The organism is Ruegeria sp. YTSC106 (assembly GCF_059609765.1).
Genome location: NZ_JBXWMI010000003.1, coordinates 57,273 through 112,323 on the forward strand (window position 1 = coordinate 57,273; position 55,051 = coordinate 112,323).

General features: G+C 56.5%; 62 protein-coding genes (2 of these 62 only partly in view). 23 read left to right on the plus strand and 39 right to left on the minus strand.

The window, feature by feature from the left end; translation table 11 throughout:
• Positions 1-1,401 carry the 3' portion of an ABC transporter permease gene (locus AC2FEB_RS04630; protein ID WP_117868508.1) on the plus strand. 189 nt of this gene lie to the left of the window's left edge, so 1,401 of the gene's 1,590 nt are visible here — the last part of the coding sequence; the start codon falls outside the window, past its left edge; the stop codon is at positions 1,399-1,401.
• Positions 1,402-1,455: 54 nt separating this feature from the next.
• A complete protein-coding gene (locus tag AC2FEB_RS04635) occupies positions 1,456-2,436 on the plus strand; it encodes an arginase family protein (RefSeq protein WP_299894427.1) in 981 nt (326 codons plus the stop codon).
• Here the strand turns inward: AC2FEB_RS04635 and AC2FEB_RS04640 are convergent.
• Together AC2FEB_RS04640 and AC2FEB_RS04645 are read right to left on the minus strand one after the other, a co-directional pair.
• A complete protein-coding gene (locus AC2FEB_RS04640) occupies positions 2,433-3,401 on the minus strand; it encodes an agmatinase (protein WP_299894424.1) in 969 nt (322 codons plus the stop codon). The two genes, AC2FEB_RS04635 and AC2FEB_RS04640, sit on opposite strands and share 4 nt — an antisense overlap.
• 73 nt (positions 3,402-3,474) lie before the next feature.
• Positions 3,475-4,995 (minus strand): trimethylamine methyltransferase family protein, encoded by a 1,521-nt coding sequence (locus AC2FEB_RS04645; protein WP_496671577.1) that lies wholly within the window; start codon positions 4,993-4,995, stop codon positions 3,475-3,477.
• A gap of 181 nt (positions 4,996-5,176) precedes the next feature.
• On the opposite strand from AC2FEB_RS04645, the gene AC2FEB_RS04650 reads away from it, so the two are divergent.
• The 5 genes from AC2FEB_RS04650 (at position 5,177) to AC2FEB_RS04670 (ending at position 12,588) form a co-directional block, all read left to right on the plus strand.
• A complete protein-coding gene (locus AC2FEB_RS04650) occupies positions 5,177-7,612 on the plus strand; it encodes a GcvT family protein (RefSeq protein WP_496671574.1) in 2,436 nt (811 codons plus the stop codon).
• Between the two features lie 90 nt (positions 7,613-7,702).
• Positions 7,703-8,674: a LysR family transcriptional regulator gene (locus AC2FEB_RS04655; protein ID WP_299636856.1), complete on the plus strand. Its 972-nt coding sequence runs from the start codon at positions 7,703-7,705 to the stop codon at positions 8,672-8,674.
• A gap of 547 nt (positions 8,675-9,221) precedes the next feature.
• Complete coding sequence (locus AC2FEB_RS04660) at positions 9,222-9,830, plus strand: carboxymuconolactone decarboxylase family protein (protein WP_496671571.1); 609 nt, start codon at positions 9,222-9,224, stop codon at positions 9,828-9,830.
• A gap of 356 nt (positions 9,831-10,186) precedes the next feature.
• Entirely contained in the window at positions 10,187-11,110 is a 924-nt protein-coding gene (gene ppk2, locus AC2FEB_RS04665; RefSeq protein WP_117868514.1) for a polyphosphate kinase 2, read from the plus strand.
• A 107-nt stretch (positions 11,111-11,217) separates the two neighbouring features.
• A complete protein-coding gene (locus tag AC2FEB_RS04670; RefSeq protein WP_496671654.1) occupies positions 11,218-12,588 on the plus strand; it encodes an MATE family efflux transporter in 1,371 nt (456 codons plus the stop codon).
• Here AC2FEB_RS04670 and AC2FEB_RS04675 read toward each other — a convergent pair.
• Both AC2FEB_RS04675 and AC2FEB_RS04680 read right to left on the minus strand, forming a co-directional pair.
• Positions 12,585-12,986, minus strand: a complete 402-nt coding sequence (locus AC2FEB_RS04675) for a hypothetical protein (protein WP_117868515.1) — start codon at positions 12,984-12,986, stop codon at positions 12,585-12,587. The two genes, AC2FEB_RS04670 and AC2FEB_RS04675, sit on opposite strands and share 4 nt — an antisense overlap.
• Positions 12,987-12,988: 2 nt before the next feature.
• Complete coding sequence (locus AC2FEB_RS04680; protein ID WP_496671567.1) at positions 12,989-14,191, minus strand: pyridoxal phosphate-dependent aminotransferase; 1,203 nt, start codon at positions 14,189-14,191, stop codon at positions 12,989-12,991.
• Positions 14,192-14,283: 92 nt separating this feature from the next.
• Here AC2FEB_RS04680 and AC2FEB_RS04685 point away from each other — a divergent pair, with 92 nt between their 5' ends.
• From AC2FEB_RS04685 to AC2FEB_RS04695, 3 genes are all read left to right on the plus strand, one after another.
• A complete protein-coding gene (locus AC2FEB_RS04685; protein WP_117872654.1) occupies positions 14,284-14,676 on the plus strand; it encodes a helix-turn-helix domain-containing protein in 393 nt (130 codons plus the stop codon).
• A 29-nt stretch (positions 14,677-14,705) separates the two neighbouring features.
• Positions 14,706-14,930: a succinate dehydrogenase assembly factor 2 gene (locus AC2FEB_RS04690; RefSeq protein ID WP_117868517.1), complete on the plus strand. Its 225-nt coding sequence runs from the start codon at positions 14,706-14,708 to the stop codon at positions 14,928-14,930.
• Positions 14,931-15,007: 77 nt separating this feature from the next.
• Entirely contained in the window at positions 15,008-15,505 is a 498-nt protein-coding gene (locus AC2FEB_RS04695) for a MarR family winged helix-turn-helix transcriptional regulator (protein ID WP_299894401.1), read from the plus strand.
• A gap of 117 nt (positions 15,506-15,622) precedes the next feature.
• On the opposite strand, the gene AC2FEB_RS04700 is transcribed toward AC2FEB_RS04695, so the two are convergent.
• Together AC2FEB_RS04700 and AC2FEB_RS04705 are read right to left on the minus strand one after the other, a co-directional pair.
• Positions 15,623-16,324 (minus strand): DUF1194 domain-containing protein, encoded by a 702-nt coding sequence (locus AC2FEB_RS04700; RefSeq protein ID WP_496671562.1) that lies wholly within the window; start codon positions 16,322-16,324, stop codon positions 15,623-15,625.
• Positions 16,321-16,749 carry a VOC family protein gene (locus tag AC2FEB_RS04705; RefSeq protein WP_299894397.1) on the minus strand — a complete coding sequence of 143 codons (429 nt, stop codon included), beginning with the start codon at positions 16,747-16,749 and terminating at the stop codon, positions 16,321-16,323. Before AC2FEB_RS04705 ends, AC2FEB_RS04700 begins: the two co-directional genes overlap by 4 nt.
• A gap of 174 nt (positions 16,750-16,923) precedes the next feature.
• Between AC2FEB_RS04705 and thyX the strand changes: the two genes are divergently transcribed.
• Positions 16,924-17,832, plus strand: a complete 909-nt coding sequence (thyX, locus tag AC2FEB_RS04710) for an FAD-dependent thymidylate synthase (RefSeq protein WP_496671559.1) — start codon at positions 16,924-16,926, stop codon at positions 17,830-17,832.
• A 454-nt stretch (positions 17,833-18,286) separates the two neighbouring features.
• On the opposite strand, the gene AC2FEB_RS04715 is transcribed toward thyX, so the two are convergent.
• A complete protein-coding gene (locus AC2FEB_RS04715; RefSeq protein WP_010439113.1) occupies positions 18,287-18,493 on the minus strand; it encodes a cold-shock protein in 207 nt (68 codons plus the stop codon).
• A gap of 215 nt (positions 18,494-18,708) precedes the next feature.
• On the opposite strand from AC2FEB_RS04715, the gene AC2FEB_RS04720 reads away from it, so the two are divergent.
• Entirely contained in the window at positions 18,709-19,026 is a 318-nt protein-coding gene (locus AC2FEB_RS04720) for an ArsC/Spx/MgsR family protein (RefSeq protein ID WP_496671555.1), read from the plus strand.
• Between the two features lie 40 nt (positions 19,027-19,066).
• The gene (locus tag AC2FEB_RS04725; protein ID WP_117868521.1) at positions 19,067-19,435 is read left to right on the plus strand and encodes a hypothetical protein; all 369 of its coding nucleotides are present in this window, start codon (positions 19,067-19,069) and stop codon (positions 19,433-19,435) included.
• Between the two features lies 1 nt (position 19,436).
• Here the strand turns inward: AC2FEB_RS04725 and AC2FEB_RS04730 are convergent, their stop codons facing one another.
• The 5 genes from AC2FEB_RS04730 to thrS all read right to left on the minus strand — a co-directional run bounded on the left by AC2FEB_RS04730 (position 19,437) and on the right by thrS (position 24,122).
• Positions 19,437-19,955, minus strand: a complete 519-nt coding sequence (locus AC2FEB_RS04730; protein WP_496671552.1) for a DoxX family protein — start codon at positions 19,953-19,955, stop codon at positions 19,437-19,439.
• Positions 19,952-20,713, minus strand: coding sequence for an HvfC/BufC N-terminal domain-containing protein (locus tag AC2FEB_RS04735; protein WP_117868523.1), 762 nt, complete (start codon positions 20,711-20,713; stop codon positions 19,952-19,954). Before AC2FEB_RS04735 ends, AC2FEB_RS04730 begins: the two co-directional genes overlap by 4 nt.
• On the minus strand, positions 20,710-21,567 hold the full coding sequence (gene bufB / locus AC2FEB_RS04740; RefSeq protein WP_496671547.1) for an MNIO family bufferin maturase: 858 nt from the start codon (positions 21,565-21,567) through the stop codon (positions 20,710-20,712). The genes AC2FEB_RS04735 and bufB overlap by 4 nt, the downstream gene beginning before the upstream one ends.
• Positions 21,568-21,639: 72 nt before the next feature.
• The gene (locus AC2FEB_RS04745) at positions 21,640-21,942 is read right to left on the minus strand and encodes a BufA1 family periplasmic bufferin-type metallophore (protein WP_117868525.1); all 303 of its coding nucleotides are present in this window, start codon (positions 21,940-21,942) and stop codon (positions 21,640-21,642) included.
• Positions 21,943-22,163: 221 nt separating this feature from the next.
• Positions 22,164-24,122, minus strand: coding sequence for a threonine--tRNA ligase (gene thrS / locus AC2FEB_RS04750; RefSeq protein WP_496671544.1), 1,959 nt, complete (start codon positions 24,120-24,122; stop codon positions 22,164-22,166).
• Between the two features lie 194 nt (positions 24,123-24,316).
• Here thrS and AC2FEB_RS04755 point away from each other — a divergent pair, with 194 nt between their 5' ends.
• The 4 genes from AC2FEB_RS04755 to AC2FEB_RS04770 all read left to right on the plus strand — a co-directional run bounded on the left by AC2FEB_RS04755 (position 24,317) and on the right by AC2FEB_RS04770 (position 27,513).
• Entirely contained in the window at positions 24,317-25,066 is a 750-nt protein-coding gene (locus tag AC2FEB_RS04755) for an alpha/beta fold hydrolase (RefSeq protein WP_496671651.1), read from the plus strand.
• Positions 25,066-26,058 carry an alpha/beta hydrolase gene (locus AC2FEB_RS04760; protein ID WP_496671541.1) on the plus strand — a complete coding sequence of 331 codons (993 nt, stop codon included), beginning with the start codon at positions 25,066-25,068 and terminating at the stop codon, positions 26,056-26,058. The genes AC2FEB_RS04755 and AC2FEB_RS04760 overlap by 1 nt, the downstream gene beginning before the upstream one ends.
• Positions 26,059-26,102: 44 nt before the next feature.
• Positions 26,103-26,717, plus strand: coding sequence for a hypothetical protein (locus tag AC2FEB_RS04765; RefSeq protein WP_117868528.1), 615 nt, complete (start codon positions 26,103-26,105; stop codon positions 26,715-26,717).
• A gap of 85 nt (positions 26,718-26,802) precedes the next feature.
• Positions 26,803-27,513: an alpha/beta fold hydrolase gene (locus AC2FEB_RS04770; protein ID WP_496671538.1), complete on the plus strand. Its 711-nt coding sequence runs from the start codon at positions 26,803-26,805 to the stop codon at positions 27,511-27,513.
• Here AC2FEB_RS04770 and AC2FEB_RS04775 read toward each other — a convergent pair.
• Both AC2FEB_RS04775 and phaZ read right to left on the minus strand, forming a co-directional pair.
• A complete protein-coding gene (locus tag AC2FEB_RS04775; RefSeq protein ID WP_496671535.1) occupies positions 27,510-28,097 on the minus strand; it encodes a DUF6151 family protein in 588 nt (195 codons plus the stop codon). The genes AC2FEB_RS04770 and AC2FEB_RS04775 overlap by 4 nt on opposite strands.
• Positions 28,098-28,102: 5 nt before the next feature.
• Positions 28,103-29,374: a polyhydroxyalkanoate depolymerase gene (phaZ, locus tag AC2FEB_RS04780; protein WP_117868530.1), complete on the minus strand. Its 1,272-nt coding sequence runs from the start codon at positions 29,372-29,374 to the stop codon at positions 28,103-28,105.
• Positions 29,375-29,485: 111 nt separating this feature from the next.
• On the opposite strand from phaZ, the gene AC2FEB_RS04785 reads away from it, so the two are divergent.
• From AC2FEB_RS04785 to phaR, 3 genes are all read left to right on the plus strand, one after another.
• The gene (locus AC2FEB_RS04785) at positions 29,486-31,288 is read left to right on the plus strand and encodes a PHA/PHB synthase family protein (RefSeq protein WP_496671531.1); all 1,803 of its coding nucleotides are present in this window, start codon (positions 29,486-29,488) and stop codon (positions 31,286-31,288) included.
• Positions 31,289-31,419: 131 nt separating this feature from the next.
• The gene (locus AC2FEB_RS04790) at positions 31,420-31,866 is read left to right on the plus strand and encodes a phasin family protein (RefSeq protein WP_117868532.1); all 447 of its coding nucleotides are present in this window, start codon (positions 31,420-31,422) and stop codon (positions 31,864-31,866) included.
• Positions 31,867-32,001: 135 nt separating this feature from the next.
• Positions 32,002-32,553 carry a polyhydroxyalkanoate synthesis repressor PhaR gene (phaR, locus tag AC2FEB_RS04795; protein ID WP_117868533.1) on the plus strand — a complete coding sequence of 184 codons (552 nt, stop codon included), beginning with the start codon at positions 32,002-32,004 and terminating at the stop codon, positions 32,551-32,553.
• Between the two features lie 64 nt (positions 32,554-32,617).
• Here phaR and AC2FEB_RS04800 read toward each other — a convergent pair whose 3' ends face one another.
• The 7 genes from AC2FEB_RS04800 to AC2FEB_RS04830 all read right to left on the minus strand — a co-directional run bounded on the left by AC2FEB_RS04800 (position 32,618) and on the right by AC2FEB_RS04830 (position 41,462).
• On the minus strand, positions 32,618-33,832 hold the full coding sequence (locus AC2FEB_RS04800; protein ID WP_496671527.1) for a DegT/DnrJ/EryC1/StrS family aminotransferase: 1,215 nt from the start codon (positions 33,830-33,832) through the stop codon (positions 32,618-32,620).
• 112 nt (positions 33,833-33,944) lie between these two features.
• Positions 33,945-35,249: an NAD(P)/FAD-dependent oxidoreductase gene (locus AC2FEB_RS04805; RefSeq protein ID WP_496671524.1), complete on the minus strand. Its 1,305-nt coding sequence runs from the start codon at positions 35,247-35,249 to the stop codon at positions 33,945-33,947.
• 8 nt (positions 35,250-35,257) lie between these two features.
• Positions 35,258-36,616 (minus strand): glutamine synthetase family protein, encoded by a 1,359-nt coding sequence (locus AC2FEB_RS04810; RefSeq protein WP_117868539.1) that lies wholly within the window; start codon positions 36,614-36,616, stop codon positions 35,258-35,260.
• Positions 36,616-37,296, minus strand: coding sequence for a type 1 glutamine amidotransferase (locus AC2FEB_RS04815; protein WP_496671521.1), 681 nt, complete (start codon positions 37,294-37,296; stop codon positions 36,616-36,618). The genes AC2FEB_RS04810 and AC2FEB_RS04815 overlap by 1 nt, the downstream gene beginning before the upstream one ends.
• Before the next feature lie 58 nt (positions 37,297-37,354).
• On the minus strand, positions 37,355-38,674 hold the full coding sequence (locus tag AC2FEB_RS04820) for a glutamine synthetase family protein (RefSeq protein WP_496671518.1): 1,320 nt from the start codon (positions 38,672-38,674) through the stop codon (positions 37,355-37,357).
• A 133-nt stretch (positions 38,675-38,807) separates the two neighbouring features.
• Positions 38,808-40,994 carry a xanthine dehydrogenase family protein molybdopterin-binding subunit gene (locus tag AC2FEB_RS04825; protein ID WP_496671515.1) on the minus strand — a complete coding sequence of 729 codons (2,187 nt, stop codon included), beginning with the start codon at positions 40,992-40,994 and terminating at the stop codon, positions 38,808-38,810.
• A 3-nt stretch (positions 40,995-40,997) separates the two neighbouring features.
• Positions 40,998-41,462 carry a (2Fe-2S)-binding protein gene (locus AC2FEB_RS04830; protein ID WP_117868543.1) on the minus strand — a complete coding sequence of 155 codons (465 nt, stop codon included), beginning with the start codon at positions 41,460-41,462 and terminating at the stop codon, positions 40,998-41,000.
• Positions 41,463-41,603: 141 nt separating this feature from the next.
• Between AC2FEB_RS04830 and AC2FEB_RS04835 the strand changes: the two genes are divergently transcribed.
• Positions 41,604-42,206, plus strand: a complete 603-nt coding sequence (locus AC2FEB_RS04835) for a TetR/AcrR family transcriptional regulator (RefSeq protein WP_496671512.1) — start codon at positions 41,604-41,606, stop codon at positions 42,204-42,206.
• A gap of 252 nt (positions 42,207-42,458) precedes the next feature.
• On the opposite strand, the gene AC2FEB_RS04840 is transcribed toward AC2FEB_RS04835, so the two are convergent.
• Complete coding sequence (locus AC2FEB_RS04840; RefSeq protein ID WP_496883868.1) at positions 42,459-43,265, minus strand: tetratricopeptide repeat protein; 807 nt, start codon at positions 43,263-43,265, stop codon at positions 42,459-42,461.
• 387 nt (positions 43,266-43,652) lie between these two features.
• Between AC2FEB_RS04840 and AC2FEB_RS04845 the strand changes: the two genes are divergently transcribed.
• The gene (locus AC2FEB_RS04845; protein ID WP_496883869.1) at positions 43,653-44,066 is read left to right on the plus strand and encodes a thermonuclease family protein; all 414 of its coding nucleotides are present in this window, start codon (positions 43,653-43,655) and stop codon (positions 44,064-44,066) included.
• Positions 44,067-44,223: 157 nt separating this feature from the next.
• Here the strand turns inward: AC2FEB_RS04845 and AC2FEB_RS04850 are convergent, their stop codons facing one another.
• On the minus strand, positions 44,224-44,565 hold the full coding sequence (locus AC2FEB_RS04850; RefSeq protein ID WP_496883870.1) for a zinc ribbon domain-containing protein YjdM: 342 nt from the start codon (positions 44,563-44,565) through the stop codon (positions 44,224-44,226).
• 841 nt (positions 44,566-45,406) lie between these two features.
• On the opposite strand from AC2FEB_RS04850, the gene AC2FEB_RS04855 reads away from it, so the two are divergent.
• The gene (locus AC2FEB_RS04855) at positions 45,407-45,931 is read left to right on the plus strand and encodes a hypothetical protein (protein ID WP_496883871.1); all 525 of its coding nucleotides are present in this window, start codon (positions 45,407-45,409) and stop codon (positions 45,929-45,931) included.
• A 360-nt stretch (positions 45,932-46,291) separates the two neighbouring features.
• On the opposite strand, the gene AC2FEB_RS04860 is transcribed toward AC2FEB_RS04855, so the two are convergent.
• The 16 genes from AC2FEB_RS04860 to AC2FEB_RS04935 all read right to left on the minus strand — a co-directional run.
• Positions 46,292-46,474, minus strand: a complete 183-nt coding sequence (locus AC2FEB_RS04860) for a hypothetical protein (RefSeq protein WP_496883872.1) — start codon at positions 46,472-46,474, stop codon at positions 46,292-46,294.
• Between the two features lie 195 nt (positions 46,475-46,669).
• The gene (locus AC2FEB_RS04865; RefSeq protein WP_496883873.1) at positions 46,670-46,981 is read right to left on the minus strand and encodes a hypothetical protein; all 312 of its coding nucleotides are present in this window, start codon (positions 46,979-46,981) and stop codon (positions 46,670-46,672) included.
• The gene (locus AC2FEB_RS04870; RefSeq protein ID WP_496883874.1) at positions 46,978-48,348 is read right to left on the minus strand and encodes a phage major capsid protein; all 1,371 of its coding nucleotides are present in this window, start codon (positions 48,346-48,348) and stop codon (positions 46,978-46,980) included. The genes AC2FEB_RS04865 and AC2FEB_RS04870 overlap by 4 nt, the downstream gene beginning before the upstream one ends.
• Positions 48,338-48,664: a hypothetical protein gene (locus AC2FEB_RS04875; protein ID WP_496883875.1), complete on the minus strand. Its 327-nt coding sequence runs from the start codon at positions 48,662-48,664 to the stop codon at positions 48,338-48,340. Before AC2FEB_RS04875 ends, AC2FEB_RS04870 begins: the two co-directional genes overlap by 11 nt.
• The gene (locus AC2FEB_RS04880; RefSeq protein WP_496883876.1) at positions 48,661-49,200 is read right to left on the minus strand and encodes a hypothetical protein; all 540 of its coding nucleotides are present in this window, start codon (positions 49,198-49,200) and stop codon (positions 48,661-48,663) included. The genes AC2FEB_RS04875 and AC2FEB_RS04880 overlap by 4 nt, the downstream gene beginning before the upstream one ends.
• Positions 49,201-49,322: 122 nt before the next feature.
• A complete protein-coding gene (locus tag AC2FEB_RS04885) occupies positions 49,323-49,526 on the minus strand; it encodes a hypothetical protein (protein WP_496883877.1) in 204 nt (67 codons plus the stop codon).
• A 42-nt stretch (positions 49,527-49,568) separates the two neighbouring features.
• On the minus strand, positions 49,569-49,784 hold the full coding sequence (locus AC2FEB_RS04890) for a hypothetical protein (protein WP_496883878.1): 216 nt from the start codon (positions 49,782-49,784) through the stop codon (positions 49,569-49,571).
• Complete coding sequence (locus tag AC2FEB_RS04895; RefSeq protein WP_496883879.1) at positions 49,784-49,945, minus strand: hypothetical protein; 162 nt, start codon at positions 49,943-49,945, stop codon at positions 49,784-49,786. The genes AC2FEB_RS04890 and AC2FEB_RS04895 overlap by 1 nt, the downstream gene beginning before the upstream one ends.
• A 38-nt stretch (positions 49,946-49,983) precedes the next feature.
• A complete protein-coding gene (locus tag AC2FEB_RS04900) occupies positions 49,984-50,499 on the minus strand; it encodes a hypothetical protein (RefSeq protein ID WP_496883880.1) in 516 nt (171 codons plus the stop codon).
• 259 nt (positions 50,500-50,758) lie between these two features.
• A complete protein-coding gene (locus tag AC2FEB_RS04905) occupies positions 50,759-51,091 on the minus strand; it encodes an HNH endonuclease (RefSeq protein WP_496883881.1) in 333 nt (110 codons plus the stop codon).
• 182 nt (positions 51,092-51,273) lie between these two features.
• On the minus strand, positions 51,274-53,415 hold the full coding sequence (locus AC2FEB_RS04910; RefSeq protein WP_496883882.1) for an AAA family ATPase: 2,142 nt from the start codon (positions 53,413-53,415) through the stop codon (positions 51,274-51,276).
• 418 nt (positions 53,416-53,833) lie between these two features.
• Complete coding sequence (locus AC2FEB_RS04915; RefSeq protein WP_496883883.1) at positions 53,834-54,007, minus strand: hypothetical protein; 174 nt, start codon at positions 54,005-54,007, stop codon at positions 53,834-53,836.
• A 63-nt stretch (positions 54,008-54,070) separates the two neighbouring features.
• Entirely contained in the window at positions 54,071-54,388 is a 318-nt protein-coding gene (locus AC2FEB_RS04920) for a hypothetical protein (RefSeq protein WP_496883884.1), read from the minus strand.
• A complete protein-coding gene (locus tag AC2FEB_RS04925; protein ID WP_496883885.1) occupies positions 54,385-54,585 on the minus strand; it encodes a hypothetical protein in 201 nt (66 codons plus the stop codon). The genes AC2FEB_RS04920 and AC2FEB_RS04925 overlap by 4 nt, the downstream gene beginning before the upstream one ends.
• Positions 54,585-54,887 (minus strand): hypothetical protein, encoded by a 303-nt coding sequence (locus tag AC2FEB_RS04930; RefSeq protein ID WP_496883886.1) that lies wholly within the window; start codon positions 54,885-54,887, stop codon positions 54,585-54,587. Before AC2FEB_RS04930 ends, AC2FEB_RS04925 begins: the two co-directional genes overlap by 1 nt.
• Before the next feature lie 143 nt (positions 54,888-55,030).
• A protein-coding gene (locus tag AC2FEB_RS04935; protein ID WP_496883887.1) for a hypothetical protein crosses the window boundary here: on the minus strand, positions 55,031-55,051 show its end. 318 nt of this gene lie beyond the right edge of the window; only the last 21 of its 339 coding nucleotides appear in the window; the start codon falls outside the window, past its right edge; it ends in the stop codon at positions 55,031-55,033.

Consider the following 55,051-nt stretch of genomic DNA (forward strand, 5'->3'; position numbering starts at 1 on the left):
GGGCCATTCTGGTCTGCTTCACGCGCCGTTTGGGGCATGTTCTGGACCTTTCTGATCCTTGAGATCATCGCGTGGGTCCAAATCGGCAGGGGCGCGTGGGGCAATCCCGGCGCGGATTTCGCCGAGCGCGCCGCGCGTCAGCAGGAACGCGCAGCCGAGCTGTTGGCGCGCGCAGCGGATGCCACGGAACAGGCCGATATCGACCGTTTCACCAAACTGGCCGAGAACATACAAAAAGCAGCGGCCACAAGTCTGGAGAGGGCTACCGCCGCCCAGTCCGAGGCGGCAGGCATCCTGATTACCGGGTTGTTGATGTTGCTGGTCTTCAAGGTGGTTCAAGGGTTCTACGCCGACCGCGTTTACGAAAAACAGTATTCTAACTGGCGCATCGATCCGGACAGCACGGAAAGCGGGCGTTCGACCCGTAACATCGTCATGGGTGCGATCCTAGTCGCTGCAATCGGACCTTTGATTGTTTACAAGTTCACCGTGAACGCATCCCTTCCATTGTTGGACGCATTCCCCGAACAGCAAGTGTCCGCGATCATACTTGGTGAAGGGAACGGCACACTGTTCTCGACCCTGGCGAGCTGGATGGAGGCCAGGATTGATGCAGCAGCAGCAGCGGGTGGCGACGTATTCGACGGGATCGTGGCGGGTGTCCGGTCGGTGCTTGATGCGCTGACAATTGCACTGATCGGGTCACCCTGGCCGGTGGTCATGTTGGTCATCTGTGTGACGGCCTGGCGTGCGGCGGGACCAAGGGTTGCCATCTTCACCGCATCTTCCTTGGCCTATATCGCGTTGCTGGGGTATTGGGACGTGGCGATGGAAACGGTTGCTCTGGTCGGTGCGGCGGTGCTACTTTGCGTGGTTTTCGGCATTCCGCTGGGTATCTGGTTCGGCAAGTCGCAGCGCGCATATCGCGCGGCGGAACCGGTTCTGGATTTGATGCAGACGCTTCCCGCCTTTGTTTACCTTATCCCGATCATCGCCTTCTTTGGCACCGGCAATCCGCCGGGAATTCTGGCCACCATCATCTTCGGTATGCCGCCGGTCATCCGACTGACGGCGCTGGGCATGCAAGGGGTTCCGGAAAGCATCAAAGAGGCTGCCGTCGCCTTTGGCGCGTCGAAATGGCAACTGTTGAAGGATGTTGAAATCCCTCTGGCGCTGCCATCGATCATGACGGGTGTAAACCAGACAATCCTGATGTGCCTGTCCATGGTCGTGATCATCTCGCTGATCGGCGGGGGCGGCCTGGGCAAGGAAATCCTTGAGGCGCTGCAATACGCCGCCAAGGGGCCGGGCCTGCTGGGTGGCTTTGCGATCCTGTTCCTTGCCATGGTCATGGACCGGATCGTGCAGGGCGCGTTCCGGCGAGAAGACGAAAAACTCTGAACGCAGACGCCCCCGGTTCCGATCGGGGGCGCTTTTCTTTGATCCGGGGAAACCATGACAGATCCGTATGAACAGTCGATGATGGACAACCTGTATTGGTGGGGCGTGCCTACATTGTTCCGTTGTCCCAATGTCGGGCCAGAAGGGCAGGATATCGCGCTGGCAGGTGTGCCACACTCAACTGGCAACGGCACGACCGAAAGGGACCAGCACTTGGGGCCTCGTGCGTTGCGGCATGTCTCGGCCGTGCAACGCAGGGTGCATTCGGTTTTTGAAATTGATCCCTGGCAGAGCGCGCGGATCGCCGATGTTGGTGATGTGCCGTTTCCAAAGGCCAACGACAATGAAGATTGCATCGAACGCATCACTGAATTCTACAAGAACATAGACACCGCCGGAGCGCGCCCCGTTTCCATCGGAGGCGACCATTCCATCACCGGTGGAATTGTGCAGGCCCTGGGTGGCGGCAAACTTGCTGGCGGACAGCCGGTCAGCTTTCTTCATCTGGACGCGCATACGGATGTCTTCACCAAGGTTGATCACTTTCTGGGGGCAAAGAAATCTGCGGCCCACTGGGGGGCCTATCTGGCCGATCAGGGGCAGGTGGATCCAACCCGTTCTATGCAGATAGGGTTGCGCGGCCATCCACGCAGTCTGGACTGGCTGCAGCCGTCGTACGATTACGGCTACAACATCGTCACCATGCGCGAGTTCCGACAGCGCGGATTACAGGACGTCGTAGCGCAGACCAAAGAGGTTTTGGGCGACCGCCCGGTTTACATCACCTTCGATCTGGACTGTCTTGACCCAACCGTCGCGCCGGCCGTGTCTAATCTGGAACCTGGTGAGAAGGGCTTTGACATCGATGAGGCGGTCGGCATCCTGCGCGCGGCGCGCGGTTTGAACATCGTCGGCGGCGACGTGGTCTGCATGATGCCGACCAAGGACAGCCCCAACAACATCACCGCGCTGACAGCCGCAGCGGTGATGTTCGAGATGATTTCGATGATCGCCGAGAATGTCGCGCGGGTCTAGTGCCGCGCGTCGATCGCCTGTGCCAGAACGCAAAGCAACTCGAACATCAGCGAGATGCCAAGCCACGCCGTTCCACCGTCGGGGTCGAATGGCGGTGACACTTCGACAAGATCGGCGCCGACAAGGTTCAGACCGGACATCTTGCGAATGACCTGCTGGGCCTGAAAGCTGTTGGGCCCGCCGATTTCAGGTGTTCCTGTACCGGGGGCGTAAGTTGGATCAACAAAGTCGATGTCATAGGTGCAGTAGGTCGGCTGCATGCCAACGATCTCGCGCACTTCGTTCATGACGTCGTCTATGCCCCGGTCGAACAGTTCTTCGATACGGATAATGCGGATGCCCTGTGCCTCTCCCCATTCGATATCTTCAGTGTTGTAGGCCGTGCCACGGATTCCGATTTGTACAAAACGCTTGGGGTCCACCAACCCTTCCTCGACAGCGCGGCGGAACGGGGTGCCGTGGGTGAACTTGTGACCTCCGAAATAGGTGTCGAACAAGTCCGTGTGACTGTCGAACTGGATCAGGCCAACCGGACCAGAAGCGGCCAGAGCCCGCAGGACAGGCAGGGTGGTCAGGTGATCCCCTCCGGCCGTCAATGGTGTGATGTTGCGGGTTCGAAGATCAGTGTAGAAACGCGTAACCCGGTCCAGCGTGTCTTCTATGTCGACAGGATTGGGGGCAACGTCTCCAAGATCCGCGCAGTTCACCATTGAAAATGGTGCTACACCCGTAACCGGGTTCATCGCCCTGATCATCGTGGAATAGTCCCTCAGTTGCCGTGGGCCATGTCGTGCGCCGGGCCGATTTGTGGTTCCGCCGTCCCAGGGAATACCCACTATGCCCAGTTCGACGTCCGTGATCCGTTCGTGTTCCATGTGCAGAATAGGCAGGCGCATGAACGCGGGGATGCCGGCAAATCGGGCGAGTTCCATGGCTGATACCGGTTGAAAAAATGAATCGGCCATGATTCCCCATCCTTTGTAAGTTTCTTCAGTGACCCTAACGGTTCGGCATCGTGCTGGGAATGCCCGCCATCATTCAGGGCAGGATACGAAAACGTCGGCGTATTTCGGCGTCTTGCTCTGAGGTGAGATACTCAGGGTGATGCGTGCTTAACACCTCTTGAGCGACTTGCCGCGCGGATGACCACGCATCCAGTGCACCGTCTGTTTGCCACGTGCGGGGCTCCTGACGATCGGCGAGCTTCGGATAGAAGTAATCTCGTTCCATGGCTTCATAGGTTTGCTCGCTGCCCAGAAAGTGCCCCTCGCCCAGAACCGATTGGCATATGGCGTCAAAGCCAAGGTTCGCTTCAGTGACCTCGATCCCGCGCAAGACGCGATATGTGTGCGAGTGCATTTCGTTGTCCAGAACAAAGGCCTCGAAGCTGACCCCGAGCAGAGATGCCGTCATCCCCGAGCTTTCATAAATCAGATTGCCTCCTGCCAGCGCTGCCGCCAGCGATGTGATGCCTTTTTCAGCGCCATGTTGGGCGTCGATGGCCTTGGCATCGGCCATCGAAGCGGCCACACCTGATGGCAAGCCCAGCCAGTTCGTGATTTGCGCTGACGCCGCATTCAGGATCGCAGTCTCTCCGCTGCCCCCTGCGAAAGAGCCGGTCCTGAGATCCACGATAAAGGGCCAGTTGGAAAAGATCATTGGAAAGCCGGGTTTGATCGTGTTGACCATCACGAGACTGGCCAGCGTTTCGGCCAGTGACTGCGCCAGAAATCCGGCCAGAGTTGCCGGGGCAGTTGCGCCCGCCTGCGCGGCCGTGATGCAGGACATCGGTATGTTATGGGCGATGCATTCATAAACCACATCCACGGCATCCTCGCCGTATCGCATTGGTGAAATGATCGGACTTATATGCGCTTTGAGGAAGGGGCGTTTGGCGAATTCCCCAGCCCCTCCGGCGACGATGTCCAGCATCTCGACGATCGGGCCGACATGTTCCGCCAACGTGAAAGACGTTGCTATTGGCTTGGTTGTGTTGCGTACCAAAGCGTAAACGGTGTTGACGTCCAGTTCGAACACATCGGGGACGTCGGTCGCCACGCAGCACCGGGTGAACCAACTGACATTGGCCAGCGTGTCCTGTAGCCGGGTGAAGTCATGTAGATCGGCCAATGTGGACGGGCGATAAAGCCCACTGTTCATATCAAGTGTCTGAACCGCAGCACCGCCGGTGCCAAAATACACGCGGTCGCCACCCACCTCGATGGACCGGTTTTCATCCCGGCCGTGGAAGGTGAACGTCTTCGCGGCCGAGGTGATGGCCTGTTTGACCATGGAACGGGGAAAAACCAGCCGGTTCTGTTCCCGGTCCTGAGCCCCCGCTGCCCTGAGGTCGATGGCCAGCCTTTCCGGAACATCTCCCATCCCCAACTCTTCCAGCAGACGCAGCGCGGTGTCGTAAATTTTCTCAATTTCCGAAATGCTTAAGGGCCTGAATGTCCCGCCTTTCTGACCGGGCGGGCAAGGATCAAAAACGGGCTTGGCCGCACGCTGTGCGTGCCGTGCCTTTCGACCGCTTCTTTTGACGCTCTCCGATGGCATTCGTTTACGTTACCTTGCGTTTTCCTGCACCGTAGGACCCAACTTGTCCCGGTATCAAAGAAGAAGTGCCGTTTTCAGAATCCGAAATCGCGGTTTCGATTTTCCGGCACCCGCAATTGCCCTGTTGTCTGCCCATCCCGTTATTCAGCAAGACTGGTGCCGAAAATGAAGGAGCAGTGCCATGAAGTCGCGTACCAGAGCCGTTGTGATAGGGGGCGGGATCGCTGGGTGTTCGACGCTCTACCACCTGACCCAGGAAGGGTGGACAGATGTGGTTTTGGTCGAACGGAATGAACTGACCTCGGGCACGACATGGCATTCGGCCGCGCAGGTAACAAATTTTGGCATGAACCAGACGATGGTCGGTCTGAAATCTCATTCGATTCATCTGTACAAGGAACTGGCCGACGATCCGGATTACCCTATCAACTATCACCACGCCGACGGTGGGATACGTCTGGCGAATACTGAAGGACAGATGCAAGGCTATCGTCACTTCGCGTCGATGGCGCGGGGGATGGACGTGCATTTCGAGGTGATCGACGCGGATGAATGTGCCCGGCGACACCCGTTGATTTCGACCGATAATCTCATCGGCGGGCTTTGGGATCCGCTGGACGGCGACATCGATCCAGCGCAATTGTGCCAGGCCCTTGCGCGCCGGGCACGCAAGGCGGGTGCCGAGGTGTATCGAAATACGCCGGTGACCGCGCTGACACAGCACAGCGATGACACCTGGACCGTGCATACCGAGCACGGGGATATCGACTGTGATGTCGTCGTCAACGCCTGCGGCTACAGGGTCAACGAAGTCGGCGCCATGATGGGTGTACATCATCCTGTGTCGTCCATGGAACATCAGTATTTCCTGACCGAAGAAATCGAGGCTATCCGGGATGCCGGTCATCGGATGCCGCTGCTGCGCTGCCCGATCAGCGACTATTATTGCCGTCAGGAAAAGAACGGGCTGCTACTCGGGTTCTACGAGCAGGGATGTAAGACCTGGGGTATGGACGGTATTGATCCGAACTTCGTGAACGCTTTGTGCCCGGATGATCTGGACCGTGTGACCGACGTGCTGGAAGGGGCCTTCGCGCGCATGCCTGCCTTGATGGAGGCTGGTATTCACACCGTGGTCAACGGGCCAATCACCTACACAATTGACGGGGCGCCTCTGGTCGGTCCAATCCCGGGAAAACGCAATGCGTTTTGTATCATTGGCCTGCGGGCCGGGCTGGGTGAAGGTGGCGGTCACGGATGGTTGCTGGCACAGCAGATCGTGCATGGCGAGGCATGCTATGACACGTGGTGCCTCGATCCCCGAAGGTTCGCCGGACATGCAAATGTGGAACTCACGGCACTAAAGGCGATTGAAGATTATCAGAACGAATTCAGGTTCCACTTTCCGCATGAACATCGCCCTGCGGGCCGACCCGCCAAGACGACCCCTCTGACGCCTGTTCTGGCATCCGAAGGAGCCGAGTTCACTGTGGTCAACGGGTGGGAGAGGGTGGATTTTATCAAACCCGATCCCGGATTTTCGCCGAAGCTTGGTTTCGATTTTGACGAAACCTTCGACTTGGTAGCTGCCGAAGTCGAAAGCACTCGAACCGGCGTCGGGCTTGCAGAGGTCAACGGGTTCAACCGCATCGAGATCACAGGATCCGACAGGCACGCATTCCTGGACCGGTTGTTTTGTGGATTTGTCTCTCGGCGTGACGGGCGTGTCGGGTTGGGATACTTGTTGAACGACCACGGTATGATCAAGGCAGAAGCAACGATTGCCAATCTGCCCGCCAGCGACCGGGGACCGGCCCGCGTTTGGTATGGCTCTGCCGCAGCGAGCGAATTTCACGACATGGATTGGTTGCGGCAGCATCTGCGCAGCAATGAAGACGTTCAGTTGCGCAGCCTGACGAACGATCAGACCATTCTGGTTCTGGCCGGCCCGAAGTCGCGTTCTGTCTTGTCAGCCTGCGCCAGAGGAGATTGGTCGGCAGATTCGTTCCCTTGGCTCAGTGTGCGCGAGTGCTTTGTTGGTATTGCTTCTGCAACGGTTATGAACCTCAGTTTCTCGGGCGAGCTGGCCTATGAAATCCATGTTCCCAACGCCTCGCTCTATGCGGCCTATCTTGCCTTGCGCGAGGCGGGCGCAACGCACGGGCTGAAACTGTTTGGTGCCAGGGCTGTCGAGTCCATGCGCATGGAGAAGAGTTTTTTGCATTGGAAAGCCGATCTGATCACGGAATTTGATCCCTTTGAAACCGGTCTGGATCGGTTCGTCCGGTTGGACAAGGGCGCTTTCGTGGGGCGTGATGCCTTGTTGAAACGAAAGTCAGAAGGACCACGGCGCAAGCTGGTCCCTCTACGTATTGAGTCAACTCTCGGTCCGGCGCATCCTGGGGCTTCTCTGATGCAGGATGATATTGTCGTTGGTACTGTCACGTCCGGCGAATGGGGGCATCGCACGGAAATGAATCTGGCGCATGCCTTCGTTCATCCGTCTCAGGCGGAGGTTGGCCGCGAAATGGAATTGGATAGTTGCGGGAAACGAATAGGTGCGACGGTTATCAATCCAAGCCCATACGATCCGGATTTTGCACGTATGAAAGCCTAGAAGCGAGCCTTTCTATCAACTTCACCATTGCCGAAGGGGCAATTCTTTGCTTCGCTAGTTTCGAACAAATCGAAACAATGGTCGGTTGCCGTGTCCAAATCTCTGAGTCTTCGATGGCTGGAAGTTTTTCAGCTGATCGCCAAATCCGGATCGATTCAGCAAGTCGCATCAGAAACAGATTTGTCGATCAGCACAGTTTCGAACCACCTGCGCAGCCTTGAAAGCGCGTTGGGCATTGAATTGGTTGACCACGGACGCCGCCCCATGGGCCTGACACCGGCAGGCGAGGTATTCGCTCGCTATGTGCGTGAGGGTCTGACTGTGCTGAAGCGCGGTGAGGCCGAAATTCGAACGGGAAACTGGCAGCATGCGACGGACCTGCGACTGGCTTTGATCGATGATTTTGACAATCAGATCGCGCCCGATCTTGTTCGTTTTCTGGCGCAGGCTCTGCCGCGTTGCAATTTCCGCCATTTCACACGCCCCAGCCACGAAATTCTTGCCAAGCTTCAGGAACACAAGCTTGACGTAGGCGTCGCCACTCGACCACTGGGTCGTACTGAGGGGCTGATCGAATACCCTTTGATGAGAGACCCCTTCATCGTCGTGGTTCCCAACAAGTTTGAAGGGTCTCCTGAAGAGCTGTTTAATCCAGATGCCAACCTGCCTTTGTTGAGGTATTCGCGTGACTATGTGATCGGCAAGCAGATCGAAACGCAGTTGGCCCGGAGCAAATACAGCCTGCCCAACCGGTTTGAGCTGGAGTGTAATCAATCCATCATCGGCTTGGTTGCGCAGGGCAGCGGGTGGGCAATCACGACCGCCGCGTGTTTTCACCGAACGCAGAGGTTTCACAACAGCGTAAAGGCTATGCCATTTCCCGGTAGCAACTTCGTTCGCACAGTGTCGCTGTTTACAACTGAAGTATACCCGGCAACGACATCGGTGCTGATCCAGAAGGCCATGAGCAAATTGATACGTCAGCATTTCACAAGACCGATGTGTGCCCGGCACAATTGGCTGAAAAATGAATTCCGTACCATGGAGATTGAGGGTGTGTAACCCTATTTGACCTAGTCGCCAAACAGCTGGCGGCTGAGGACACTTGAAAACAGTCGCTTGCGATATCCGCCTGCGGGATTTGTAATCCTTCCACCGGTTTCTTCTGCCTGCTTTACGCATCGCCAGGACGAGAGTTGACCTGAGTCCCAAGGTTCTACCACACTCACAGAGTGTCCTTGGGTTTGGTTTGATGGCCTTGCGCAGCCCGTTTGATCATGGCGCTTGCGGGGGCAGCAGTGTTGGTCGCCTTGAACCTGATCTATTGCCTGAAAGCATCCGGGAAATACCGGACCGCATTCGCTGTGGCAGGTGTTTTGCATCTTCTGGCATTGATACTATTCAGCAATGTCTCGATGGTCTCAACGGTGTTGATGCTTGCTCGGCTTTGATTGGGTATGCAGTGTTGGTGGTTCGCAAACCGGACAGACGTTCGAAATGCAGTCTCCGTTGGTGGGCTCTTTTCGAAAGACTGTCGAATTCGTCTCGCCTCCGGCTCAAAGCGCTTCTAGTCTCTGAACAACAGGCAATCACGTCAACAGGAAGCCAAATGAGCTGGATCAGAACAATCCCATTCGAGCAGGCCACAGGCAGGCTGAAGAAACTCTACGACCGCGTCACTGGTCCGGACAACAATGTGGACAATATCATGATGGCGCATTCGTTGCGGCCGCATTCGATGGAAGGCCACATGGCGATCTACAAGGCAGTGCTGCATCACTCGGGCAACAAGATACCGAAGTGGTTCCTCGAGGTGCTGGGCGTGTGGGTCAGTTCTCTGAATCGATGCGGATATTGCGTCGAACACCATTTCGCGGGTTTGCAGCGTTTGCTGGGCGATGAAGAGCGAGGAAATGCGATCCGGGCGGCGATTGAGGCGCGCGATCCGGCAGCCGCCCCGTTGGACGCAGCGCAAGTGGCGGCGATGACCTATGCACGCAAGTTGACTGAGGCTCCGGACGATCTGGTCGAAGCGGATGTGACCGCTCTGCGTGACGCGGGGTGGGACGATGGTGAAATCCTTGAGATCAATCAGGTCTGTTCCTACTTTTCCTATGCGAACCGGACAGTTCTGGGGCTGGGATGTTCAACGGAGGGGGACATGCTGGGCTTGTCGCCCAATAACTCGGACAACCCTGACGATTGGGGGCATCGATAAAGCCTGAAGCAAGGGGTATCGGCAGATCCGGTGCGCTATACGGACGCCAGCTTTGGCCATGGCCACGTCGGCCGAGGCCGGCTTAAAAATATGTTATTGAGGATTCAGGCAAGGTCCGCTCGGGCACCTCTAAACTCGGCGAATTCTTGCAACGTCAACTGCCTTGACGCATCAGGCTTGCGCCGGTTCGGAAACAAATCGACTGGCGTCGCAGCTTGAAATACGGTGTCCGTATCGGAACCTCTGATCCGGTGTGGAATTCATGGGTTTTTGAGGCATCAATTTGACCCCAATCAAAGCGCATCCTTGGCCTTTCTGCTAGCTCCCTTTCGGGACAACAGAAAAGGAAAGATTTCATGGATGCCATTGCTCGGGTCAAAGTAGATTCAACTCAGACCAAGACTGGGCCGACCCCGGTTGCAGAGGTCGCAGAACCCAGCCCGGAAAAGATCCGGCAGGCGTTTGAAAGCGGCAAGTACCCCTATGGTCGCAAGATGGCGCGGTCGGTGTACGAAGAACAGAAGGCCAAATTGCAGGCAGAGTTGCTGAAGGTTCAGCTGTGGGCTCAGGAAACCGGGCAGCGCTTCGTTCTGCTGTTCGAAGGACGCGATGCTGCTGGCAAGGGCGGTACGATAAAACGGTTCATGGAGCATCTAAATCCGCGTCAGGCTCGGGTCGTTGCCTTGAATAAACCCACTTGGGAAGAAAAGGGGCAATGGTATTATCAGCGCTATGTTCAGGAACTGCCAACAGTTGGCGAAATGGTGTTCTATGACCGATCCTGGTACAACCGCGCGGGTGTCGAGCGGGTGATGGGTTTTTGCTCTCCCAACGAATATCTGGAGTTCATGCGGCAGACGCCGGAGTTGGAACGGATGCTGGTGCGGTCGGGAATCCAGCTCTACAAATACTGGTTCTCGGTCACGCAGGAAGAACAGCAGCGTCGCTTCAAAAGTCGAGAGATTGACCCCCTGAAACAGTGGAAGCTGTCGCCGATTGACAAGGCGAGCCTCAGCAAGTGGGATGACTATACCGAGGCGAAAGAGGCCATGTTCTTTTACACCGATACGGCTGATGCGCCGTGGACGATCATCAAGTCGAATGACAAGAAGCGCGCGCGCCTGAATTGTATGCGGCATTTCCTGTCGACGCTGGACTACCCGGGTAAGGATCACGACACTGTGGGTGAACCCGATCCGTTGATCGTGGGGCAGGCGCATCACGTCATCCACCGGTCCGAGCATATTTTGGGTACAGCATTGCACCCGGACGCCCGTTAACCGCCACGGTGCCTGCTCTTGCCGTGTGAGTAGGCACCGGAGTCTCATATTGAAATTTTGGTGATCTTCTCTTGTCCCGCGCCAAGCCCGCGCATATGGCTGGTGCAATGACAAAAGTGATGACCTATCCGGCCCACTTTCGGGCGATTGCCGTGCTTGGCCTGCCGTTGGTCGGTGGCCATCTGGCGCAGTTTGCCATCGGCCTGACCGACACTATAATGCTGGGCTGGTACGGGGTCGAGGCGCTGGCAGCCGTTACCTTGGCCAGCAGCTATTATTTCGTTTTGTTTTTGTTTGGCGCGGGGTTCGGTTGGGCTGTTATGCCAATGGTCGCCACTGCGGCGGCGGAAGGGGACGAAACCAGCATTCGCCGCTCGACCCGTATGGGGCTGTGGTTGTCGCTGCTGTACGCTGCGGTGGTAATGCCTTTGTTGTGGTGGTCCTATCCGATCCTGATCGCCATGAAGCAAGAGCCGCATATCGCTGAAACCGCGTCAGAATATCTGCGCATTGCCGGTTGGGGTTTGTTTCCGGCGCTTATCGTGATGGTGCTGAAATCCTACCTTGCGGCTCTGGAGCGAACGCAGATTGTTCTGTGGATCACAGTTGCGGCGGCGGTTGTGAACGGGTTTACCAACTATGCGCTGATCTTTGGAAACTGGGGCGCCCCGGAACTGGGCGTGATGGGTGCAGCGATCGCGTCGATCGCGACGCAGGTCGTTTCACTGGTCGCGGTTGTTTTCTATGTGGTCCGGACCCTGCCGGAACACAGCCTGTTCCAACGCTTCTGGCGGCCGGATTGGGAAATGTTCATCAGCGTATGGAAACTGGGCGTGCCCATTGGTCTGACCACCCTGGCCGAGGTGTCGCTGTTTGCAACATCAGCCGTAATGATGGGCTGGCTGGGTCAGGTCCCTCTGGCCGCGCACGGGATTGCCCTGAATCTGGCGTCGGCCACCTTCATGGTACATCTGGGGCTGTCCAATGCGGCCACCATCCGGGCCGGCAACGCGTTGGGCCGCCGGGACAAGGCGCATCTGGAAAAAGGTGCAATTGCCGTGACGGGCATGTCGCTGGTCATGTCCGTTGTGACCGTCATCCTGTTCCTGACATACGCCGAGCCGCTGATTTCTCTGTTCATGGAGGCCGATGATCCGCAGCGCGGACAAATTCTGGCTATCGGGACCGGATTACTGGCCATGGCTGCACTGTTTCAACTGGTCGACGGGGCTCAGGTAATTGCGCTGGGTCTGCTGCGCGGGTTGCAGGATGCCAAGATTCCCATGGTTATGGCGGCGCTCAGCTATTGGGTCGTGGGTATTCCGGCGTCATATTATTTCGGCTTCGTCCGTCAGATGGACGGCATCGGTGTCTGGCTGGGATTGGTGCTTGGTCTGGCTTTCGCGGCGGTACTGCTGATGGCCCGGTTCTGGTTGCATTCGGTGCGGCAGATGCAGGCGCCGGCAGAGCCTGCTTAATCTTTGCTCAAGCGGTCGGCCTTTTTCCGAACCAGAACCGTGCGCAGATCGTGCATCGCCATCAGCAACCTGTCGGTCACATCCTCAAGCTGTTCATCGCTTGCCTTGGACTGCGCCCATTGCGTGGTCAGATTCAGATAGTCGACAGCGCGGTGAATATCGTCAATGTCGCGCTGGGCCAGTACAACCCGGCGCTCTTCCATCCATTGGGCGATCTCTGCCTGATCCCGTTCGGACAAAGCCCGTTGCCCGTGCGGCTTGACCTCGCCGTTGCGGATGTTGACGACGGCTATCTGATCCATCTCAATCCGGCGTTGGCGGTTTTCTGTATCGATCCGAAACACGACGGCCCCGTTCTCACGGATGCGAAAGTAGTATTCGGGAAGGTCTGCAGACATGTTCACCTCAGAGATGCACAAAAGCGCTGTATACGACCGCAGGCTTCGGTCAGGGCTGCATCGGACGTAGCATAGCTGACCCGGAAGTTGGGTGACAGGCCAAAGGCCGCGCCAAACACGACGGCGACATCCGCCTCTTCCAACAGGGCAGTGGCAAAGGCTTCATCGTTTTCGATGACGGTTCCCGCGGGTGTTGTTTTGCCAATCAGCCCAGTGATTGAGGGGTAGACATAAAACGCACCCTCGGGTTTCGGGCAGGTTATTCCGTCAATCTCGTCCAACATGCGCACCACCAGATCACGGCGGCGTTTGAACGTTTCATTGTTCGGGGCCAGAAAATCCTGTGTTCCGTTCAGCGCTTCCACCGACGCCCACTGGCTGATCGAGCAGGGGTTCGAGGTGGATTGCGACTGGATCTTGCGCATCGCAGAGATGAGTTCGACCGGACCGGCCGCATAACCGATGCGCCAGCCTGTCATGGCATAGGCTTTCGAAACACCGTTGCAGGTGAGCGTCCTGTCATACAGGCCGGGCTCGACCTCGGCAGGCGTGCAGAATTCAAAGCCGTCATAGGCCAGGTGTTCGTACATGTCGTCCGACATGATCCAGATATGCGGATGGCGCATCAGAACATCGGTGAGGGCCTTGAGCTCGTCCCGGCTGTACCCTGCGCCTGTCGGGTTGGAAGGCGAGTTGAAGATGAACCATTTCGTCCTGGGGGTGATTGCGGCTTCCAGTTGTTCTGCCGTCAGTTTGAAGTTGTTGGCCAGCGTCGTTTCAACAACAACCGGCGTTCCACCTGCCAGCAAAACCATGTCGGGGTAGCTTACCCAATAAGGCGCGGGAATAATAACCTCGTCACCGTCATTCATTGTTGCCATCAAGGCGTTGTACAGCGTTTGCTTGCCGCCCGTTCCAACCGAGATCTGCGCGGGCATGTACTCAAGCCCATGATCGCGCTTCATCTTGGCGCAAACCGCCTGCTTCAGTTCAGGAATGCCGTCTGGAGCAGTATATTTGGTTTTTCCCACTGCAATCGCTGCAACAGCAGCGTCTTTGATGTTCTGAGGTGTGTCGAAATCCGGCTCACCTGCGCTCAGGCCAATAACGTCGCGCCCGGCGGCTTTCAACTCGGCGGCTTTGGCTGTCATAGCGATTGTGGGCGAGGGTTTGACGCGTGACAGTGTCGCAGACAGGAAACTCATGGATGGCCTCGGTTTGTATGTTCAACCCGACTGTCATAGGGTGCGTCGGAATGACGATCAAGCCGTATGGACAATGTGAATTGGAGACCCGAGTGAATGAAGAAAAAGACTGGTATGGACCGGACTCTGCGACATTCGGGGACCGTTTGGCTGGCGCTCGCGAAGCGGCCGGAATGACCCAGGCCGAGTTGGCGCGTCGACTTGGTGTCAAGAAGACGACGATTGCCGATTGGGAAAACGATCTGTCCGAGCCGCGCGCGAACCGATTGTCGATGATGGCGGGTCTGGTCAACGTCTCGATCATGTGGCTGCTGACCGGCGAGGGGGAAGGCATGGATGCCCCGGTGGGAGAGGGCGAAGGCGGTATGGAACTGTCAACCGCCGTGGCTGAACTGCGCGCCATTCGGGGCGAGATGCGGGTTTGTGCCGAACGTGCGGCGCGGCTGGAAAAGAAAATGCGCCTGATGCTGGAGCAGAAGAATTGAGTGAACCCCGGGACGTACGCATCAAGCGAATGAAAATGCGATCCATGCGGCGCGGGATTAAAGAAATGGACATTATCCTGTCCGCTTATGCAGATCGCAATCTGGCTGATATGGATGCGGCCGGGCTCGATGTTTTTGATGCGCTGCTGCACGAAAACGATCAGGACCTCTATCAATGGGTCACTGGTCAGGTGCGGCCACCGGCGCAGTTTGCCAGTTTGGTTTCAAGCATCGCGCAGACCTTTCAGAAATAAGAAAATACCAGCTTAACCGATTTTTCGGACTTTCAGGTCATCGTGTCTCAAACAGCACGACTGAATCGGAGGGTCGGATGAGTATGGAAATGCAGGTCTCTGGGCTGGGAGCCAAGGGGTTCATGACCAGCTATCTTGAGGCGCTGGCCCTGGTGGAACGGCTGCACCGGTTGCTGCTGGACGTCATCAAGGATGAATTCGAGCGCGTTGGCGTGCTGGAAATCAACGCGGTTCAGGCGTTGCTGCTGTTCAATATTGGCGATCATGAAGTGACGGCGGGTGAGCTGAAGAGCCGCGGCTACTATCAGGGCAGCAATGTCAGCTACAACCTCAAGAAACTGGTTGAGATGGGGTATATGCACCACCAGAGATGCGAGATAGATCGCCGCTCTGTTCGCGTTCGTCTTACGCCAAGAGGCAGGGAAATCCGCAACATAGTATCCGACCTGTTTGCGCGTCACGCCGAAGGATTGCAAAGCAGAGGAGTGTTGGAGTTGGAAGGTATCGAAGACATCACCACGTCGCTGCGCCGCGTGGAGCGGTATTGGACGGACCAGATCAGATACATCTACTGACTGGGGCTGTGCATCGGACGGAATTAAAACCGTCCTGCACTGATGCACAGGCTTGGCGGCCTTGCTCAAATGCCGGTCCTGGGAACGGACCCGTGACAGCAGCAAACAGACGCGGAGTTATTGTGAGTCTTCATCGAGCGCACCAATCTGCATACCGCTCAACTCCCGTTTCAGCTTTTTTCGCATGGCCCGTTCAAAATCCTCGAACCCCTGAGCGACTTCCAAAAAGGCGCCAGGACCATGCAAGACATTGTTTTCAAAGAAGGGAATCAGATAGAGTTCGCCTTCAAAATCAGCCGCGTTGATCACGAGACCATTCACCACAACGTCCTGAAAGGGGAAGTGCCGATAGGCTATCTGCGGCCCGTAGCCATCGTTGTTGGAGCCATCCCCGGACAGATCAATTGTTTGAAACAAGCACTCGGGTGCTTGATTCATCAAGGCGGACCCGAAGGCAAGGGCATAGCCCATGGCGGTCGCGGATCCGGTATCCGATCGTACTGAATCACTTATCTGACCGGATGCGAAAAGCAGGTCAGAAATATCTTCGATCAGCAACCAATTCAAAATGACATGCTGCGTGGAACGTCCGCTCCATTCGTAAACAGCTAAGGCAACCGGCATGGGAGAAGAGAAAAAGGCCTCTTGCACGTCGGGTGCGATCAGCGCGGCGGCCAGTCCCTGCCGTTGCAGCATGTCCTCGGCCTCATCGACCGAAACCGAAATGTCCATCGCCAGTGCAAGGGCCAGACGACATTGTTCAGCCTTGATCGGGCTGGCCAGGACGGCCAACCCAAGTGTTATGACCCACCGGATCACCAGTGGCCGATGCTTTCCATGCTAGTCCAAGGTTCCTTGGGCTCCAGAGCATCGCCGTTTTGCAGAAGCTCGATCGAGATATTGTCGGGCGATCGTACAAAGGCCATACGACCGTCACGCGGAGGTCGATTGATCGTAACACCATTGTCCTGAAGGTGCCGGCAAACCTCGTAGATGTTGTCGACGCCGTAAGCGAGGTGGCCGAAGTGGCGGCTGTCGCTGGGCAGGTCGTCATCACCGTCCCAATTGTAGGTCAGTTCAATCGGAGCGTCTTCTTGTCCCGGAGGGGCCATGAAAACCAGTGAAAAGCGCCCGGCTTCACTGTCATAGCGGCGTGTCTCCTTCAGGCCCAGAAGTTCATAAAACGCCATGGATTTTTCCAGATCCTTCACGCGGACCATGGTGTGAAGATATGTCAGCGCCATTTGGCCATCCTTTTCGACTCAGTTTGCAAACAGCTTAGCGCGCCAACCTAGTGTGTCGAGAGCGCTGGGTATGGTGAATTGAAAATTGCGCGGGTTGCGGCATATATCGCGGTTCCGGTGTTGCGATTGGCGAGATATAGTAGGGGGCGACTCATTGCCAGAAAGGAAAATTTGATGCCGCTGTCCGCTGACCAACAGGCCGAGATCGAAGCGCAACGTGCGCAATCGCATCCCACTCGTCGCGTCGTTTCAGCGGGAATGGAAGATCACCTGTATACCGCGCATCAGGTTCTGGATCACGGTTTTGTTCGCGTCATTGACTACATGGGCGATGACGCCGCTATCTGTCAGGCTGCACGTGTGTCTTACGGCAAAGGAACCAAATCAGTTCAGAATGACGAAGGTCTGATCCGGTATCTGATGCGGCACTGGCATTCGACCCCTTTCGAAATGTGCGAGGTCAAACTGCATGTAAAGCTGCCGGTCTTCGTGGCGCGGCAGTGGATTCGGCACCGCACGGCCAATGTAAATGAGTATTCGGCGCGGTATTCGATTCTGGATCGTGAGTTCTATATTCCCGCACCCGAACATGTCGCCGCCCAATCAGAGGTGAACAATCAGGGCCGTGGCTCGGCTCTGGAAGGGGAAGAGGCTGCACGTGTCCTGGACATCCTGAAAGCAGACAGTGCCCGGTGTTACGACAATTACGAGGCGATGATCAGTCAGGACGGGCAGCAGGGTCTGGCACGTGAACTGGCGCGGATGAACCTGCCCGCAAACGTCTATACGCAGTGGTACTGGAAGGTCGACCTTCACAACCTGTTCCACTTCCTGCGATTGCGCGCTGACCCTCATGCTCAGTACGAAATCCGCGTCTACGCTGATGCGATGTGCAAGATCGTCGCCGACTGGGTACCATTTGCCTACAAGGCCTTCGAAGATTACCGCCTTGGTGCCGTCAACCTGTCCGCTCAGATGGTCGAAAGCCTGCGGCGCATGCTGGCGGGCGAGGATGTCACACAGGAAAGCTCGGGTATGACGGCTCGAGAATGGCGCGAGTTCGAAGAGATCATTCGCAAATAGAACTTGAATTCGCACAGCGGTAGTTTATCCGGATTGTCATGGGATCGGAACACTGGTTCCATGGCTCTTTTACTCAAGCTTGCGAATATTTCACGTGTGCCCGGGCTTGCATTGCATGTGCAGGCTGACTGCTCATTGCTTGGATTTGGTGAGGACTGTCGCACGTTTGCTCCAGAAACTAGAACGGCAATTCTGAGCGGAAGGCGTGGCAACGTGCGTGCGCGAACCCAGGCAGTTTGCGTAAGTCTGGACTATCCGGCTTGGGGGCTCGACCGCGGTCGTGACATACGCGAACGGGGTTTCCAGCACCGCGAAAAAGGACACAGACCAATACTGCCACGCCGATGCGAAGTCAGCGTGAGAACAATGGAACGAGACCGGTGAGGGGTGGCTGACGGCCGGAAAATTGGCCGCCATCCTTAATTGATTCACCCTGCAATCAGCGGGGATGTCGTTACAACGGCTTCAAATCAGAAGCCATTTGCCGACCGTCGCGTCCGTCCTCCAACTCGTAAGAGACTTTCTGATTGTCAGCGAGTCCGGTAAGGCCGGACCGTTCTACGGCCGAGATATGTACAAACACATCTTTGCCCCCTTCATCAGGGGCAATAAAACCATATCCTTTGGTGGTATTGAACCATTTCACGGTGCCGGTAGGCATGTCCCGTGTCTCCTTCTACTTACGCATTGTCCCACAAATTGGTGGGGGCTGTGGTGAGCGACATCGTAAACCCGACTGGATCGCTATTTCTGAACAGTCCAATTCACATGTTTCGCCTTTTTCAACATTGCATGGTGATGTAAAAAATCAAGAATAACTGCCTGAAACTGGCAAGTTTGCCCAAAATGCAATCAAATGCAGGAACAGTAAAAAACATGCGCCTTTATGGACTGAAGACTTGTGACACCTGTCGCAAGGCATTGAAAACGTTTCCAGATGCAGAGTTTGTAGATGTCCGCGGCGATGGCGTGCCGGACTCTGTGTTGTCGCAAGCGCTTGCCGCCTTCGGCGACGCTTTGCTCAACACAAGGTCCACAACATGGCGTGGGTTGGATGACAGCCAACGCGCGAAAACACCTTTGGAACTGTTGAAAGAGCATCCCACCCTGATGAAGCGACCGTTGATCGAGAAAGATGGAGATCTGTTTCTGGGCTGGACAGCCGAAACACGAACGCAGCTTGGTATTTCTTAAGGAATGCTTATGTGCCTGCAAGTAAAAGTGAGGATGTTCAATGCGTAATGCCGCCATGATTTTGGGCGTTATCGCCGGATTGATCGGTATGATCGTCGGGTTTTTCGGATATGCGAAGGTGGTCGTGATCGATCACGTCGGCGAGATAGAAGGAGTTCTGAGGCAGGCAGACAACCCTGATCTGATTCAGGCCGTGTCGATCATTGCGCCTTTGTTGGCCATTGTCGGGGGGGCGATGGCGCCTGCGCGTGCTCTTTTTGCCGGAATCTTGCTGCTCATTTCAGCGGGAGCGATGTATTATGCATTCGGATTTGGTGTCTTCACCATGTTCCCGATTGCGTTTGCCGGGGTTGCCGGGGTGCTTGGGCTGGCAGCGGGTAAACCGGACCAGCCCAAAGCGCATTTCTAGGTCATTTCAGACGCAGGATCCGATCAAGTGAGATGGGGCCCGCACCGTTGATCACGATAACCAGCATCAGGAACGTCCACATCGTGCGCTGATCCATAATGGATGGCGCTGCCTCGAACAGGCTGCCCAGTTTCACGCCATGGCCAGTAACGTCGACCAGAGTCTGCACCCAGATGAAACCGATCATACCCAAGGCGGCCAGGCGGGTGAACAGACCGACAAGCAGCAGCGCAGGAAGGACGAATTCTGCAACCGTGCCAAAGAAAATGACGATACGTTGGAAGAATGTCATTTGGGATACGTCATAAAGTACGGCTTCGGCTGCTTTGGGGAAAATCTGACCGAAGGCACCTGCCGAAGGTGAAAAGATCGAACCGTCGATCTTCAGCATTGCCGAGTTCCAGTAATAGACCAGAAGGACAGCGACAAAGACCAGCCGCGCCAGCGTTGGTGTAAGCCAGTTGGACGCAAGGTCCACCTTTCCCAGAACGTTGTTGTGAAGTGAGATCAGGGCAGTCATGTCTCCAGCCTTTCGATAGTCACAGAAGTTAGTGCACCGCCCTGTAGAAGCAGTGCCAGAGTGGTTCCAAGGTCAAATTCAGGTTGCGTCGCCGCGGTTTTCTCAAACGCTTCGCCGATCATGTCGCCACCTTGTATGTGGGTTATCCAGTCTGCTCCGCCAGCGGGCAGCAGCTGGGCAACCGGGTCGAATTCCGGGCGTGTGATCAACACATCCTCCGCTCGTGCAACCGGTTTCGGTGCGTCGGCGTCGGTGTTGAAGCGCCAGATCGCGTGAATAGGCCAGTCTGAACGTATCACCCGCATGGCAGGGGCAAATCGCAACCGGGCCCGCATGACCTGTTCGGGGTCTACGGCCAGAGCTTCTGCCGGGGCAGGTTGGCTGTCGGCGGCGTGGTACGACTTGCGCAAGGCAAGTTCCATCCGCGCCACATCCGGCAAGTAACCAAGATGCGATAGCTGCTGCATTCCAGCCAGAAATTCGGGAAAGGCTTCACCGTAGAACATCATCAGCGGTGAAGATGGCGGGTGCTGGCGCAGAAATATCCCGGCCAGCCCATCCATATTCCCAGAGCCCAGCAACTTGGTGATGACTGGAAACGCCTGATGCATCGCCTCGGTCAAGGACACGGCGATATTGTTGCGATAGACGCTGAACCGACGACCGGCTGGCTGCGCCTGGGCGTCCAGCAAACCTTCGGGGACAGGGGCTGACGCATCCATCATGGCTGCGCGAAATTCGGATTGCGAAACGCTCATGCCGGGATCCGTTCCAGGGCGGTCTGCGCGCGAACGGCCTCTTCTCGCAAAACGGGCCAGTCCGGTACGTCGGTGTCCCACTCGACCAGGACGGGCTTCGGCCCCGTCCGTTCCAGCACATAATCCAACAACGCCCAGACCGGATCGACGACTTCACGCCCGTGGCTGTCGATCAGCAGCGGGTGGCCGTGATCGTCTTCATCCTCGTCATGACCGCCAAGGTGAATTTCCCCCACTTTTTCCAGTGGATAGGCATCGATGTAACCCTGAGGAGAGAAATCCAGATTGGTGGCAGAGACAAAGACGTTATTGACATCCAGCAACAAGCCACATCCGGTACGACGTGCAATTTCGCGCAGAAAGTCGGGCTCTGACCAGGCGCTTTCTTCAAAAGCCAAATAGCTTGAGGGGTTTTCCAACAGCATCTGCCGCCCGACAGTATCCTGCACCTGATCGATATGATCGCAAACACGTGTCAGAGTTGCGTCGGTATAGGGCAAGGGCAGCAGGTCGTTGTAGAAATGGGTGTCATGGGTGGACCAGGCCAGGTGTTCGGAAAAGCTGGCGGGGTTCAGCCAACCCACCAGTTGTTTCAGCCGGGCCAGATGATCAGGGTCCAGTGCGCCTTCGCCGCCAATGGACAGGCCAACACCATGGACCGAGATCGGGAATTGTTCGGAAAGATGGCGCAGCTGCGCCAGAGGTCGCCCGCCATCGCCCATATAGTTCTCCGCATGAATTTCCAGCCATGCGACGGGCTGCGCGTGTTCAAGTACCTGAGCGAAGTGTTGCGGCTTGTAACCTACGCCCGGAGCTGCGGGCAGGCGGTTCGACCTGTGGGCATCATCCAACATGGGCCAGTTCCTTGATCACGAAAGGGAAGGGGCGGGCGATGGTGCCCGCCCCCTGAATTCGTCAGGCGCTTCTTATGCCGGCAGGTCGCGATCCTGAGCTTCCAGCGAGCCTTTGCGCGGTGCGCCGTCGGCCTGTGCGGGCAGTTCGATATCCGCGCAGGTGCCTGCATCGACCAGGGTCCATGCGTTGCCCTGATAATCAACGGTCGAGGTGCCCGCGCAGGTGGTGCCAGGGCCAGCGGCGCAGTCGTTCTGACCGGCCAGCGATACGCCATAGCATTTTTCTTTTGCCTGAGCGGATGCAGTGGTTGCGGCGCCCGATACGGCGGCTGCGACTGCGGTTGCGATAACCAGGGACTTAGCTGTGTTCGACATCTCGGTAATCCTCTTGATGACTGGGTATGTCTGCTTGTGACAATGACAAAGGTAGTGGCTTGGTAGACAGAGTTGAATTCACGAGCCCGTGTCTCACAAGCACGTCAGGGGGCGGTGTGCCCTCTTGCAGCGTAACGCATTGTTTTTGATTGAAAAAGGGGGAAATGTTTCAATCTGGCCCCAAATCGGGGGCCAGATTTCTTGCGATTTCCTGCCGATTGTTACAGCAAATCCGGTGCGGTGGCTGCCTGCGACAGCTCGTTTGTTACAACGTCAAGCGGTTGTACCTGCGTCTGTTTTTCACCCAGACGCCGGACACTGACAGTGCGGTCGTCGACTTCGCGATGGCCGACGGCCAGAATGACCGGAACCTTGCCGACCGAATGTTCACGAACCTTGTAGTTGATCTTTTCGTTGCGAATGTCGGCTTCGGCCCGAACACCAGCTGCGCGCAGGGTTTCGATTACTTCGGCGACATAGTCATCCGCCTCAGAGGTAATAGACGCGACCACGACCTGACGCGGGGCAAGCCAAAACGGCAGCTTGCCTGCGTGTTCTTCGATCAGGATACCGATGAAACGTTCGAACGAACCCAAGGTTGCACGATGCAGCATAACGGGACGGTGTTTACCGCCGTCAGCGCCGATATAGGTGGCGTCCAGACGCTCTGGCAGCACGAAATCAACCTGGTGCGTACCGCATTGCCAATCGCGACCGATCGCGTCGGTCAGAACAAACTCCAGCTTGGGGCCGTAAAAGGCGCCTTCGCCGGGGTTGAGCTCCGGCTCGATCCCGGCAGCACGTGTCGCGCTGAGCAACGCGGCTTCGGCCTTGTCCCAGACTTCATCCGACCCAGATCGTTTCTCAGGGCGATCCGAGAATTTGACCGAGAAGTTTTCGAATCCCAAGTCCTTGTAGATCCGGGACAGGAACCGGATGAACTCTGCGGTTTCAGACTCGATCTGGTCTTCGGTGCAGAAGATGTGCCCATCGTCCTGGGTGAAGCCGCGCACACGCATGATACCGTGCAGCGCACCTGACGGCTCATAGCGGTTGCACGAGCCAAACTCAGCCATACGCAGCGGCAGGTCGCGATAGGATTTCAGGCCCTGATTGAAGATCTGCACATGGCAGGGGCAGTTCATCGGCTTGAGCGCGTTGATCGCCTTTTCGCGCGCGTGCTCCTCGTCCACTTCGACGATGAACATGTTCTCCTGATACTTGTCCCAATGGCCCGATGCTTCCCACAGTTTACGGTCCACAACCTGTGGCGTGTTGACTTCGACATAGCCGCTGTTGCGCTGCTGGCGGCGCATGTAGTCCTGCAACTGAGTGTAGATCGTCCAGCCGTTGGGGTGCCAGAAAATCTGACCGGGCGCCTCTTCCTGCATGTGGAACAGGTCCATTTCGCGGCCCAGCTTGCGATGGTCGCGCTTGGCGGCCTCTTCCAGCATATGCAGGTGCGCTTTCAGCTTTTCCTTGCCGGTGAAGGCCACGCCATAGATACGCTGCAACATCGCGCGTTCGCTGTCGCCACGCCAATAGGCGCCGGCGATGGACATCAGCTTGAACGCATCCCCCGGAACCTGGCCGGTGTGTTGCAGGTGCGGTCCACGGCACAGATCCTGCCAGTGGCCGTGCCAGTACATGCGCAGCGGCTCGTCGCCGGGAATGGCTTCGATCAGTTCGACCTTGTAGGGCTCGTTATTGGCTTTGTAGAACTCGATCGCGCGCTCGCGGTCCCAGACCTCGGTGGTGACGGGATCACGCTTGTTGATGATCTCTTTCATCTTTTTCTCGATGAGGCCCAGATCTTCCGGCGTGAACGGCTCTTCACGGTCGAAGTCATAATACCAGCCGTTTTCGATAACGGGGCCGATAGTGACCTTGGTCGCGGGCCAGATTTCCTGAACTGCGCGGGCCATGATATGGGCCAGATCGTGGCGGATCAGTTCATTGGCCTGAACTTCATCCTTCATGGTGTGGATGGCGATCTGCGCGTCGGATTCGATAGGCCATTGCAGGTCCCAGTGCTTGCCATTCACGGTGGCCGAGATGGCCTTTTTGGCCAGCGAGGTTGAGATATCGGCAGCCACCTGTGCGGGCGTGACGCCTGCGTCGAAGGAACGTGCATTGCCATCGGGAAAGGTGAGAGAGACGGATTGAGAATCCAGGGCCATATCGGCTCTCCTCGTCGGTTTGGCGCCCACTGAACGCCCGGTTGCGGGTTATGTGTGTTCGGCTGATGTGGCAGGTGCAGCAATTTCTGTCAAGTGCTGCAGGGTGCTTTGGCTGACGCAACGAGACATCGAATTCAGGAATTGCGACCATCGAGCTGCCGTGCATGATGTTCCCCAAAGAGAAAGAGGATTTCATGGCAGCGACGGAATTTCTGGAAACGGCTCAGGGGCGGCGACTGGCTTATCACAAAAGCGAAGGGTCAGGGCCGACCATCGTTTTTCTGGGTGGGCTCAAATCGGACATGGAAGGCACCAAGGCCGTGCATCTGGAAGTTTGGGCGCAGGCGCGGGGGCAATCGTTCTTGCGGTTCGATTATTCCGGCCACGGCGAAAGCTCGGGTGCGTTCACGGATGGCTCTATTGGTCACTGGCATCAGGACACATTGGCCGCAGTAATTGCATTGACGGACGGACCATTGATTGTGGTTGGCTCGTCGATGGGGGGGTGGCAGGCATTGCTACTGGCCAGGGCCATGCCCGAACGAATTGCCGGCATGGTCACAATTGCTGCTGCACCGGATTTCACCGAGGACGGGTATTGGGCGTCTTTCAGCGACGAACAAAAAGCCGCGTTGAACACTGTCGGCCATGTCGAGTTGCCGTCCGACTATATGGAACCCTATATAATCACCAAGCGCATGATCGAAGACGGACGTCAGAATTTGGTTCTGCGGGGCGCTCTGGATCTGCCGTTCCCGGTTCGTTTCCTGCAAGGCACCGCAGACACGGCGGTTTCGACCGAAACAGCCGTGCGGCTGCTGGAACATGCTGCGGGTCCCGACATGCGGCTGTTGTTGGTCAAGGGGGCTGATCATCGCTTCTCGGACGAGAAGTGCCTGGGCCTGATCGAGACCGCGGTTCTTGACGTGTTGGGAGAAGCCTGATGCGGCGCTTTGGTTGGATTCTGGGGCGCGCTCTTCTGGCGCTGGTTGTTCTCGGCGGCCTGGTCTACTGGTTCGGCCCGCGCGAGGAAGTGAACCTGCACCCGACTTTTGATTCCCGGAAATTTGGTGAAGGTGTTCAGGTTTATTTTGAAAGCACCGAGTCCGCCTATGATGATATCGTTCCGGGTGTCGAAAAGCGCGTGGTCTGGCAGGACGGGTTCAAGGAACAGCGCACGCCGTATTCTGTTCTGTACATCCACGGTTTTTCAGCAAGTTCTGAGGAAATCCGCCCCGTGCCTGATCTGGTGGCTGACGCTTTGGGGGCCAATCTGGTTTTCACGCGGTTGCAAGGTCACGGTCGGGATGGGCCGGCGATGGCCGAGGGTACTGCCTCGGGCTGGATGCAGGACATGGCCGAAGGGCTGGCAGCGGCGCGTGCGGTCGGAGAGAAGGTGATCGTCATTTCCACCTCGACCGGAGGAACACTGGCGGCGGCCGCTGCGTTGGATGTTGACCTCAGCCTGGACTTGGTTGGCATGGTCTTTGTCTCGCCGAACTTTGGTGTGAATACCGTCGCGGCGTGGGTACCTTCCTTACCTTGGGCAAGAATCTGGTTACCCGTTCTCATGGGGCCAGAACGCGATGTGTCAGGGCCGGACCCAGAGAAGAACAAGTACTGGACGTCGGTCTACCCGTGGGAAGCCGTCGTGCCGATGTCCGTGCTGGTGGATACGGTCTATGCGCTGGATTTCTCTGTGGCCCTGATACCCGCTTTGTTCTGGTTTTCGGATGATGATCAGGTTGTGCGGCCGGACCGGACGCACAAAGTGGCTGAGGCCTGGGGCGCTCCGGCAACGGTCAAGCTGGTTACGATGGAGCCGGATGACGATCCGTCTTCACACGTTATCGCAGGGCGGTTGATGTCGCCGGGTCAAACCGACGCGGCCGTTGCTGGTATACTGGAGTGGCTCAAGGGCTTGGGGGTGGATTAAACCCTGATCGGAAAAAAGGATGCAAGATGCGTAAGCCGGGCAGCATGTGGAGCCTTGAGACCCTGGGCCGCGTCCGCTTGTCCCGGCACTTCTTCATGCGTGATTTCCTGTATTCGGAAATCGGCAACTTCCACCAAAAGCAGAATATTCCGGACAACCCGGATCTGGCTATCGAAACAGGTCGCGCGTTTTGCGAAACCCTTCTTGACCCCTTGGAAGAGACATTTGGCCGGGTCGCCGTCAGGTCGGGCTACCGCTCACCGTCCTTGAACCGGTTTGGCAATGAAAACAAACTGAACTGCGCCCGAAACGATAATCCGTTGGAATGCCATATCTGGGATCACGGGGAAGGGGATGCGCGGATCGCCGGGGCATCCATCGTCATCCCGTGGTTCGCGGATCAATATGCGCAAGGCAGGGATTGGCGGGATCTGGCGTGGTGGATGCACGATCATCTGGAGTATTCCGAAATCTGGTTCTTCCCCAAGTTATGCGCGTTCAACCTTGTGTGGCGGCCCAGGCCGCATCGTCGGATCGACAGCTACATTGCTCCGCGTGGATGTCTGTTGAGGCCCGGCACTGAGCCGGGTGAAGACCTTTCTGCCCGGCAAGCCCGTTACGCCGATTTTCCGGCATTTCGAGCAATCGCCTACCCATGAAGTTTTCCTTGCCTGGTTGCGGCAAAACTTTCATCCTGAGAACAACTGGAAGGACTCGGAAAACCGAGCAGATGGAGACCCCCGCGTGATCGAGCCGCTGGTGTTGTTGCCTGGATTGATGTGTGATGCCCGCCTGTTTCGGCCTCAAATCGAGATACTGTCACGGGCACGGCCGGTCACCGTTGCGCCGATATCCGGAGGTGAGCGTATCGAAGAAATCGCCTCGGGGATGTTGGCTCAGCTTCCCCATAGGTTTGCCCTGGTCGGGCAGAGCATAGGCGGTGTTGTGGCGTTGGAGTTGATCCGGCGGGCACCGGAACGGGTGTCGCGCCTGTGTCTGATGTCGACAGACGCTCAGGCGGATACACCTCATATCGCAGCCAGTCGTGAGGACCTGATTATTGGCGCTCAGGGTGGGCGGCTGGAAGAAATCATGCGCCAACTGGTTGGCACCGATACATTGGCGCCGGGGCCAAGGCGAATCCCAATTCTGAATGATCTTTTGACAATGGCGAATGATCTGGGCGCCGAGACATTCGTTCGTCAAATGCGTGCCTTGCAGCGCCGGCCTGACCAACAGGGAACGTTGCGCCGCATCAAAGCCCCCACTTTGATCATGTGCGGCGTGCATGACACGCTTACCCCCGTCAAACGCCACTCGTTCATGTCTGACCTGATACCGGGGGCAGAGTTGAAGGTTGTCGAAAATGCGGGGCATCTTCTAACGCTTGAAGCACCTGATGCCGTGAATAACGCCTTGGAAACCTGGCTGAATATCCCGCAACGGTTTGACTAAGGGTAAAGCGCTGCGCGTTCGTCTTTCGAAATCACATTCGGTGTCACCGAAGGCTCGCCAGTCTCGTGGTGAAAAAACGGCGTATTCTTCCACCGCCCTGACAGGCGTGATCGCAAGGCGCGGTGCAAAAGGCCAAACGCCGCAAACCTGACCTTTTCGTGTTTTTGTTTTCCATTGGGTCGAGGGACAAACCCGCGGGTCGTGACCGGCCCCAATGCGGAAACATCACCGGTAATCCTGCCGGCAATTAATCCTGCAAAAGGTAAACGTGCAGTCTGTGGCGTCGTCGCCAGCGGGGCGTTGCAGCAGCTAGCGTACCATCTCAGCATACCATTTGGGCTTAGTTTCATGGCCGAAAGGAATTGACCGCCAGCGGTAAAATCGATTTCATCCGGTGCCATCTGGAAAATGTCAACCGGGCCGGGGGCCGGGTCGGGCTGCCGGAAAAACAGCTGCGCCGCGCGGCAGTCATGACAAAAACACTCGACATGGGTTCCAAGCCGAACACCCCGGTCCGAGATTTGACCCTTCAACTGGCCGCAAATGCAGGAAAAGGCGAGACCAACATGTGTCGGCCCGCCCATGTTCTTCAGGCGACCTTGTTGCTATTCGCTGCGCGGCGGCGTTTCTTGCGGCTGTTTTCGTTCATGAAATCAATCACAAGCGGGCGGATGTTGTCGCGCCAGCTGCGGCCTGCGAAGATGCCATAATGGCCCGCGCCCGGCTCTACGTGGCTGGCTTTTTTGCTGTCTGGCAAGCCGGTGCACAGGTCCAGTGCAGCAATGCATTGACCGGGGGCCGAGATATCGTCATTCGCACCTTCGACCGATTTCACCGCAACGTCGGTAATCTTGCCGATATCAACCTTGTGGCCAGCGACAACAAATTCGTTGCGCGCAATCTCGCGGTTCTTGAAGACGCGTTCGACCGTCGACAGATAGAATTCGGCCGTCATGTCCATGACCGCAAGGTATTCATCATAGAAACGGTTATGCGCATCCAGATCCGAGGCTTCGTTGCGGGTAACGCGTTGAATCTGATCGGAAAACGCCTTGGAGTGGCGATCGGCGTTCATCGACATGAACGAGGCCAGTTGCAGCAGGCCGGGATAGACCATACGCCCGACACCTTTGTACTTGAAGCCGACCCGTTGAATCATGGTCTCTTCCAGCTGACCCATCGTGACACGTCGTCCAAAGTCGGTAACGTCAGTCGGAGTTGCGTCCGGGTCCACCGGCCCGCCAATCAGTGTCAGAGTACTGGGTTGAGCCTTGGGTTCCACCTCGGCCAGATAGGCAGTGGCCGCCAATGTCAGCGGGGCGGGCTGACACACCGCCACGACATGCGTGTCCGGCCCGAGTTCCTTCATGAAATCCACAAGGTAGAGAGTGTAATCCTCCACATCGAACTTGCCTGCAGACACAGGAATATCGCGCGCGTTATGCCAATCGGTAATGTAAACCTCACAATTGACCAACAGGCTTTTGACGGTCGAGCGCAGCAGCGTGGCATAGTGGCCGGACATGGGCGCAACCAGCAGGACCTTGCGCGGTTGTTCTTCCCGGCCGTTGACACGGAAATGAACCAGATCGCCAAAGGGGCGTTCCAGAACAGTCGTGATCTCGACCAGATGATCCTTGCCGTCTTCGCAGGTGAAGGTTCGAATGCCCCAGTCAGGTTTGACAACCATTCGCTGGAAGGTCCGTTCGGTCACTTCGCCCCATGCGGCCATCCAGCTGAACGCCGGGTTGGGTGTCATGGAAAACAGCGGGTAGGACGCCATCGCGCTTGCGGTTGCACCAAGCCACTGGTTGGTGTTACGCATGGACTCCATGAGGTCGTAGGTCATCATATAGCGCATAAATGGGGCCTCCTGAGTGTCAGCCTGAGAGTTCGGACCATTCGTCGCTTTGCCCCCCAGCACCCACGACGTTATTCTGCATAGCAGCGAGGTTAGGGTGGAATTGTTAAAATGACAACTAGCGAAGGCCAAATGCCAGACGTGTCCGAAGAACATATTGAACGAATTAAAGAAAATATGGAAAAGGTCGAGCAGCTCTCGAAGCGCCTGATCGAGATTATGGCGTCAAAAAAGCCGCACACCCCTGCGCTGGACGGCCCGAATCAAGAGCTTTTTGCACGAGCAGCAACGGCGTATTGGGCCGAGGCATGGCAAAACCCCGCCAAGTTATTGGAGCAGCAAATAGAATTCTGGGGAAAGTCGGTTTTGAACTTTGCCGAAGCGCAGAAAACGCTAACCTCAGCAGAAGACGAAAACGAGCTGGCCAAATCGGGTGACAAGCGGTTTTCCAATCCCCTTTGGGAAAAAAACCCGTATTTCCGCCTGATCCGCCAGCAATATCAGACAAATGCAGAAGCCATTGCTCAGGCAGTTTCGTCGGTAGATGATCTGGATGCCAAAGACAAACGACGCCTGCAATATTTCTCGCAACAGATTATTGACATGATGGCGCCGACGAATTTTCTGGCGACCAATCCGGATGCCCTGCAAAAAGCAGTCGAGACCGAAGGTCAATCGCTGGTCAAGGGGTTGGAGAATCTGGTTTCAGACCTTGAGGCCAATGACGGCGAGTTGGTCGTGAAACTGGCAGATGAAAGCGCGTTCAAGGTTGGCGGAAACCTTGCGACAACGCCGGGTGAGGTCGTGTATCGCAACCGGATGATGGAACTGATTCAATACAAGCCGGTGACCGAAACGGTTTACGAAACACCCATCATTCTGTTCCCGCCCTGGATCAACAAGTTCTATATTCTGGATCTGAAAGCCCAGAACAGCATGATCAAATGGATCACCGAGCAGGGCTATACCCTGTTTGTCGTGAGCTGGGTTAACCCGGATGAAAGCTATGCCGAAACCGGCATGGAGGAATATGTCCAAGACGGTTTCCTGACGGCAATCGAGACGGCGAAGAAGATCTGCAAGGTCAAACAGGTCAACGCTGTGGGCTATTGCATCGCTGGCACAACGTTGAGCCTGACTTTGTCCTTGCTGAAGCAGCGCGGAGACAAGTCCGTCAAGTCGGCAACTCTGTTTACGGCACTGACGGATTTTTCCGATCAGGGTGAGTTCACGCCATTCCTGCAAAACGACTTCATCGACGGAATCGAAGAAGAAGTGAACAAGGAAGGCGTTCTGCGGTCGTGGATCATGGCGCGCACCATGTCGTTCCTGCGATCACGCGACCTAGTTTATGGTCCAGCCATTCGCAGCTACATGATGGGAGAGGTGCCTCCGGCATTTGATTTGCTCTACTGGAACGGCGATGGTGCTAACCTGCCGGCAAAAATGGCCGTGGAATATCTGCGAGGTCTCTGCCAGCGCAACGAATTCGCCACCGACGGTTTTGAGTTGATGGGGCACAAGCTGAAACTCGAAGACGTGGATGTGCCTCTGATGGCCATCACCTGCGAAACCGACCACATCGCGGCATGGAAAGACTGTTACCGCGGCGTGCAGAAAATTGGCTCGCGGTCCAAGACCTTCGTGGTTTCAGAATCGGGTCATATTGCGGGCATCGTGAACCCGCCCAGCAAGAAAAAGTATGGCCACTATACCAACCCGGATATGAAGCCGGACGCCAGCACCTGGCTGAAAGAAGCTGATTTTCACGAGGGGTCCTGGTGGCCCATGTGGGACGCTTGGTTGAAGAAGCGGTCCGGAAAGCAGGTTCCGGCACGCGAACCGGGCGATTCGAAGCACCCCAGCCTTACCCCCGCACCTGGAACCTATGTTGTTGCCAAGCCAAACGGCTGATTTCATTTTGAAACTTAAAAAATTCTGCATTGCAGCAAGAAAAAACTTGCAATGCTGCGATGCAGCAATCATATTGTCCTCAAGCTGATGAAAGCCGGGGTGGGCCCGGACCGGCTAAAAGGATTAGGACAATGGCAAAGACCCAAGACTTTACCGCGATCATGAAAGACATGATGGGTGCATTCCCGGTGGACACCACCGCAATGGAAGGCGCATTCAAATCGACCGCTTCGCTGAACGAGAAGCTGTCGGGCGTTGCACTGGAAGCTGCTGAGAAATCGGCCGAGATCTCGAACAAATGGACCAAGGACACCCTGGCCAAGCTGAGCGAGATGTCTAAAGCCAAGGCAGAGCCTGCTGATTATGCAAAAGCCGCAACCGACTTCGCAAGCGCGTCGGCTGAAGTTGCTGCTGAAAACATGGCCGCTTTTGCTGAGATCGCGAAAAAAGTTCAGACCGAAACGGTTGAACTGCTGATGGCTGCTGGCAAAGACGTTGCGGAAGAAACAACCGCCGCCGTCAAAAAAGCGACCAACGAGGTCACCACTGCAGCCAAGAAAGCTGCAACTGCAAAGTAAGAAACGTCCGCGAAACGCACCCAACCCTCCCATTAGGTGCAGTCGCGTTGGGCAGGTCCATTGACCTGCCCTTTCTTTTTGTGCTGCACTCGCATAACCTGTGCTGCAACGCATCATCCTTGGGGAGGGAATCCGGTGTCGGACCAAGAAAAACCGCTGCTGATCAAGCGCTATGCCAGCCGTCGGCTGTATAACACCGAGACCAGCGATTACGTGACGCTCGAAGATATCGCGGGTTTTATCCGTGACGGGCGCGAAGTACAGATCATTGATCTGAAAACCGGCGATGACCTGACGCGCCAGTATCTTCTGCAAATCATTGCCGAACATGAAAGCCGCGGTGAGAATGTGCTGCCGGTGAATGTACTGAACGATCTGGTCCGTAGTTATATGCTTCCGGGTGGGGGCATGATGCCTCAGTTCCTGCAAAGCTCGTTCGAGATGCTGCGGGAAAGTCAGAGCAAGATGGTGGAAAACATGAGTGCCATGAACCCGATGTCTCAGATGCCGGGTTTTGATGCATTGCAGGCGCAGCAGCAGGCTTTCCTGAAGGCGATGACCGGTGGGCTGTCAGGCGGATGGTCCGGTCCGGACAAGGACGAGGGAAAGTCTGAACCGAAAGAGGATCTGGAGGACATCAAGAAGCAGCTGGCGGAATTGCAGCAAAAACTGTCCAAGCTGAACTGATTTGTTCCGAACAAAGAAAAAGGCCCGCGCTATGCGGGCCTTTCTTGTTTGAAGTGCTGTCGTTTTACGTTCCATAAACCGGCATCGGGCCGGTCACTTCGCCAACCGATGCCAGCAGGATGTCTGCAATCACGTCCAGCTCATCGCGCGTCAGGCGCACGGGCAGACGAACATCGCACGCCTTCATCAGCATTTCGCGTGTCCTGGGCAGATCGAAAGTTTCCGGAAGGAACTTCCAGTTCCAGAAGGCGCGGGCATTGTCCTCACTCAGGCCGAACACCTGAACTTTGACGCCGCGCGCCTCGGTTGCTTCGGCAAAGGCGCGGATCTCATGTTCCTGCATCCCGACCAGATTGAACTGGATCGAATCCGGCGCACGCTGCTCGGGGGGCAGCGGGGCTGGAACCTCGATATGGGGAGAGGTGTTCAGGCGACCGGCAACATAATCGTGGTTCGCCAGGCCATCGCGGACGCGGCGCGCCAGTTCCGGAATTTGTGGGCGGATCACGGCGGCGCTGAGGTTGCTCAGGCGAAGGTTGTACAGCGGCAGCTTGTTCTGCCAGCGGGCAAAGGCCTCTTCCAGTTCGGGTGAGTTGTCGCCCTGCGGGCCTTTGTGTTTCTTCCAATTGTGTTCATAGGCTCCCGACATGATGACGGCCCGCGCGACAAGATCTGCATCATTCGTGATCAGGATGCCACCTTCGCCGGCATTGATCATCTTGTAGGATTGGAACGAGAAACACCCGACCTTTCCGATCGTTCCGATATTGCGGCCGTGCCAAGTGGTGCCCAGCGAATGCGCGGCATCCTCGATCACAGGAATGTTGCGAGCGTCGCACAACGCCATGATCGCATCCATGTCGGATGTATGCCCACGCATGTGGCTGATGATGACCGCCTGAACGTTGTCCAGTTTGGCTTCGAAATCGGCAATGTCGATGCGGTAGTTTTCGCCCACTTCGCACAGAACGGGAACGCAATCGGCGTGGACGATTGACGACGGCACGGCAGCGAAGGTGAAGCCCGGGATCAGAACACGCGCATCGCGGGGTAGATCAAGCGCCTTGAGCGACAGAAACAGCGCGGCCGAGCATGACGACACCGCAAGGGCGTATTTCGTGCCCAACAATTCCGCGAACTCGGCCTCCAGCAGGGCCACCGGGGCATCCTGCGGTGCGGTATAGCGGAACAGATCGCCCGACTGCATCAGGTCGTCAATGGCATCTTTTGCGGCTGTGGGGATGGGTTCGGCGGCATGAACGTTTGGTGGAAGCGTCATATTTGGATTTCCCGAATATTGTATTTGGGAAAGATAAAGCTATTCATGGGGCAATCCAAGCCCTCAATCGCCGGTTGGCAAAAATTCACCAATCTGTCGCAATTTAGGTGGATCAGATCCCAAGCCGGTCGCGCAGCGCGAACCACGTCATGGCCAGCACAAGCAGCGGATTGCGCAGGGCAGGGCCGCCGGGGAAAGACAGCGCGGGCACCCGTGCCATCGTGTCAAACCCTTCGGCCTGACTCTGAATGGCCATCGCCATGAGCTGCCCGGCATGGGTCGCAGTGCCGACACCGTGACCGGAATATCCCGAAGCCGAAAGGATATTGGGTGCGACACGGGCCAAATACGGCATCCGCCGCATGGTGATGGCCAGCGTTCCACCCCACGCATAGTCGATTTTCGCGTCCTGCAGATGCGGGAAAATCTCGGTCATGGGTTTGCGGACCTTGCCGGCGACATCCGATGGAAAGCGGTAGCCATAGCTTTCACCGCCTCCGAACAAGAGGCGACCATCAGCACTGAGGCGAAAGTAGTTCACTACGAATTTTGTATCTGCGACTGCCACATCCCGGGTCAAAACCCTCGCGGCGTCTTTTCCAAGGGGTTCGGTGGCCGCGATGAAATTGTTGATGGGCATGACTCTGGCGGCGACGGAACGATTAAGATTGCCCAGATACCCGTTGCAGGCCAGAACGACGTGCTCGGCCCGAACATTGCCGTGTGCAGTTCGGATCACCGCAGGCTGGGTTTCGTCAATCCCCATAACCTCGGTGCCTTCAAAGATACGAACACCCGCTTTGGCCGCGGCTTGCGCCAATCCCAAAGCAAAGTTCAAAGGGTGTAGATGTGCCGCACCCATGTCCAGATACCCGCCCTTGTAAGCGGGTGATGGGCAAAGCGCGTGACCTGCGTTTTCGTCCAACAATTCGATCTGGTCATATCCGTACCGCTCAGAAAGATGGCCAGCGTGGTCATGCAGTTCTTTCTGCTCAGATCTGCTCAGGCCCAGGACGGCGACGCCGGGTTTCAGGTCACACGCGATCTGATGTCTGGCGATCAGGGATTTGACCAGATCCTTGGCGTCTTCGGCCAAATCCCACAGCTTGGCGGCGTCAGCATCGCCAACAAGACGTTCGAGGTCTTCCTGATCCATCCGCTGCGCGCTGCCCAATTGGCCGCCGTTTCGGCCTGACGCGCCAAAGCCGACACGGTGGGCTTCAAGCAGCACGACGTCGAACCCGGCTTCGGCCAGATGAAGAGCCGCGGACAGCCCCGTATAACCGCCACCGACTACACACACATCCGCTTTGGTGTCTTCTGACAACGCAGGAAAGCGATTCATCGGATTTGCCGTCGCAGCATACCAGCTGTCTGGGTACTCACCCTTGCGGTCGTTGGAATAGAGCAGGTTCACGGAAGGTCTCAGACGTTGATCAGCAGATGTTCACGTTCCCAAGGAGAGATGACCTGCAGGAACTCTTCGTACTCGGCCCGTTTGACGATGCCGTAAACGCGGGCGAATTCGGGGCCCAGAACCTCGTGCAGGGCAGTGGCCTCGTCAAACAGATCCAGCGCTTCTCCCATGACCTGTGGGATATCTCCTTCGCCTTCATAAGCGTCGCCATAGAACTGACGACGCGGGCGCTCTTGCTGAACCAATCCCAGATAACCGCAGGCCAGCGACAGCGCGATGCCCAGATACGGGTTGCAGTCCATCCCGGCGATGCGGTTCTCAACACGGCGCGCTTCCGGACCCGACAGAGGCACACGGATGCCGGTGGTACGGTTGTCCCGTGCCCATTCCAGATTAATCGGTGCCGCGTGATCTTTCACATAGCGCCGGTAGGAGTTAACGTAAGGTGCCATCACCGCCAGACCGGCGGGCAGATGGTTCTGCAACCCGGCGATGAAGTGATAAAAGGCGTCGGTCTCGCCACCCTGTGGTCCGGAAAAGATGTTCTGCCCGGTTTCCATGTCGATGATCGAGTGATGGATGTGCATGGCCGAACCCGGTTCTTCCTCGATCGGTTTCGCCATGAAAGTGGCGAAACAATTGTGCCGCAGCGCGGCCTCACGGATCAGACGTTTGAAATAAAAGACTTCGTCAGCCAGTTTTACCGGGTTGCCATGGCGCAGATTGATTTCCAACTGCCCGGCACCGCCTTCTTGCGTGATGCCGTCGATCTCGAACCCCTGATGTTCGGCGAAATCATAGATGTCGTCGATCACCGGGCCGAACTCGTCCACCGCCGTCATGGAATAGGCCTGCCGTGCGGCAGCGGGGCGACCTGAGCGCCCAATCATTGGCTTGATCCCTTGTGCCGGATCGACATTGGGAGCAACAAGAAAGAATTCCATCTCGGGCGCTACAACCGGTTTCCAGCCTTTGTCGTGGTAAAGCTGTACAACACGTTTCAGCACGTTGCGCGGGCTGTATGGAATCGGTTCACCATCCCGGTTGTAGGCGTCGTGGATCACCTGCAGCGTCCAGTCGCCGGTCCAGGGTGCGGCGGTGGTTGTCGAGAAATCGGGTTTCAGGATCATGTCCTTTTCGATGAACCCGTCATCACCGGCAGCTTCGCCCCAGCCCCCTGTGATGGTCTGGTAGAAGATGCTGTCGGGCAGGTGGAAATAGGATTGCTTTGCGAATTTTGATGCAGGCACCGCCTTGCCGCGCGCAATACCCGGCAGGTCTGAAATGATGCATTCAACTTCGTCCAGTCTCTGTCCGTGGAAATACGCCTTGGCGGCTTCCGGCAGTTTATCAGTCCAATCAGCCATCAGGCTCTCTCTTTCTTTAGAAAATCGGCCATGTGGCGCGCGATTTTGGCGTTGTCGTCCGGCGCGGTTTCGCGATTTGCGGCTTCGCGCATCAGATCCTCCGGGACGACGCCCTTGCCCCGTGTCCGCATCAGGCCTGCCACGAAACCGTTGGTGAATTCCGGGTGGGCCTGAACCGTCCAGATTGTGTCCCCATAAGCCAGCATCGCGTTTTCGCAGAAGGCATTCCGGCCCAGAACCCGCGCCTCTTTTGGCAATTCAACAACCTGATCCTGATGCCAGGCATTCAGCCATAATTTGTTGCCGTCATACTTGTATTCAGTACGACCTACAGCCCAACCTCCAGCGAACTTCTCGACCTTGCCACCCAGTGCCTGAGCAATGATCTGATGGCCAAAGCAAACGCCGACCAGCGGTTTTCCGCTTTGTTGGATCTCGCGCACCAACACTTCCAGCGGCGCAATCCAGGGCAGGGCTTCGTAAACCCCGTGACGAGACCCGGTAATGACCCATCCATCCGCATCATCTGCACTATCGGGGAAGGTGCCGTCCACGACGGCAAAGGTCACGAACTCGAACCCATTGCCAGCCAACAGCGAGGGGAAAAGCTCGTCATAATCCCCGAATTCATCCTGCAGCACTTCGGGGGTGTGGCCGGTTTGTAGAATACCGATTTTCATGTGTCACCAAATTTGATCAAATTAATCCTAACCGAGACTGAGTTAAGCGGCAAGGGGGTCAAATCGCCTCGAGATAGCTCAGCCAGTGATCCTCGGGTGGGATGCTCGCAAATCGGGTGATCTCTTGCCGCTTGGTCATGGTCAGATAGCGGATCAGGTCTGCGGGGAACAGACGCGGCACCAATGGATCAGAGGCGAACCTGTCAATCGCACTCGACCAATCCGGCATCAGCTGAGGCAGGTCTGCAATGTCATAGGCGTTCCCCGTGATCGGGGCGGGTGGGGTCAAACCGTCTTCGATGCCAACAAGTGCCGCGCCCAGAACCGCGGTTAGCATCAGATACGGGTTTATGTCCCCGCCGGCGACGCGGTGTTCGATGCGCCGTGCAGCCGGGGGGCCGCCCGGGATGCGAATAGCTGCGGTTCGATTTTCATAGGCCCAGCAGGCCCCCGTGGGCGCATGTGCCCCTGGTATGAGCCGTGTGTAGGAATTCCCGTGGGGCGCAAATATCAGCGTACTGCCCGGCATGGCCGCGACACAGCCAGCGACGGCAGACCGCAAGATCTCAGTGCCTTCCGGCCCGTTGTTGTCGAACACATTGTGCCCGTTCTGGTCCACTACCGAGAAATGCACATGCATTCCGTTGCCGGCGTCATCAGTATAAGGCTTGGACATGAAGGTTGCCGCAAATCCGTGCTTGCGCGCCAATCCACGCGTCAATGCCTTGAAAAGCCACGTATCATCGGCACAGCGCATGGCGTCCTGATGGTTCAGGTTGATCTCGAACTGGCCGATGCCGCTTTCCGAGATGGCCGTCTGCGCGGGGATGCCCATTTCGGCGCAGCCGTCGTACAGTTCGGTGAAGAACGCTTCGAACGCGTCCATTTCAGCAACCGACAGAACTGCCTCATCGGTAAGGCGCCGCCCGGTGATCGGATTCACTGGCGGTTGCGGTTGCGCGCCAGACGCATCAACCAGTGTGAACTCCAACTCCGTCGCGGCAACAACGGACCAGCCGCGTTGTGCATAGCGGTCGAGTATGGCAGACAGAGCATGCCGCGGGTCGCCCGGGAACGGTACGCCGTCATCATCATACAGGCTCATTGGCACCAGCGCCGTTTCCGTATCCAGCCAGGGTACAGGGACCGGGCCGCGTTCGGTCGGGCGCAGCACTCCATCTGCGTCGCCGGTTTCAAAGACCAGCGGGCTACCGTCGATGTCTGCGCCCCACAGATCAACGTTCAGTGCCGAGAATGGCATTCGTACAGCCCCCTTCTCCAGTTTGTCCGCATAGACGGGGGGCACGCGTTTGCCGCGCATCTGACCATTCAGATCACATGCGGCAACGCGGAAATTGTGCAGGGCGCTCAGGTCCATTGGGGGCTCCGTCGGTGAAACTCCCCAGTGATTTACTTCAATGGATCTGCTTTGTCATCAAATTTGATCAAATTTTGGCTTTGGTGTTCATGGACCTCCCCGCGCCGGTTTTGACCGGCGCGGGGAGGTGCTTTTAGGCGAAGCTTACGCCATGCGCTTCCATGGGCAATTGCGCCACATGCACACCTGACAGCGCATTGATCGCATTGGCCAATGCTGGCGCTGACGGTGGCGTGCCGGGTTCTCCTACGCCGGTTGGCGCTTCGGCTGATGGCACGATATGTACGTCAATTGCGGCAATATCCCCAATACGCAGCGGTTCGTAATCCGGGAAGTTGTATTGGTCCACAGCACCGCTGGTCAGAGTGATCTGGTCACGCATCACGTGGCCAATGCCATAGCCGATGCCGCCTTCCATCTGGGCGCGCACAACATCCGGGTTCACGGCAATGCCGCAATCCACGGCACAGGTGACCTTTTCAATCTTGATGCCACTTTCCGGATCGCCCGAGACTTCGACCACTTCAGCCGCGTAAGACCCAAAGGACTTGTGAACAGCGATCCCCTGCGACCGACCTTCTGGCGCATTGCCCCAGTTTGCCTTTTCGGCCGCCAGTTTTAAAACAGATGCCTTTCGCTGCTGGTCCGGGTTGTCGTCGTCGGACAGATGGGCCAGGCGGAACTCGACCGGATCGCGCCTTGCCGCTTGGGCCACGAGATCCATCATGGTTTCCATCGTATAGGCCGTGTGAGTGTGTCCGACAGAGCGCCACCATAGTACCGAGGTTGCCTTGGGCGTATCTGTTAAACCCAGCGCCATTCCCGGAATCTGGTAGGGGCTGTCTGCGATACCTTCGATAGAGCTGTGGTCGACCCCGTCATGCACCGCGAAGGCCTCGAAGGCCGTGCCTTTCATGATTGATTGGCCAGCTACCTGATGCTGCCATCCGACGATTTTGCCATCGGCATCCAGGCCAACCCGGACCTTGTGGCCAAAGGCGGGGCGGTAATACCCGCTGCGGATATCGTCTTCGCGCGTCCAGACCAGTTTCACCGGGCGCGAGCGGTCAGTGACGACAAAAGCCATAGCTGCCTCGACCTGATAATCCGCATCCGGAGTTGCGCGGCGACCAAAGGAGCCACCCGCCAGCATGGTCTTGATGTGGATCTTCTCAGCGGGAAGGCCAAAGATCTGCTGGTAGGCCATATGTGGCCCTGTCGGCATTTGCGCCCCGTCATGCAGAACGATGTCACCATCGGCTGTTTGCTCGATCGTGCAGTTCAGCGGCTCCATTGGAGCATGGGCCAGCAGTGGGAAGTAGAACGTTTTTTCAACGACCTTGTCCGCACCGTCGATGGCGGCTGCCACAGCTTCAAAATCTGCCTTGTTCACGTTATACGTGGGCTCAGCCTCCAGCGCGGCCATGATCTCGGCCTTGATCTGGTCCGAGTCACGGGTTTCTGCGCCGGACATGTCCCACTCGACCTCAAGCGCATCGCGTGCTTGAATCGCGGCCCAGGTGTTTTCGGCATAAACCGCGACACCGGCCTGATTGGGCAGGACGGCTGCATTGATATAGCCTTTGACCTCTTTCGATGCGCTGTCATCAAAACCCAGGGCGATGCCGCCCTTCGCTTCCGGGCGTTTGATCATGGCGACCATCTGGTTGGGCAGGTGAACGTCCATCGCGTACATCGCCTGCCCGTTGCCCTTGATTGCCGAATCCTTGCGGCGCACCGTTTCATTTCCGATCAGGCGGAACTCGGACGGGTCTTTCAGGCGCGGCTCTGCCGGAGCGTCCAGCTGCGACGCAGCAGACACGAACTCAGCGATCGGAGCCGACTTGTCGCCCGCCTTGACGATGCCGTCTTCGATGGTGATGGCGGATGCATCCACGCCCCAGCTCTGCGCAGCGGCGTTGATCAGCATTTCGCGCGCAGCAGCACCGGCCTGACGATATTGCAGCCACGAATTCGCCATCGCGGTCGAACCGCCAGTGCCCTGGAATGGACCAAACAGCAGGTTGTTGTAGACGTTCGGATCCGAGGGGGCGAACTCGTATTCGATCTGGTCCATGGTCAGGCCGATTTCTTCGGCAATCAGCGTCGGCAGGCCGGTCGCTGGGCCCTGACCCTTTTCAAAGTGCTTGACGATGGCGGTCACGGTTCCATCCGCATCGATTTTCACGAACGGGTTGAGCTGGGCGGTCTCGGACGAGGCCGCGGCCAGTGCTCCGTCTGGACGGGTGCCGACCAGCAGGATGGCACCGGCAGCGGCGGCACTTTTCAGAAACCCACGGCGAGATGTGTTGATGGTCATGGATCAGGCCTCCAGAATTTCAGACGCGCGCTGGATACCGGCGCGGATGCGTTGATAGGTGGCGCAGCGGCAGGCATTGCCGGACATGTACTCGTCAATCTCCTGAGCCGACGGTTTCGGGTTCTCGGACAACAGCCCGACAGCCGACATCACCTGACCCGACTGGCAGTAGCCGCACTGGACGACATCCAGCTCGACCCAGGCCTGTTGTATGGCAGCACCGATCTTGTCGTCACCGACAGCTTCGATGGTCGTGACTTCGGCACCTTCGACGTCTTCAATGAAAGTCTGGCACGAACGGACGGGTTCACCGTTCAGATGCACCGTGCAGGCCCCGCAGGACGCAACGCCGCAGCCGAATTTTGTGCCGGTCAGTTTCAGTTCGTCTCGGATCACCCAGAGAAGAGGCGTTCCGGGTTCGGCATCAACCTCGTGGGTTTTGCCGTTCAGGTTCAATGTAAGAGCCATGATGAGGGGGTCTCCTGTTGGTGCTGGTTTCCGCACTTGGTAAACTCGCGGGTTTACTCATGGCATATTGTTTTGCCTCTGTAAACTCCTGCGTTTACCTAGTGTTTGACCAAGGCGCGTCAACAGGTCTATAGCTCTGACATGAACGAATGCAGCGCACAGAATGCGTCCAAGCGCGCACAGATCATCGAAGCTGCCGTGGCCGAGTTCCAGGAAAAGGGATTTGCCGCGGCCAGTATGGACCGCATTTCAGCAAGGGCCGAAGTGTCCAAGCGTACGTTGTACAAGTACTTTGAAAGTAAAGAGAACCTGTTTCGCTCCATCGTGGTCGAATTGTCCAGTCGCTTTGCTGAAGTGCTGGAAATCCGGTATGAAAAAGGTCGTGGCATTCGTACGCAACTGACCGAACTGGCCTGGGCCGAGGGACGTATTCTGATGCGGCCCGATGTTATCGCGATGGCCCGGATGGTGATCAGCGAAACCTTGCGCAACCCGACGCTTGCGGCGGAAGCTCAGGGCAAGCTGGACAAGACGGCGACATTCATTGCCATGCTCAAGGATGCGGCAGAGGATGGGCAGCTTCGGATCGATGACCCGGAACGGGCAGGGCGCGAATTCATTGGCCTGATCAAGGCACGCGCCTTCTGGCCGCTGCTGTTTACGGGCGGGGCGCTCAGCGAACCCGAGATGAAGGAAACGATCGAAAGCAGTGTCCAGATGGTGATGAGTCGATATGGTGTCTGATCGGAAACGGCTGAATCCTCAGGGTCGCCGTCGGGACGCCGCCAGAGGAATGTGTTAGGGCTTTTTGACTTGATTCGGATGGGCAAGACCACTGACGGGCAATCGGATTTCGGAGCATAGCAGGATGGAGGCGTTGCTGTGACAGGCAAGGCAACACAGGCAGCGCGTGTGAGCGTGGCGCCGATGATGGATTGGGCGTAAAAGCAATAAATATCAATGTATTGTTTTTGCAGTGTGCAAACAATGTGCAGTTCAGCACCCCTTATAGTTCTTGGAGACACATTCTCGGGCCAGTTGCTGCGCCATTGAAATATCTTCGGGAGTCATTTTTTGGGCCAGAATATCCCGTTCTTTTAGACCACGTTCACTACCGAGCGAGGCGGCAATATTCAGCCACATGTGGGCGTAAACGTCATCCTGGATAACACCATAACCACTGTAGTACATTCCTGCTAAGTTGTACTGCGCGGTTGCACTTCCTTGTTCTGCCGCCAAACGATACCACTTCGCTGCTTCTGCGTAATCTTGAGGAACACCTTCACCTATGCGGTACATGCTGCCCAGGTTAGCTTGCGCTGGTGCGTTCCCTTGTTCTGCCGCCAAACGATACCACTTTGCCGCTTCCGCGTGGTCCTGCGGAACGCCTGCGCCTATGGCGTACATCACACCCAGATTAAGTCGCGCGGAGGGGTTCCCTTTTTCTGCCCCCAATCGGTACCATTTCACAGCCTCTGCGTAGTCCTGCGAAACGCCAAGACCATTTTCGTACATTCTACCCAAGTCGGACCGCGCCTGTCCGCTCCCTTGTTCTGCCGCCAAGCGATACCACTTCACCGCTTCCGCATAATCCTGAGGAACGCCCAGACCAGCTTCATACATGTAACCCAGATTCACCTGCGGGATAATAGCTCCTTGTTCGGCCAATGGGCGCCATTCTTGAATGGCAGTCTCAAAATCACCTGCTTGAAACGCAGCTGACCCCACATTGTAGTCCTGCGCCCCTGCGGTTTGCCCACCTGCTGCCAGAAGTATTGCGGCGAAAACTAGTTGCTTGCTCAATTCCCACTATCCCATTCGAGTGTTTCTGTTTTTGATATTCGAGGAAAATGCTACGGCAAAGTACTTTCCCATTAATGTCGATTTGAGACTAAGATCTATTGAGAAGCAAAACCAAGTAGCAACTTGTCGTTGTGTGTACTGGCAGGAAAAAATGCAACACTTCGGTGGCAGCTTAAGACACTTGGAGACCGATTTTTGCATCTGTTTGATAACTCGTTTCTGACGCTGGCCGTTGTCATCGGAATCATGCTGGTCATTTCGCTCATCGGTTCAGGGCGGCACTATTTCCATGCCCGCCGATTCAGAGGCAATGTCGTTCCACTTCGTCGCAGATCGCGAATTAAGTTGCCGCTTTCCCTATCTCCAAGACAGTCTGTAATTCTCTGGATGGCCGCTCTAATCGGTGTCGCGGTCTTTCTTACCAGCTTCGGCTCGAACCCAACCAACCAGCGCACGGTGGAAGGCCCCGCCCGAATTCGGGACGTAGACACTATCGTTGTTCAGGGCGTTCCAGTGAGGCTGAACGGTGTAGACGGGCCGGAATTAAGTACAAGCGCCGGAATCGCAGCAAAGCGGTGGATGGCGGATCATCTGCGCGGCGAGACCGTCACTTGCAAGCTAAATGGGGATCGTACATATGACCGCTGGGTTGGAGTATGCTTTGTGGATGGCGAAGACATCGGTGCAGCTTCAATTGCCGCAGGTCATGCCCTGGATTGCCGCCGGTATTCAGGTGGGCGCTACCGCAGTCTTGAGACGCCGGAAGCCAGAGCGAAGATAGTACGGGCAGGATATTGCTAGGTGGGTGACTGGCTGATTGAGCCCTGAACTGCCGCTAGTTGAAAGTCAGAATGCTGCAATTGCTAAAGGCAGCTTGCGAACCTTCGCGGCCTTGGTGCTGGCGTTTCAATCGCCCGGACACTAAAACTTCTCAGCTACGGGGTTCACAGTTCAAACTTTACCCGAACACCTTTTTCACAAATTGGGATTTCAAGCCAATTGGACCTATCCCAGGCACCTTGCAATCGATGTCGTGGTCACCGTCGACCAACCGGATTCCTCGGACCTTAGTTCCGACCTTAATGACGGAGGACGTTCCCTTGAGCTTCAGGTCTTTGACAACGGTTACAGTGTCTCCGTCACTTAATACGTTGCCTACACTATCAAGCACCTCCGCAGCGTGGTCAGATGACGAACCGGCGACCCATTCATACGCACACTCTGGGCAGATAAGCAGGGCATCCATTTGGTAAGTGTAGGCAGAGGAACATTCGGGGCACGAAGGCAGAGTTTCAGTCATAACAAAGGCAATAACCCGTGAGCTGTGTGGACGCCAGAAGGATATAGACCGTCCGGCCTGTGCTCAAGGAAAGCCAGATACAGCAACTTCCTAGAGGGGACCCAAGGCTGTGGGGTTTTGAGCCCTGACCGGACATAGCCGAGTGATCTGGTAGCTGCGGGTGCACAAGGCTACTTACAGCACTTTGCCGACCTTGACCCCACGGTGCTCGTCAATTGTCTGAGTGACAGGGCCGAATGTAGAATGCGAGCCCAAATAGGCCGGTGAGTTACCCTAAATCGACCGCTTTTACTTTTGTTCTCAGTACCTATGAACACCGTGCGTAGGAACAATGACACGGCTACTGAAGTAGTCTTTTTTAAAGAAAACTATAGAAATTGCCCCACGCCGATTGCCCTGGGATGGGATCAACGTGGGGCTGTAGGAAAGAGCAAGGTAAACAAAACGATACCCGCACTCACTACGGGAGATATTCTGTTATTATAATATTACAATTTTTTGTCTATCCAGATTGCGTTTTTGATAGCGCCACCTGCCTGCCCCAAAATCTAAGTCTGCGAAACAACCAACTAACCCGGTAATCTATTCTTGGTCCGTTATCTCACAACATAGCCTTAGAACAGTTCGGTTGGGGAAGTTCGGACAGGCTGGGCATAAGGCTGCTAAGGCTAGCAACTTTACACAAGGAAAACCAATCTAGTTCACAGAAGCGGATGTGAGGCACTTGCTTTAGGGTGGCTGGGTTAAAAACTCAATTCCCATTGATAAAATTTCATATAAAGATATCTCCATTCAATGCTTCATGAGCTGTTTTGTGAAGCGAAATTTTTTGGAGGAAAAAATGAAATATGCTGCCGCTCTTGCCGCCCTGGCAATCGCTACGTCTGCAACCGTTGCTGCTGCCAAAGACCCTGTGCCGGAAAGCAGTGACAATTTTGAAGTGTACGGAGAGGTTGAAGGATGGACAGTTTACGCTGACAAAGACTCTGGGACATGCCTCATCGAGAAAGTCTTCGAGAGCGGAAACGTGATGCAGATGGGTCTCACCAAGAACCAAAAGCACGGCTACTTGGGCGTTTTCACGCAAGCTGACATCGACATTAAGAACCGTCAGAAAATCGAAATAGCAATCGATGACTTCGTTTATGAAGGTCGGGCAAAGGGAATCAAAAGTAAAAAGTTAGCAGGTAACTACTCAGGCGGTTACATCGTCGTGAAGGACGGAAATATGGCGACAGCGGTAGCCGAAGGTCAAACACTCATTGCGTTTCCTAAGAAGACCGCGAACTTCATAGTAGACTTGACTGGCACTAAGAAGGCGATGGAAGAAGGCCGAAAGTGTAACCTTGCGTTAGCTAGCCAGTAGAAATCACCACCCAATAGTGGCTACTGGAATCGACCAGTTTCCTGAAAACAATGTGACCCCGCTTGATGCGGGGTCAACACATGTACTGAAGCGCATTCCTATTCGTTTGAAATTGCAAGTAACTGGGTCAATTTCATCTTCGACAGATGACAGTTGGGTCCGCAGAGCAGGCGTAAAAGCCGTCAGAACCAGCGCAATATCCCACCGAAACCGTCAGATGACTGCTGCGAGCCCAAGGCGACCAACGATACAATCAAACACATACCAGAACACGAAGTATGCCCGTTAAGGCCGCCCCTATGTGGTCACCCAACGTAAGAGTTTTGACCCATGACAATCTACGCACCGCCAATAGCGGGTTCAGTATTTGCGGCCCTCCATCAGCTTCGTCATGTCAACGTCCGCAAACGCCGCTTCGAACTTGGCCAGTTCCAGCACGTCCACCGGACGGCCCAACAGTTTTGTTTCGATGTGGTCGAGCACAGCTTTGCGCAATGCATCCTTGCCGGGTTCGTCATCGCGCTTTGGGATATCATCAAGCATCTGTTCATCCTCCAATTTGTCAGGTTGGTTGGTTTGAAATAGGTCGGGTGCCAGCCCGCATCGGATGCCGCACCATGCATCGATTGGCTTCGACCCACCGGGACCAGGCCTGTGGCGGGAACGATCGTTGCAGGTCGAACCGTAATGGATAGATCTGTTGTCCATACAGCGCACAAAACTCATTGAAAGGGTTGATCATGCCATGGACTCCTTTAGCAGTTTGTCGGCCTTTTTCTGACCGTTGGTATCCAGGTAAACACGTCCCTTGTCGGTCCATTCGTTCACCTGCATCGTCCAATCCCGGCGCGTCAGGGTGCGCGTGTAGCCCGTTTCGTTGCCCGTGAAGCCCTGAGACAGCAGGTAGAGCCCGATACAGGCTGGCAGGGCGTCTGCGTGGCGGATACGCACCGGATCGCCCTGCTTGACCGTGACATCATAGGTGACACGGTCCACATGGGTCAGGCTGGCCGTCAGCGGGTCGGATATGACTTTGACGGGACGGTTCACCACGATACCCCGCTAAGGTAAGCCACGGACGGCTTCAGCATTTTGTAGGACATCGGCATCACCAACCGGATCGCGACACTGCTGGTCTGGAACATGCTGCGCACTTCAGTCGCAGGTGTTGTGCCCGCCGCGTCGCTGATCTGGATCGATCCGGCGCTGGTAACAGCATCCGTTTCGACCATTGTCGGCGCGACACCATCTGCCGATGCCATAGCCAGGGTGACAGCGCTGGATGTGTCCACGCTGACTCCGTCCATCGCCACGGCCAGACGGGCCGCATCGACCGCGACAACGATGTCAGCCGGGAAGGACGTGCTGTGCATGATCGGGATAACGAACAATGCACCTGTTTCGGCCAGTTCGCGCCGCAACGGAAAGTCCTCAGCCACGCCGGTCAGCATCTGAAGACCCATGTACCTGTCCGAGTGCATCAGGATCACGGGGTCGATGGCTTTGGATGCCGCCATCTGCGACCGCAGATATTTCAGGTCGGTGATCACCGACGCCAGATCATCACCGGCAGATGCCTGTTTGGCCGCACCAAAGGTAATCGATGCAGGTCGGACAGCCACGACACCGTCAACGGTCGGGTCGAACATGTAGCCGTCCAACCCTTCGGATGCGTCGTCACGGATGAATTGTTCGATCATCGACAACACGGACGGGTTTGACGTGCGCACGAGTTCTTCGGTCGCGCAGGCAATCGCGGCCAGCTTGTAGCGATCCAGCGTCACGTTGCCGAACGCACCCTGAAGCACGGGAATAGTCGCGCCCTCTTTGACCCATGCGGGCTTCATCGCGCCACCGTTGGTCGGGGATCGCATTGGCCACGACAGGCTGGTTGCGCCCTGAAAGCTGACGGTGCCAGCACGAGCAATAAGCTGGGCTGCGGCGCTGGTGGTTGCCAGATCGCGCACAAAGCCCATAACCATCTGGGTGGCCAGTTCAGCACCCCAACCGGCGCTGGTCGTGGTGGCGATGTCGGTGGCGCTGCGGATGACGTGTTGATGTGTTTGACGGTCTTCCATCAGGTCGCTTATGTGCTTGCGCACGTGGCCTTTCTCGACGCTCTGTTTCATGCCGCCATAGGCACCCAACGCCAGCAACCGCAGCGGGTTGAACTCAGCCTGACTGACGCGCTTCTTTTTCGGTTCGGGCGTCCGTACCGTGACGTTTACAGGACGGTCGGTCTGTGTCTTCAGGGCTGCGACTTCAGCTTTCAGTGCGGCATTCTCGCGTTCCAGCTTCGGCGCGTTACGGACCGCTTCCATCGTTTCATCGAACCGGGTCGCATTGTCTTCCCGTACAAGTGCGTCACGGGCCGCGCGGTCTGCGGAACCACCACCTTGGAATAATTCATCCCTCATTTCGGATTCCTTTCATTTTTTCAATATGTGCGTCGGCCAGACGTTGCAGTTCGGCCATGTCCAGTTCGGGTTCGGGTTCAAGTTCGTCTTGGATGGCATCGGCCACTTGCTTCTGCGCATAGGCCAGCGATTTATTCAGATCGGCCACGTCACCAATCACGGGCGCAAGATGCTCGGCAATAATTTCAGCCGTCGCTTCTGCTGTCTTTTCCATGACATCGTTAATGGTTGCCACCATCTGCGCCTTGGTCACGAACTCAGGGCTGGGTGCTTGTGCGCGTTGTACGGACGTGCTGCGAAACGGGTTTTCACTCATTTGTTCTGACCTTTCAGAGCAAGATAAAGTTGGCGTTTACGCTCAACAGTCGGATGGTTTTTGTCGAAGCCACGCGCGGCCAGTGCGTCCAGATAGCGGGCAAAGGCTTCGGTTGCCTGCAAATCCGTGTGGGCCGCATCCAGCCTGTCTTGGGCTTTCTCAGCAGCGGCGTTCAGGTCATCGGACAAGGCTTCGCAGCGGGTGGCCAGATCGTCACAATCGGCATTGCCGATCTGGACCGCGATGGTCGCCAGACGGTTAATCAGAAACCCGTCGTGTTTGGCGGTCGCTTTCCCGCTGCGAAGAATATGGGCCGCACTGCGTAGGGCGTCCGCCTGTTCGAAACTGTGATCGGTGATGGCTTCGGCTTCGACCCAGCGGCGTTGGAACTTGTCGGCGGTTCGGGTGCGCTGTTCGGTTGCACCATCGATGTCCTGCTGTTCCAGCCTGCTGGCCGCGTCCAATTTTGAACGCACGTGGCCTGTGGATTTGGTGATCTGGCGGGCTGCTGTTGGTGCGTGTCGGGGGTGTAACATGATCGATCCATCTTGCTGGTGGATCATCATATGCATGAAAAACGATTCGTTACCATATCTAGTTGAAAAGGTAATACTTTTACCTATAGGACCACAATATATCGTGTTGCCTGGAATTAGATTTAGCTTAACGCCAACGGTCCAACCGCCTGCCAGTAGGCTTCCATGTCCAGCCCGATCATGGACGCAACCAGCAGCCCGTCTTTACTCAGCCATATCTTGCTGGACTCGTCGCCGCGTTGGGCCGCTTTCAGATGATGGCGGATCGCTTCGATCCACAGGTTTGCACAAGCGTTCGGATCGATGTGGTTCAGCTTTCTTGGCACGGTCGGCCATCCTTACGTCTTTGGGTGGTCGTCTTCGTCTGGTCATAGGTCGCGCCTCATGTCGTTCAACTCATCGAACGGCCACGAACCGATCAGACCATACGATTTGAAACGGTTGGGCGCGTTGCTGGAATTGACGTTGGCTTTCATGACGCGGAAATAGTCGGCGCGGGTCGGATCGTTGGCTGGCGGTGGTGGGTAGCCCGCCATGAACGTGTCGATCATGAATTGTCGGGTCGGTAGCGTTGGCCAGTCCATCAGATGCGCCCCAATGATGCGTCGTTCAACTCAGGCCATGGCAGCGCGTCCATAAGCGCAAGTCGGCTTAGTTTGATGCTGGTTGCGTTCAGATTGTCGGACATGACTTTGAAATACTGGCGACGACCGAGTCCGTCCGCTGGTGGCCAGTGTCCACCCATCAAAGTTTCCACGAACCACGCGCGGGGCGGGCAGGTGTTTAGTTCATTCTCAAGCTGTCCCAATTCGGCGTACCATCAGCGTTCGTGGCCACAGGTTTGGCATCGATGTTCTTGCGGGCGCGGGTCGGTTTGTTCTGGCCGTCCAGCGGTGATTTTGCGCGGTCGTTTAACACGTCTTTTGAGCGGATGCCCAAGTCGCGAAGCAAGGTCTGCAACTGGCGGGCCAGTTCGGCCTGATAGGTGTGGGCTGGGTTCCGACCAAAGGCACCATTGACATGTTGGATGGTGGCAGGGGTCGTCAGGACGACAAAGCGATTTGCGTAAATCAATTGCGCGACGGTCGCGGTTTCCACCAGTAGCAACAGATCGCCTTCCGTCCATGCGTCGGGGTTTTCACGCCACAAGCTGGCCAAACATTCGCGTCCGATGTCATCCAGCATTTCCGCGCCGCGAATGTCGGGCACGGTCAGGTCGTCAGGATGCGGTTTGGCCGCTTCCTGTCGCAGACCAGCGACAGAATTGCTCTTTTGCTTTTCAGGCTTCCGTTTCGGCATAATCTTGCGTGATCCGATCTGATTGCGGCTGATTTGGCGCGTTTGGATGGTGGATTCGCCGTATATTGTGCGCCCAAATCGGTCATCGCGCAACGATGTTGTGTACAGGGGCCTGATTTTGGGAAGTTGATTAAAATTCTTGGAACCCGCTCGGTGCTGGCCCTTTTGCTTGGGTCTCGGACCGCCCCCGCCCGCATTGTCAGACGGTCCGACCAAGTCACGCAGCGGATCGTCAGCGTGACGTGATCGGATCACTCAATCAATTATCATCGTCGTTGGTGATTGATGACCATGCGCTACCCACGGGGAAGCCGTCAGCACCAATGGTTGGTGTCGGTCGTGATCGTCTCAACTCAGCATGTCGTGCGTTGTGGCACGGATGACAGACCAGACGCATGTTGGGCAGATACAGGGCAAGGTCTGGACGGACTTTACGTTCGATCTTGTGATCCACTACACCACCCGAACCTTTAACACCTTTCCTATATCTGCAATCAGCGCCACACACCTCACATCTGTATTTGGCACGACGACGAACGATGGTGCGCAGTTTCTTCCATTGCGCTGATTGATAGAACGGATCATCGGGCATTTAGATCATTCCCTATATCGTTGATCAGTAATTTTATAAATTTCCGACGCGCGAAAACTATTCGAGTAATGAATAGAAGGGTGGGCGTTCTTCGCCCCCTTCTATTACGTAGTAATAGGGGGTTGGAACACACCCAGTTGGAAGGTAGTTGGAAGGTAGTTGGAAGGGTAGTTGGAAGCCCATCATTCCACCCGTTTAATAAATGATCGACGCTTTGATGGCGGTCCATCTACGTCAATTTCTATAATTTTCTTCATCAACAGCGACTCCATCGCTTGATTGAATTGGTGTTTGGTAACGCCGTTGGCCTCTGGATGATCACTGAAAACCACCGCAGCGTTTGATTTGCTTTGTGTGCTGGTAACCGTTCGTCCCTGATCGGTCATCAAATCCAACAACCGCAAGAACGCGGATTCCCATTCCGCCATCTTTTCAACGTTTGCGATTTCCAGATTCAGCGGACGGATAAAGATGTGATCTGCCCACATCAGCGGGATTTCATCCAGAGACCCAGCGTAGTTCGATTTCAGCCGCTTCAGCACACGCTGGTTCGGATCAGGTTCGATGCCGTCCGATGCCTTCACGCGATCCAGATAGAGCCGCGAACGGACCGAATTGTTCCATGCCGTGCTGCCACTGGTTCCGTCACCTGTCGCCATGCCTGACTTGGATGGATGGGCCAACAGGATCACCGCGCACCGATAGTCAATCGCCAAGCCCCGCAACATGCCGACGAACTGGCGGGTCTGCATACGGTCGTTTTCGTTCCCCGCGAACAGGTCGGCCAAGGTGTCCAGAACCACGACTTGCGGGCGTTCGTTCGCCACCAGATAACGCACCCGCGCGAACAGTTCGGTTTCGGTCATCACGTTGTTCAGTCCGACCGCAGACAGAACCGCGTCACGACCAGCCAGTGGCATGATCCGCAGATTGGACATTACGGCCAGATCGACACCATAGCGACGGCTTATGTCATGCATCCGCCTGTGCAGTTCGTCCACGTCATCCTCGGCACTCAGGTACAGCGCCTTTCCTGTTGCGGTCAGGTTGCCAAGCCACCCCTGACCTGTGGCCACGCTGCTGGCCAATTGCAGGGCCAAAAGGGATTTGCCTGTGCCGCCATCCCCGCCCAACATCGTGACGGTGTGGAACGGCACCCAGTCCTTGACCAGCCATTCGCGGGGCGGAACAGGACGCCCCGCCAGTTGGGACGCTGAGAACACATCACCCAGCGCCTCAGACGGCCCGACAGGGCCGATCCCATGCAGGTCGGGCCAGTCGGGTATGTCAGCCCATACATCCCCCGCCATGTGCCGTTGCTCGGCCCGCTGGCGCATCATGGTGGCAAGCTGGCCGGGATACTTCCCACCGTTCGCTTTCTTCACATAATAGGTCAGGGTGCCGAAATCGATTTGCTCTGGGTCCAGACCCTTCCACAGCTTGGCCTGATCCTTGGCATTGTATTTGTCGGGTGCCTGCTGCGACCACCAGTCAAACAGTTCCTGACCAGCGTCACCCAATGAGGCTTTGACGGCAAATCCGATGTCCAACCATTCGTTAAATGTGAATCCGCGTCTACCCTGTTCATCTGGCGATCCGTCATTTGGCAGGGCCATCAACATTCCCCGCACCAGATCGAACGGCACGGGATCGGTCACCACGGATGATTTGCTGGGCCCGTCCGCCTTGACGGGACCGCGACGGGCCAAGATCGCATCACGCACCCCAGGTACCGCCTGTGGCTCAACCTCATAGCCCTGAAGCATGTTGCCCGTCAGCGCGACACCCAGCTTGCCGTTGGCCATGAAACCAGCCCCGTTGGCTTCCCTGTGCGATTGCTGGTCGTCACCCTCTTGCCGCGCCATCAACAGTCGAATGCCTGTGCCGCTGGTGCTTATCTCGGCATAGGTCCGACCAGCCGACAGGATCGGCATGGCCCAATCGCTGATCAATCCCCGTGACGGGTCATAGCAATTGTCCAGATCGCCCGCGACAAGTGCAGACCCTTTGCGTGTCAGATACCCCCGCACGTATCGCGCAATCTGCCCAGACGGCTGCAACGTGGTCAGCAGTTGGGTTACCTCATCATAGGTGTAGCGCGCGGCCTGATGGACCGAGACGGGACAGTCGAATTTGACGCGGTCAAAATCGTATTCCGACACCACCTGATCGGTTGGCCATTTGGGGCACTTGCCCTTTAGCGGATCGAAGTGTTCGACCGCAAAGATCAGCCAATTCCGTTCCATCGCGGCACGTTGCCAGACAGACATTGCGGGGTGCGGGATGATCGGGTTATCTTCTGGCATCTTCAGTTGCCCTTTCATTGGGGGTTTCTTCGCTCGGTTCTGCCCCCACGCAGGCCGAGCGTTTTCTTATGGGGTTGGTTTTTTCATCACCTGTCGCAACACTTCAGCCGCCAACGTTCCAGCACGGCTTCACGGTGCTTGTCCGCCAGATCGTCGGGCGTTCCGTCTTCACACCAAAGGTCTTCACCATGACCGCAGTGGCTGCAAAAAACCTCCAACACCCCCTTCGTGACGGTACTTTCACCACACTTCGGGCAGCGCATTACGCCGCCCCCCGCACCAAGGTGCAAGTACCTGGAATTTGATGACCGCGATCTAAAGCGGTTGTCAGTGGGTCGTTGGTCGGGGTATCTTTCGGCATTACGTGTGGCCTCTGTGGTTGGGGGTTAGCGTTTCTGGTGGGGCCGACCGCTTATTGTGGTCGGCCCGCTTCGTTTCAGGCGGCTTCCTGCCGTTCCAGCTTTTCCAGACGGTCCACAGCCTCTTTCAGCAACTGTTCATTGTGCCAACCGCCGTACCGCTGAACGCAACCCGCCCTGTAGTTGACGTCGTTTTGGGCATCCAACAGCGCCCAGTCGGCTTCGGTGTAGTCATCAATTGATTTTTCCATAGTCAGTTCCTCTGGGCGCAGTTGTCCCGTTCCCCCGCACGGCCCAATGCGGGCGGGAATGGATTAGGCTGGCACCGCCATCACAATTTCGGTGTCTCGGTCCAGCAAACGCTGCAATGCGGTCTCAGCCAAATGACGCAACGCTTTGTGACATTGCGGGCATAGCAACCTGTCGCCCAACAACTTGCGTTGCAGGTGTTGGACCTGAGCGGTTGAGCGGGTCAGGGGTTGCTTGATTTGGGACGCTGGCAGGCGGTACAGGCTGCGTTGCTCATCGCCGCACAGCACACGGCCCATAAAGGTCAGGTGTGTGTTGGTGCGGACAATGTGGTCCGCGATGTCTTCACGTTCCGCGCGGCGTTCCTCAAGCGTTTTCATCATGACGACACCACCATCAAACCATCGAAAATTTCGACTTCAATCCCGTAGTCGCAGGCGTAGTTCGCCAGTTCGTCGGCACTTGCGTTCGGGTGACGGACTTTCAAGCCGTCCAATATCAACGCGCCCAAATCGGTGTTGGCGGTTAGGCGGTTCGGTTTGCCGAACGTCGAAGCCATGTAGAGTCGCAGGTCTTCCATTACGCCGCACCGTCCAACAGGTCTTGCGATGCCTGTGCCGATGCTGGTGGGTTCTTCACGCGCAGCCGTTCGGCCTCAACCTGTGCCGCGTATTCATCCGCTTTGTAGAGGATGCGCTTGCCGACCTTGTAGTGGTTCGGCATTCCGCCACGACTGCGACGGGATTTGATGGTTTGCAGGTCGCAGCCTTCGAACGCGGCAACCTGTTCTTCAGTGATCCAGCCGTTATCAGCCAGAAATTTTTGCAGGATTGGGTCTTCCATATCCAGCCCTTCCATCTTTGGCGGGCTGTCTTCAGACACGACCCGACCAGTTCGGTCAGCCGACGCGCTACGCGCCGACGGTTCCTAGCTAAGTCAAGTCATGTGTCATGTGGTCAAGTTCAGCCAATGCGAGTCGGCTGGTCCAACAACCTTATCCGTCGGATGCAAGTTTGTGCAAGGCGTCATTCATCGTCAAAGCCTGT

Excerpts from the sequence above, each read along its gene's own strand:
- AC2FEB_RS04635 (WP_299894427.1), top strand. The coding sequence starts at position 1,456 with ATGACAGATCCGTATGAACAGTCGATGATGGACAACCTGTATTGGTGG.
- AC2FEB_RS04640 (WP_299894424.1), bottom strand. The coding sequence starts at position 3,401 with ATGGCCGATTCATTTTTTCAACCGGTATCAGCCATGGAACTCGCCCGA.
- AC2FEB_RS04645 (WP_496671577.1), bottom strand. The coding sequence starts at position 4,995 with ATGCCATCGGAGAGCGTCAAAAGAAGCGGTCGAAAGGCACGGCACGCA.
- AC2FEB_RS04650 (WP_496671574.1), top strand. The coding sequence starts at position 5,177 with ATGAAGTCGCGTACCAGAGCCGTTGTGATAGGGGGCGGGATCGCTGGG.
- AC2FEB_RS04660 (WP_496671571.1), top strand. The coding sequence starts at position 9,222 with ATGAGCTGGATCAGAACAATCCCATTCGAGCAGGCCACAGGCAGGCTG.
- ppk2 (WP_117868514.1), top strand. The coding sequence starts at position 10,187 with ATGGATGCCATTGCTCGGGTCAAAGTAGATTCAACTCAGACCAAGACT.
- AC2FEB_RS04670 (WP_496671654.1), top strand. The coding sequence starts at position 11,218 with ATGACAAAAGTGATGACCTATCCGGCCCACTTTCGGGCGATTGCCGTG.
- AC2FEB_RS04675 (WP_117868515.1), bottom strand. The coding sequence starts at position 12,986 with ATGTCTGCAGACCTTCCCGAATACTACTTTCGCATCCGTGAGAACGGG.
- AC2FEB_RS04680 (WP_496671567.1), bottom strand. The coding sequence starts at position 14,191 with ATGAGTTTCCTGTCTGCGACACTGTCACGCGTCAAACCCTCGCCCACA.
- AC2FEB_RS04690 (WP_117868517.1), top strand. The coding sequence starts at position 14,706 with ATGAAAATGCGATCCATGCGGCGCGGGATTAAAGAAATGGACATTATC.
- AC2FEB_RS04695 (WP_299894401.1), top strand. The coding sequence starts at position 15,008 with ATGAGTATGGAAATGCAGGTCTCTGGGCTGGGAGCCAAGGGGTTCATG.
- AC2FEB_RS04705 (WP_299894397.1), bottom strand. The coding sequence starts at position 16,749 with ATGGCGCTGACATATCTTCACACCATGGTCCGCGTGAAGGATCTGGAA.
- thyX (WP_496671559.1), top strand. The coding sequence starts at position 16,924 with ATGCCGCTGTCCGCTGACCAACAGGCCGAGATCGAAGCGCAACGTGCG.
- AC2FEB_RS04715 (WP_010439113.1), bottom strand. The coding sequence starts at position 18,493 with ATGCCTACCGGCACCGTGAAATGGTTCAATACCACCAAAGGATATGGT.
- AC2FEB_RS04720 (WP_496671555.1), top strand. The coding sequence starts at position 18,709 with ATGCGCCTTTATGGACTGAAGACTTGTGACACCTGTCGCAAGGCATTG.
- AC2FEB_RS04725 (WP_117868521.1), top strand. The coding sequence starts at position 19,067 with ATGCGTAATGCCGCCATGATTTTGGGCGTTATCGCCGGATTGATCGGT.
- AC2FEB_RS04730 (WP_496671552.1), bottom strand. The coding sequence starts at position 19,955 with ATGACTGCCCTGATCTCACTTCACAACAACGTTCTGGGAAAGGTGGAC.
- AC2FEB_RS04735 (WP_117868523.1), bottom strand. The coding sequence starts at position 20,713 with ATGAGCGTTTCGCAATCCGAATTTCGCGCAGCCATGATGGATGCGTCA.
- bufB (WP_496671547.1), bottom strand. The coding sequence starts at position 21,567 with ATGTTGGATGATGCCCACAGGTCGAACCGCCTGCCCGCAGCTCCGGGC.
- AC2FEB_RS04745 (WP_117868525.1), bottom strand. The coding sequence starts at position 21,942 with ATGTCGAACACAGCTAAGTCCCTGGTTATCGCAACCGCAGTCGCAGCC.
- thrS (WP_496671544.1), bottom strand. The coding sequence starts at position 24,122 with ATGGCCCTGGATTCTCAATCCGTCTCTCTCACCTTTCCCGATGGCAAT.
- AC2FEB_RS04755 (WP_496671651.1), top strand. The coding sequence starts at position 24,317 with ATGGCAGCGACGGAATTTCTGGAAACGGCTCAGGGGCGGCGACTGGCT.
- AC2FEB_RS04760 (WP_496671541.1), top strand. The coding sequence starts at position 25,066 with ATGCGGCGCTTTGGTTGGATTCTGGGGCGCGCTCTTCTGGCGCTGGTT.
- AC2FEB_RS04765 (WP_117868528.1), top strand. The coding sequence starts at position 26,103 with ATGTGGAGCCTTGAGACCCTGGGCCGCGTCCGCTTGTCCCGGCACTTC.
- AC2FEB_RS04775 (WP_496671535.1), bottom strand. The coding sequence starts at position 28,097 with ATGGGCGGGCCGACACATGTTGGTCTCGCCTTTTCCTGCATTTGCGGC.
- phaZ (WP_117868530.1), bottom strand. The coding sequence starts at position 29,374 with ATGCGCTATATGATGACCTACGACCTCATGGAGTCCATGCGTAACACC.
- AC2FEB_RS04785 (WP_496671531.1), top strand. The coding sequence starts at position 29,486 with ATGACAACTAGCGAAGGCCAAATGCCAGACGTGTCCGAAGAACATATT.
- AC2FEB_RS04790 (WP_117868532.1), top strand. The coding sequence starts at position 31,420 with ATGGCAAAGACCCAAGACTTTACCGCGATCATGAAAGACATGATGGGT.
- AC2FEB_RS04800 (WP_496671527.1), bottom strand. The coding sequence starts at position 33,832 with ATGACGCTTCCACCAAACGTTCATGCCGCCGAACCCATCCCCACAGCC.
- AC2FEB_RS04810 (WP_117868539.1), bottom strand. The coding sequence starts at position 36,616 with ATGGCTGATTGGACTGATAAACTGCCGGAAGCCGCCAAGGCGTATTTC.
- AC2FEB_RS04815 (WP_496671521.1), bottom strand. The coding sequence starts at position 37,296 with ATGAAAATCGGTATTCTACAAACCGGCCACACCCCCGAAGTGCTGCAG.
- AC2FEB_RS04820 (WP_496671518.1), bottom strand. The coding sequence starts at position 38,674 with ATGGACCTGAGCGCCCTGCACAATTTCCGCGTTGCCGCATGTGATCTG.
- AC2FEB_RS04825 (WP_496671515.1), bottom strand. The coding sequence starts at position 40,994 with ATGACCATCAACACATCTCGCCGTGGGTTTCTGAAAAGTGCCGCCGCT.
- AC2FEB_RS04830 (WP_117868543.1), bottom strand. The coding sequence starts at position 41,462 with ATGGCTCTTACATTGAACCTGAACGGCAAAACCCACGAGGTTGATGCC.
- AC2FEB_RS04835 (WP_496671512.1), top strand. The coding sequence starts at position 41,604 with ATGAACGAATGCAGCGCACAGAATGCGTCCAAGCGCGCACAGATCATC.
- AC2FEB_RS04845 (WP_496883869.1), top strand. The coding sequence starts at position 43,653 with ATGGCCGCTCTAATCGGTGTCGCGGTCTTTCTTACCAGCTTCGGCTCG.
- AC2FEB_RS04850 (WP_496883870.1), bottom strand. The coding sequence starts at position 44,565 with ATGACTGAAACTCTGCCTTCGTGCCCCGAATGTTCCTCTGCCTACACT.
- AC2FEB_RS04855 (WP_496883871.1), top strand. The coding sequence starts at position 45,407 with ATGAAATATGCTGCCGCTCTTGCCGCCCTGGCAATCGCTACGTCTGCA.
- AC2FEB_RS04860 (WP_496883872.1), bottom strand. The coding sequence starts at position 46,474 with ATGCTTGATGATATCCCAAAGCGCGATGACGAACCCGGCAAGGATGCA.
- AC2FEB_RS04870 (WP_496883874.1), bottom strand. The coding sequence starts at position 48,348 with ATGAGGGATGAATTATTCCAAGGTGGTGGTTCCGCAGACCGCGCGGCC.
- AC2FEB_RS04875 (WP_496883875.1), bottom strand. The coding sequence starts at position 48,664 with ATGAGTGAAAACCCGTTTCGCAGCACGTCCGTACAACGCGCACAAGCA.
- AC2FEB_RS04880 (WP_496883876.1), bottom strand. The coding sequence starts at position 49,200 with ATGTTACACCCCCGACACGCACCAACAGCAGCCCGCCAGATCACCAAA.
- AC2FEB_RS04890 (WP_496883878.1), bottom strand. The coding sequence starts at position 49,784 with ATGGACTGGCCAACGCTACCGACCCGACAATTCATGATCGACACGTTC.
- AC2FEB_RS04895 (WP_496883879.1), bottom strand. The coding sequence starts at position 49,945 with ATGGGTGGACACTGGCCACCAGCGGACGGACTCGGTCGTCGCCAGTAT.
- AC2FEB_RS04900 (WP_496883880.1), bottom strand. The coding sequence starts at position 50,499 with ATGCCGAAACGGAAGCCTGAAAAGCAAAAGAGCAATTCTGTCGCTGGT.
- AC2FEB_RS04905 (WP_496883881.1), bottom strand. The coding sequence starts at position 51,091 with ATGCCCGATGATCCGTTCTATCAATCAGCGCAATGGAAGAAACTGCGC.
- AC2FEB_RS04910 (WP_496883882.1), bottom strand. The coding sequence starts at position 53,415 with ATGAAAGGGCAACTGAAGATGCCAGAAGATAACCCGATCATCCCGCAC.
- AC2FEB_RS04915 (WP_496883883.1), bottom strand. The coding sequence starts at position 54,007 with ATGGAAAAATCAATTGATGACTACACCGAAGCCGACTGGGCGCTGTTG.
- AC2FEB_RS04920 (WP_496883884.1), bottom strand. The coding sequence starts at position 54,388 with ATGATGAAAACGCTTGAGGAACGCCGCGCGGAACGTGAAGACATCGCG.
- AC2FEB_RS04925 (WP_496883885.1), bottom strand. The coding sequence starts at position 54,585 with ATGGAAGACCTGCGACTCTACATGGCTTCGACGTTCGGCAAACCGAAC.